Genomic DNA, 56,324 nt, shown 5'->3' on the forward strand with positions numbered 1-56,324 from the left:
CCGAGCAGCCGGGACAGGCCCGCGTCGACCCGCATGCCGTCGAGCCCGTCGGGAACGGGCATGGTCCGTGTTTCCCTCATGCAGTGTTTCCTTCGCTGGTCTTGTTCGCGGTGGTGTCGGCGGCGGTGGTGTCGGGCGCGTCGCGCCCGGTGCGCGTCCCGTTCGGCTCGAAACCGAACACGGTCAACACCACCAGCAGGATCGCGCCGCAGACGATCGAGGAGTCCGCCACGTTGAACACCGGCCACCAGCCGATCGCGAGGAAATCGACCACATGCCCCTGCAACGGCCCCGGCGCCCGGAACAGCCGATCGACCAGATTGCCGAGCGCGCCGCCGAGCACCATGCCGAGCCCGATCGCCCACCACAGCGACCGCAGCGTGCGCCCGATGCGCACCACGCCGATCACCACGGCGGTGGCGACCAAGGTCAGCAGCCAGGTCATGCCGGTGGCCATCGAGAAGGCTGCTCCGGGGTTGCGCACCAGGCTCAGTCTGGCCCAGTCGCCGATGAGCCAGACCGGCTCGCCCGGCGTCAGGTTGGCCACGACGAGGCATTTGGTCAGCAGATCCAGGCCGAGCAGGACGACCGCGATGACGAGTAAGGTCCGCAGCCGCTGGGGCGGAGTCGCTGGTGTCGCCTCCTCGGCGGTGTTCGCTGGGTTCTCCTCGGGCGGCGGGTCGTCACTCACACGCACCATCATCGCTCGAGCTACCCGACACCTTGTGCAGTGGTCACCCGCAAGACCCAGCTGACACTCAGGAACCGGTCGTACCCTGATGCTCGTGACGGTGTTGTCTTCCCCCCATATCCCGCGCTTCGCGCGGTCGGGTGTGTTGCTGATAGTGCTGGCGGTCGGCCTGACCGCGTTCGGAACCGGTTGCAGCGGTGGCGCTGAGTCGCGCTCGGAGCCGGAGAGCACCGAGCCCCTCGGCATCGGCAAAGAAGTATCCGTGCCGATTCCGGCTGCGATCACCAACGTCGTCGCGCCGGGGGCCGAGCCGCGTTCGATGCTGCGCCGGGACTACCCGGCGGGCACCGTGCAGCGGGTGACGCTGCATACCTCGCACCGGATCGCACAGCAGATCAACGACCAACCCGCGCGCGACTTCTCCGCGCCCGCCCTGTCGATCCCGATGACCGCGCAGACCGACGCCGAGGGCATCGATCTCACGCTGGGCACCGTCACCACGCCGGACCCGGCGCTGGCCAAGGCGCTCACCAAGACCGGCGGTTCACACGCCGGATTCGACCTCAGCGACCTCGGCGCCATCACCGCGCTGCGGCTCGAGCCGTCGCCGGACACCTCCAACCCGGCGCGGGCGGCGTTGGAGCAAGCCTTCTATCAGGCGGTCTACCGCTCGATCGCGTTTCCCGATCAGCCGGTCGGCGAGGGCGCGGTCTGGACGGTGCGGCAGGAGATCAGCGGCGGGGTCACCCTCGACCAGGTGACCACGGCGACGCTGACCAAGCGCGACGGTGACCGGCTGACCATCGAGCTCGACGTGATCCAGCAGCCGAAGTCGGCGGTGTGGAACCTGCCCAACAACGCGGGCAAGCTCGACATCCAGGACTACGTCATGCAGGGCACCGGCACGATCACCGTCGATCTCGGGCTGCCGCTGCCGGTGGCAGGCACCATCACCGTCGGCGGTCATCAGGGCTATCGCGACCCGCGCACCGAGAGTGTGCTGCAGCAGACGATCGATACGCAGGTGTCGTGGACCGAGTGACCCGCGGGTGCGGCCTGTTGCTCGTCGCCGCGGCCACCGCGCTCGTCGCCGCGTGCGGATCGTCGAAGTCGGCCGCGCCCGAGACGCCGGACTTGCCGCCACTGGGTCCGGTCACCGCCGCCGCGCCGGTGACCGGTGCGCCGATCGCGGACGCCGACCGGCTGCGTGACCAGCTGCTGACCAGCAAGAATTTGCCGCCGAACTTCACCGCGCTGCCCGCGAGGGCCGAGGCGCCGGCCGGAGTGCAAGGCTCGCCGACCGATCCGGCGGACTGCGCGAAGGTGCTCACGCCGCTGGGTGCCCAGCGGCCGGGCGCGCTCGCCCAGGCGTCGATTCAATATGCGGGCCCGAATTTCTCCAGCATCGATATCGACGCGGCGAGTTTTCCGAATGCGGCGGTTGGGTCCGCGTTCTCGGACGTGCAGGCGTTGCTGCGTCGGTGCGTCCACTATTCCGGTGCGGATGCCACGGATATAGCGGTCGACTACCGGATCGGTGGTTTCCCGCAGCCGCAGGGCGGCGACGCGGTGACCGCCTTTCAGGTGCGTACCACCAGTGACGGGCTGACGTTGCACTCCGCAGTCGCGATCGTGCAGGTAGGCAGCACTCTGGCGCAGGTGGCGGTGACCGCGCCGGAACCCGTCGAGCCGGGGGTGCTCAATGATCTCGCCGCCGCCCAGGTGCGCAGGCTACAGGGTGTTTCGGGGCCTTGATCAGGGCTGATTCGCCGTGCGGCAGGGTGTCGCGGGGCTAGGCTCGACAGGTCCGACACACCGCCTCGACGGAGGTTTCTCATGTCTGATGTCAAGCCAGTGCCCGACGGCTACCCGGTGTTGTCGCCGGGCCTCGCGATCGACGGCGCCGCGGCCGCGATCGATTTCTACCAGCACGTTTTCGGCGCGTCGGAGCGGATGCGCATGCCGGGGCCGGACGGCAAGGTCGCGCATTGCGAGCTGATGTTCGGTAACTCGCTCGTCATGGTCGGCGACCCGTCCGAGGAGATGGATTTCCGGGACCCGAAACAGGTCGGCGGCACGCCCGTCAATCTGCACGTCTACGTCGAGGACGCCGATGCCGCCTTCGGCGCCGCGATCGCCGCGGGCGCCAGGGAACTCAGCCCGATGACCGACCAGTTCTACGGCGACCGCAGCGGCGCCTTCGAGGATCCCTGGGGCCACCGCTGGACCGTGGCCACGCACATCGAAGACGTCGCACCCGACGAAATGGATCGGCGGATGCGGGAGCTGTTCGGCTAGCCCGAAACCACCGAATCCCCGACTACCCGAACGGGTTTCGCGGCCAGCGGCTCGACCGCAGGTCCCTGGGAGACCGAGCCGTCCAAGCGGTACTTACTGCCGTGGCAGGTGCAGTTGATGGTGCCGCCGGACACCGAGGCGACCTTGCAGCCGGCATGCGTGCAGACCGAGGACAGGCCGACGAAGCTGCCTGCGTTCTGCTGGGTAACCACGGTGTCACCGATGATCACGCCACCGCCCACGGGGATGTCGGCGGTCTTGGCGAGGGCTTTGTCGGTCGGTCCTGCTGGAGTGTCTTTCGGTGCGGGAGAGGCGTTTTCCTTGCCGTGCGTAGTGCATGCGGTCAGCGCCGCCGCCGCGACAACCGCGCCTGCGGCGACCACGCCGCGGCGGGTGAGAATCGATTCGTCGGTGGACATGGTCTATCTCCTCGATGTTCGGCCGCCGTCCGACGGCCGGAGCGATCCCGCACTGCGGGCTGTGCCGGTGCCGCTCCTCGCATTGTCAACGGGACAGGGCACCCCAAGGGTTCAATCGGGCATACGCGGCACCCGTCCGTCGTCGCGTTGGTGACGTACGCGTCGGGTCCTGATCGGGGACAACAGTGGATCGCGACGCAGTCGGTCAGCGGTCCTCGCGCAGGCGATCCGGTCCGCTCCGCGGGTACTGCGGCGTTCGGTCGCTCAGCTAGCTATGGGCCGGTGCCGCGGCGGCATTCGCGGCCAGGGTGCGGGCAGCATGCACGGTCAGTGCCGAGCCCGTGGTGAAGGCCACGTCGAAGGCGGCGTCACCGAGGGCGGCGCGGGTGATCGCGGTGGGGCGGTCGATATCCGGGCGTTCGGCGGGCAGCACGGGGATGCCGTTGTCTTCGCGCACGGTGTAGGCGGCACCGAGAAGCTGGGCGGCGGTGTCGAATTCGCCGAGGGCCGCCGCGGCCGCCGCGAGTGCGGCCAGCGCGAACGTGGTGTCGCGCGGGGCTTCGATGCGCTGGGCGCCGTCGAGTGCCAGCAGATGCATGGCGAGGGCGGCGGACGGGTCGCCCTGCTGTTCGAGGAGGTAGCCGAGCTCGACCTGGAGCATCGGGACGAACAGCGGCGTCTCCTCGCCGTCGGCCGGGGCGGTGGCGAGGATTTCCCGCAGAATGTGTTCGGCGACATCGGGTTTGCCGTTGCGGCGGGCGGTGAAGGCGAGCACGACAGAGGCGAAGAGACGACCGGGCGCGTAACCGTGTTCGGCGGCGACCCGCACGGCCTGCTCGGCCAGGGCTTCGGCGCGATCGAACTCGGTGTGCTGCATGGCGATCCAGCCGAGCCAGCAGAGGTGAGTGCACACCTGACCCCACAGCTCCAACTCCTGGGCGAAACCCAGGGCCTCGGTGTGGATGTCGGTCGCACCGGACAGGTCACCGGTCAGCTCGGCGAGGCCGCCGAGCCACTCGGCGGCCTGCAATCTGCCCCAGCGGTCATCGATCTCGGCGAACACCCGGGCGGCGGCGCGGGCGTGCTGTTCGAGCGCGGTCAGGTCGGCGCGGCTGTGCGCGGCCTTGGCCAGGCAGACCAGGCCGAACGCGACGGCCCAGCGGTCGCCGAGCCGCTCGCAGACCGGAAGCGCTTGGCGTACCAGGGCTTCCAGCTCGGCGATGTCGCCGGACTCGAGCGCGGAGAAGGCGAGAAACAGCTCGGCGCGCGCTCGGCCTGCCGGGTCGTCGACGGAGTCGTACATGGCCGCGATCTCGCGTCGCTTGGCGGCGCCGTCGGCGAATTCGCCCTGCTGGAAGGTGAACCCGACCCGCCAGGCCAGTGCGGATGCGCGCTGCCGTGCCGAACCGCCGAGTGCCAGCGCGGTGTCGAACCAGCGCCGCGCTTCGGTCAGCCGCCCGCGGAGCAGCCAATACCAAGCGAGCGCGCCGACGAGTCGCAAAGCCTCGTCCGCGGCACCGGCCCGAACGAAGCCGGCCAGCGCCGCACGCAGGTTCGCGGCCTCGGCATCCAGCCGACGTAGCCACCGCTGCTGATCCGCGCCGTGCAGCTCGGGTGCCGCCTGCTCGGCCAGCGCCAGGTAGTACCGGTGATGCGCCCGATGCACCCCCTCGAACTCACCGGCCTCGGCCAGCCGGTCGAGGCTGAACGCCGCGACCGACTCCAGCAAGCGATAGCGCCGACCCGAGGCCTGCACGAGCGACCGATCTACCAGCCGGGCAACGACATCGGCGATAGTGGATTCATCCAGCGGTGCATGGTGCGGCATGGTCTGAGCGCGTAGGTCTGCGCCCGCCGTGTCGGAGCGCTGCCGGGCGGAAAGGCCTGCACTGTGGGCATCTACCGGGTCGTCCTCGAACCACCCTGTGGCACAGACAATTTCGGCGGCATCGAGCGTGCACCCACCCGCGTGCACGGCCAACCGCCGCAATACCGCGTGCTCGGTCGCGTCGAGCAGCTCCCAACTCCAGTCGATCATCGCGGTGAGCGTCTGCTGCCGCGGCGGCGCGCCACGATGGCCGGTGGCGAGCAGCCGGAAGCGGTCGTCGAGGCGGGCGACCATCTCGTGCACCCCCAGCGCACGCACCCGGGTCGCCGCGAGCTCGAGCGCGAGGGGGATGCCGTCGAGCCTGCGGCACAGCGTCGCGATCGGTTCGGCGGTGTCGGCGTCGAGCACGAAATCACGGGCGCTCGCCTGGGCGCGGGTGAGGAAAAGCTGGACCGCACTGGTCTGTTCGAGGTCGGCGACGTCGGCGTGCGAAGCGGGCACCGCGAGCGGCTCGACCGCGATGACGTCCTCGCCCGGCAGGCGCAGTTGCTCTTGGCTGGTGGCCAGGATGTGCAGGTTCGGCGCCGCGCCGAGGAGCAGTTCGGCGAGATCGGCGGCGTGCTCCACCACGTGTTCACAGTTGTCCAGCACCAGCAGCAGTTCCTGCTCGGCGAGCACTTCACGCAGCAGCTCGACCGGGTCCGCGCCGTCGCTTGCCCGGATGCCGAGCACCTGGGACACCGCGTCGACGAGGAAGGTCGCGCCGTCGGCCGCGGTCGGCTGTAGCGGGGCCAACTCGACCAGCCACGTGCCGTGCGGGAATCGGTCGGTGAGCTCGCTCGCGGCGGCCAGCGCGAGCCTGGTCTTGCCGACCCCGCCGGGACCGGTCAGCGTGACGAGCCGGGTGTCGGCGACGATGCGCCGCAGCTCGGCGAGATCGGTTGCGCGGCCGATGAGTTCGGTGCGCTGGGCCGGGATGTTGGAACTGCGCCGTCGCAGCACCGTTTCCGGCCGTGGCGCGGCGAGTTCGAGGTCCTGGCCGAGGATCGAGCGTTGCAGCGCGACCAATTCCGGGCTCGGGTCGAGGCCTAGCTCGTCGGCCAGTTGTCTGCGCAGATCCTCGTAGCTGTCGAGGGCCTCGGCCTGTCGCCCCGCGCCGTACAGCGCCCGCAGCTGGGCGGCGCGAAGTCGTTCGCGCAGTGGATGTTCGGTGACGACGGTGGCGAGATCGCCGGCCACCTCGCGGTATTCACCCAGCGAGAGGCGCGTCTCGGCCAGCTCCTCCACCACGACGAGCCGCTGCTCCGCCAACTGCGCGATGGCGGGCTGCGCGAAGGCGGCGTCGCGGAAGTCGGCGAACGCCGGTCCGCGCCACAGGCCGAGCGCCTCGCTCAGTGCCTCGGCCCTTGCCCTCGGTTCGGCCGTGTCGCGCGCGGTCGCCACCAGCGTGCGGAACCGCAGCGCATCGAGATCGGTGCAGGCCAGCCGGTAGCCGGGCGGCGGCGAGACCACCAGGTGGCGGCCGCCGGGTTCGGCGTCCTCCAGTGCCCGCCGCAGCTGGGAGGCCTTGGCGGCCAGGGTGCCCGCCGGATTGCCGGGCGGTTCATCGGCCCAGATGTCGTCGACGAGCCGGTCGCCCGACACCGGTTGCCCGGCATTGACCAGCAGGTCCGCCAGCAGCGCGCGCACCTTGGTGCCGGGGATGGGCACGGGGGTGCCGGAATCCGTCCAGACCGCCAACGGACCCAGCACACCGAAACGCATACGAGCAGCTTAGCGACGGCCTTGTCCAGCGGAATCACACCGTAAACAAACCGGAAGGTGCCCCCGTCAGAGTTGCTGACAACACCGAAACAACACCGTGAAAAGAGCCCGACATGAAACTCACTCCCTTCCTCGCCGCAGCCCTAGCCGCGACCGCCCTGTTGACCGGCTGCGGCACCACCGACGCCCCGGCCGAGACCGCCGAGCCCGGCGCCTACGCCGACGTGAACGGTCTGCACATGTACTACGAGGTGCACGGCACGCCGACCGAACAGCCGCCGCTGGTCCTGCTGCACGGCGCGCTGTCCGGCATCGGCACCGACTTCGGACAGCTCATCCCGGAACTGTCCAAGACCCGCCAGGTCATCGCCGTGGAGCAGCAGGCACACGGCCGCACCGCCGACATCGACCGCCCGCTGCGCACGCCGCAGATGGCCGAGGACACCGTGGCGCTGCTGCGCACCCTCGGCGTCCAGCGCGCCGACATCCTCGGCTACAGCATGGGTGCCGGTGTCGCCCTGCAGATTTCGCTCACCCACCCCGAACTGGTGCGCAAGCAGATCCTCGCCGCCGGCGGTCTCGACGCAGGCGCGATGCACCCCGGATTGTTGGAGGGGCTCGCCGAGCTGAAACCCGAACAGCTGTACGGCTCACCGTTCCACAACGACTATGTGAAGAACGCGCCGCGCCCCGAAGATTTTCCGCGCCTGGTTGCCAGGGTGACCGAGCATGATCAGAACGCCAGCCCGGTCTTTGCGGCAGACGCCGTGCGGCAGAGCAAAATTCCCACCCTGACGGTGATCGGTGACTCCGACATCATCCGTCCCGAGCACGCGGTGGAGATGTTCCGCCTGTTCGGCGGCGGCGTGATGGGCGACAGCCCGGCCGGACTGCCGGACTCGCAGCTGGCCATCCTGCCCGGCACCTCCCACATCACCCTGGTGCACCGGCCCGAACTGCTGTTGCCGATGGTCCCGGCCTTCCTCGACGCGCCCGTCAAGGCGACCCGGTGACCGGCACCGACCGGCTGCGGGTTGCGCTGATCGTCGGCAGCACCCGCGCCGGGCGGTTCGGGCCGACGGTGGCCGACTGGTTCGCCGGTCGGCTCCGCCGCCGCGACCTCGACCTGGACCGCATCGACCTCGCCGACGCCGGCCTGCCCGACCAATTGAGCGGCCACGACGAACCGGCCCCCGCCGCCGTGCGGCAACTCGGCGACCGGCTGGCCGCCGCCGACGCCTTCATCGTGGTCACCCCCGAATACAACCGCAGCTTCCCGGCGGCGGTGAAGAACGCCATCGACTGGTTCGACACCGAATGGGCCGCCAAACCCGTCACCGTCGTCGGCTACGGCAGCGACACCGACGGCGGCCACGCCGCCACCCAGCTCCGCCAGATCTTCGGCGAACTCAACGCCGTCCCCATCCGCCGCACCCTCACCATCACCAAAACCTGGCAACGCTTCGCCGCCGACGGCACCTGGCCCCGCCGCGACCCCGAACTAGACGCCGCCGCCACCACCCTCCTGGACCAACTCCTCTGGTGGGCCACCGCCCTCCGCACCGCCCGCACCACAACCCCCTTCGTGCGATAGGGGACGGCGGCGGACCCGGCCCCCCTCAACGTTGTGGTGGCCGGGTCCGCCGTTAGGTGGGTTACCCCACGTTGATTGCTGGGGAAACCTCGGATTGTGCGGGAATCTTGTGGGGCGCTGGGGGTTTCAGCAGGTTTGGGCTGGTGGGGGCATGCGGTGGGCCAGGAGGAAACGCATGAGGTTGCGCTGGATTTCGATGCCGTGGTCCTGCTGGAGCAGGCCTGCGCCTAGGGCGTGCTCGGCTAGCAGGGGTGTGGTGAATTGGGCCAGTTCGCAGCCGCGGGGGCTGGCGTAGTGCTCGACGGTGAGGGGGATCGGCAGGCCGGGGCCGACGGCGAGGAGTTGCGTGCTGGTCGGCAGTGCGGGCGCCGAACCCGGGTCGGCGAGATTGTCGGCGGCGAGCCATTGGGCGAGGTTCGTGCGGCCGATGACGATGTTGCTGATCTGGTCGAAGAGGGTCTGCAGGAAGAACGCGGGCATCGGGCGGGCACGGGGACCCATCGCGTCGATGATCGCCTGTCCGTCGAGCCTGGTTCGGTACGGCGCGCCCGCCATCGGGGCGATGGCCGCGTACAGGTCGGGGTAGGTGGCGCCGAGGTTGGTGACCGTCGCGCCGCCCGCGGAGTAGCCGCCGAGGTAGACGCGGGCGCGATCGAGCTGGAACTCCTCGATCAGCGCGGTGGTGATACCGGCGATGATGGCGGGCTCACCCTGACCGCGCTGCTGATTCTCGGCCTTGTCCCAGTTCCAGCACTGCTGGGGGTTCGCTGCTTGATCTTGCAGCGGATAGGCGAGCACGAAACCCATCTCGTCGGCCACCCTGGTGAGCGAGAAGCCGGACGGGCGGGGGTGGGCGAGCGGGTCGTCGCACCCGTGCAGGTACACCATCAGCGGTTTGCCCGCGGCCGCGCCGGACGGCACATGCAGGTAGTAGCAGCGGGTGCCCGCGTCGTTGGTGAAGCAGCGTCTATCGATCTGCGCCTGCGCCCCTGGCATGCCGACCAGCAGATAGGCGGCGATCAACAGGAGGACGGCGGACAGGCGAAGCTCGGTGACTCGCACACCGGGAGCCTAACCGCTCGCCGCCTGAACAGGCATGACCTCGATTCCCTGGGCGACGGACCCGTCCCCTCATCGCCATTTCGGGTGGCCGGGTCCGTCGCGGGAGCGGGTGCTACCCGCGGGCGATGGCCTCGAAAACCTTGGGATCGACCAAGGTCGAGGTATCGCCCAGCTCACGCCCCTCGGCGATGTCGCGCAGCAGTCTGCGCATGATCTTGCCGCTGCGCGTTTTGGGCAACTCGGGGACGAGATGGATCTCGCGCGGCCGGGCAATGGGGCTGATCTCCTGTGACACCGCGCGTTTCAGCTCGGCGACGAGCATGTCGCCGGTGTCCTTGCCCTCGGCGGTCAGGATGACGAAGGCGACGATGGCCTGACCGGTGGTGTCGTCGGTGGCACCGACGACCGCGGCCTCGGCGACGGCGGGGTGCCCCACGAGCGCGGACTCGACTTCGGCGGTGGAGATCCGGTGGCCGGACACGTTCATCACGTCGTCCACCCGGCCGAGCACCCACAGGTCGCCGTCGGCGTCGAGTTTGGCGCCGTCACCGGCGAAATACCAGCCGTCACCGGCGAATCGGTCCCAGTAGGTCGCCCGGAAGCGCTCCATGTCGCCCCAGATGCCGCGCAGCATCGACGGCCACGGCTGATCGAGCACCAGCAGTCCGGCCGCGCCGTGGCCGAGTTCGGTGCCGTCGTCGTCGACCACCTTCGCCGAGATGCCGGGCAGCGGCGCCATCGCCGCGCCGGGCTTGGTCGCGGTGACGCCGGGCAGCGGCGAGATCATGATGGCGCCGGTCTCGGTCTGCCACCAGGTGTCCACGATCGGAGTTCGGTTGCCGCCGATGACTTCTCGGTACCAGCGCCACGCCTCCGGGTTGATCGGTTCACCGACGCTGCCGAGCAGCCGCAGCGAGGACAGATCGTGCGCGTCGGGGATCTGGCGACCCCACTTCATGAATGTGCGCACCAGCGTCGGCGCCGTGTAATAGATGCTGACGCCGTACTTTTCGATGATCTGGAAATGCCGGTGCTCGTCCGGCGAGTTGGGTGTCCCCTCGTAGACCACCTGGGTGGCGCGGTTGGACAGTGGTCCGTAGACGATGTAGCTGTGTCCGGTGACCCAGCCGATGTCGGCGGTGCACCAGTAGACGTCTTGTCCCGCTTTGTGATCGAAGACGTTGTGGTGGGTGTAGGACGCCTGGGTCAGGTAGCCGCCGGAGGTGTGCAGGATGCCCTTGGGCTTTCCGGTGGTGCCGGAGGTGTAGAGGATGAACAGCGGATGCTCGGCATCGAACGCCTGCGCCTCGTGCTCCGGCGAGGCATCGGTGACGGTGTCGTGCCACCACAGGTCGCGCCCATCGGTCCACGGCACGTCGATGTTGGTGCGGCGCACCACGAGAACGTGCTCGACGGTCGAGGGCGCCCCGCCGAGCGCCTCGTCGACGGCCGCCTTGAGCGGTGCCGCCGTGCCGCGCCGCCACTGCCCATCGGTGGTGATCACCAGCCGTGCCCCGGCGTCGTCCACCCGCTGGCGCAGCGCGGTGGGGGAGAAGCCGGCGAACACCACCGAATGGGTGAGACCGAGCCGGGCGCAGGCCAGCATCGACACGATGGCCTCGGGGACCATAGGCATGTAGATGGCGACCCGGTCGCCCGCGCGCAGCCCCAACTCTGTCAAATAGTTTGCCGCCCTGCAGACCTCGTCGCGGAGTTCGCCGTAGCTGATATCGCGTGAGTCACCGGGCTCGCCTTCCCAGTGAATGGCGACCTGGTCACCGTGCCCGTCCAGCACGTGCCGGTCGACGCAGTTGTAGGCGACATTGAGCTTGCCGCCGACGAACCACTGCGCGACCGGCGCGCCACTCCAGTCCAGAACCTGCGTCCACGGCTGCTCCCAGTACAGCCGGTTCGCCTGTTCGGCCCAGAATTCCAGCCGATCCGCTGCCGCGCGGTCGTGCAGGCCCGCATCGGCGTTGGCCGTCGCAACGAAGGTTTCGCTGGGCGGGTAGGACACCGGTGTGGTGTCGCGGGCATCGGTGGTTGCGCTGGTCACGCGATATCTCCTAACGAGAGCAGAAGGGGGACAACGACTATCCGACAGGGGTCAGTGCACCACCGCCCTTTCGGCGCCGACGCCGGTGAGCGAGCGGACCTCCATCTCGGCGGCCTTGGCGGGGTTCTCGTCGGCCTTGCCGAGGAAGGTTCCGACGATGCCGAGCACGAAAGCCAAGGGGATGGAGACGATTCCGGGGTTGGACAGGGGGAAGTAGTCGAAATCGAGGTGGGACAGCATCGAGGTCTTGGTGCCCGACACCGCGGGGGAGAACACGATCAGCACGATGGTGGAGATCAGGCCGCCGTACATGCTGAACAGTGCGCCGGTGGTGTTGAACCGCTTCCAGAACAGCGAGTACAGGATGGTCGGCAGGTTCGCCGCCGCGGCCACCGCGAAGGCGAGCGCCACCAGGAACGCGATGTTCTGGCCGTTGGCGAGGATGCCGAGGCCGATCGCGAGCACACCGATGACGACGGCGGTGATCCGGGAGACCCGGACCTGCTTGTCGTCGTCGATCTTGCCGTGCTTGATGACGCCGGCGTAGATGTCGTGCGCGAACGAGGTCGCCGCGGTGATGGTGAGGCCCGCGACCACCGCGAGGATGGTGGCGAACGCGACCGCGGAGATGATGCCGAGCAGGATCACGCCGCCGAGCTCGAACGCCAGCAGCGGCGCCGCGGAGTTCTGCCCGCCCGCCGCGGCCAGGATCCGGTCCGGGCCGACGATCGCGGCGGCGCCATAGCCGAGCACCAGGGTGAACAGGTAGAACGCGCCGATCAGACCGATCGCCCACACCACTGATCGGCGCGCCTCCTTCGCGGTCGGCACGGTGTAGAAGCGCATCAGCACGTGCGGGAGACCCGCGGTGCCGAGCACCAGCGCCAGACCGAGAGACAGGAAGTTGATCTTCGAGGTGGCGCTGCCGCCGTACTGCGCGCCGGGCGCGAGCACGTCCCGGGCGGCCACACTCTTGTTCGTCGACTCGGACACGAGCTGCTGCGCCGAACCGAGAATGTCGGACAGGTTGAAGCCGAACTTGGCGAACACCATGACCGTCATCAGCCCGGCACCCGCGATCAGCAGCACGGCCTTGATGATCTGCACCCAGGTGGTGCCCTTCATGCCGCCGACCAGCACGTACACGATCATCAGCACGCCGACCACGGCGATGACGACGGCCTGCCCGGTCTTGTCGGAGATGTCGAGCAGCAGCGCGACCAAACCGCCTGCACCGGCCATCTGCGCGAGCAGATAGAACAGTGACACCGCGAGGGTGGTCAACGCCGCGGCGGTGCGCACCGGACCCTGCTTGAGCCGGAAGCTCAGCACGTCGGCCATGGTGAATTTGCCGGTGTTCCTGAGCATCTCGGCGACCAGCAACAGGGCGACGAGCCAGGCGACGAGGAACCCGATGGAGTACAGGAATCCGTCGTAGCCGTACACCGCGATGGCGCCCGCGATACCGAGAAAGCTTGCGGCGGAGAGGTAGTCGCCGGCGATGGCGATACCGTTCTGCGGTCCGGAGAAGCCGCGGCCGCCGGTGAAGAAGTCGGCGGCGGTGGCGTTGCTTCGGCTGGCCCGGATGACGACGACCATGGTGATCGCGACGAAGACGCCGAAGATCGCGATATTGGCGACCGGGTTGCCGATGGTGGCCGCGGCGGCGTAGGTGCTGACGTGATTCACGCGTGGCCTCCCTCGAGCTGGTTGCGAATGGCCGCCGCGCGCGGATCCAGTTCCCGGTTGGCGAACCGGACGTAGAGCGCGGTGATGGCGAAGGTGGAGACGAATTGCCCGAGGCCGAGCAGCAATCCGACGTTGATGTTGCCGAAGACCTTCGTCGCCATGAAGTCGTGCGCGTAGGCGCCGAGCAGCACGTAGCTGAGGTACCACAGCAGGAACAGGGCGGTCATCGGAAATACGAAGCGGCGCAAACGGTTTCGTAACTCTTGAAAGTCCGGGCTGGCTTGTACTTCGATGAATTCGTCTGCACTCGGCGTGCGCCGGGGGGCGCTGCCGTCGAGTTCTGTACTTGTCATGGTCGTCCTAGCTTGTGACATGGCTTACTTGTTCAGCACCGTAGCCAGCCCTTCATGAGGAAAGAATGATGTGGCCTGGGTCACTCCGGGAAGGCGGCCGATTGTGCGGTGAACGGTTGCTTCGATGCGACGAACGGTCGGCCCGGCGCGCCTGCTCAGTTCGAGCGCAGGCTGCGTTCGCGGTCGGCGCCCATGCCGAGCCGCTCGGGGGCGTGCATGCGCACGAAGATGTGGCCGACCCGGCGCGGACCAGGTCCGCGAGTCACCTTGCTGACCAGCATCATCGCCGCAAACGCGAGCGGGACACTGATCGCCGCGGGGTAGCCGAGCAGCGCGGCGGGCCAGCCGCCCGCCACCTCGTCGGACAGCCCGCCGGTCACCGAGACCACCGTCGCCGCACCGGCGGCCAGCCCACCGGCGATCAGCCCGGCCGCCGCGCCCGCCGCGGTGAGCCCCCGCCACCAGATGCCGAGTACCAGCAGCGGGCACAGGGTCGAGGCGGCCACCGCGAAGGCCAGACCGACCGTGCGCGACAGATCCAGCGAGGCCACGGTGAGTGAAAGGGCAAGCGGCACAGCGCCCGCCACCACCGCGGCCGCCCGGAAGTCGCGGATCCGCCCGCGCAGCATGTCGGTGCTGAGCACGCCGGCGATGCTCACCAGCAAGCCCGACGAGGTGGACAGGAACGCCGCGATCGCGCCCGCCGCGACCAGTGCGGCCAGCAATTGTCCAGGCAGGCCGGCGACCACCGAGCCGGGCAGCAGCACGACGGCGGCGTCGGAGGTGCCGGTGATCAGCAGCTGCGGCACGTACAGCCGCGCGAAAACCCCCAGCAGCACCGGGAACAGGTAGAACAGGCCGACGAGCCCGATCACCGCCAGCGCGGTCGCGCGCGCGGCCCGCCCGTCCGGATTGGTATAGAAGCGCACCAGCACGTGCGGCAAGCCCATGGTGCCGAGGAAGGTCGCGATGATCAACGAATAGACCTGGTACGTCGGGTGAGTGCCGCCGAAGCCGCCGCCCGGCTCCAGCCATTCGGCGCCGTTCGCGGGCGCACCGGCCACCACCGGCACCGCGGCGCCCGCCTCCAGCACCAGCTCGGTCCCCGCCGAGAGTTTGTGCGCGCCAGGGGCCAGCAGCACCTGACCGCCCACCGGTCGGTCGTCTAGTGTTCCGGTGATCGAAACCTGTTGTGGCGCGGCGACCTGCACCACCACGGCGGTGCGCACATCGACCACCGTCCGCTCGGTGACCACCGGGGGAGCGGGCGCGCCGAGTTGCTGATCGGCGGCGAAGAAATGACCGAGCAGCACCAGCGCCGGAATCGCCACCGCGGTCAATTTCAGCCAGTACTGGAACGCCTGCACCAGCGTGATCGACCGCATGCCGCCGCCCGCGACGTTCGCTATCACGATCGAGCCCACCGCCGCCGCGCCGACCCAGTCGGGGACCCCGAGCAGCGTGTGCAACGTCAACCCGGCGCCCTGGAACTGCGGAATCAGGTACACCGCGCACACGAGCACCACCACGATCGCGGCCAGCCTGCGCAGTCGGACCGAGCCCAACCGGAATTCGGCGAAGTCGGGCACCGTGTAGGCACCCGAGCGCCGCAAGGGCACCGCGACGAACAGCAACAGCGAAAGGTATCCGGCGGTGAAACCCACCGGGTACCACAGCGCGTCCGCTCCGTACTTCGCGATCAGCCCGGCAACACCGAGAAACGAAGCGGCCGAGAGGTATTCACCGGATATGGCCGCCGCATTCCAGCCGGACCGGACGCTGCGGGAGGCGACGAGGAAGTCGGAGGTGGTGCGCGCCAGGCGAACTCCGTAGGCGCCGATCGCGACGGTGGCGAGCGCGGCGAAGAGCAGGGCCAGCATCGTCAGCACCGGCACGGAGCCCGCCGTCACCGCGCCGTCCGATCGGCCTGTGCTGCTCCACCTGTCGGATGGCTGCCCACGTCAATCCTCGGCCAGGTCGAGGAAGTCCTGCTCGTTGCGTTCGGCCAGGCGGACGTACAGTCGCCCGGCCAGATACAGCAGCGGATAGACCGCTACGCCGAGCAGCAGCCACGGCAGGCGCATGCCGAACACCACGGTGGAGCCGATCGAGCCGATCCCGAAAAGCACAGGCAGCGCGCACAATACGACAACGATCACCAACCCGAGGCGCAGCGCGAGCCCGAGCTGAGCCCGGATCAGGCCGCCGATCAGGGCCTCGCCGATCTCGGTCTGCTCGGCCACCTCCACTCGGGTGCGCACGCGGCGCGCGCCGCGCCGCTCGGACAGCACGACGCGCTGCCGGGCCGGCCGGTGCTGCGGACCGGTCATTGGCCGGTCCACTGCTGCCGGGGGCCGTGCACCAGACGCTGTTTCAGCTCGCGCACCTGTCGGCGGCTGACCGGCAGTTCCACCGCGCCGGCATTGCCGTCGGCGCGCAGGCACACCACCGTCCCGGTGCCGACCGTGCGCAGGCCGGTCACCAGGCGCAAGGCGACCAGGTAAGACCGGTGCACGCGCAGGAATCCCGCGTCCTGCCACCGGGATTCCAACGCGGACAATGGAATACGCACCAGATGCGAACCGGCGCTGGTGTGCAGGCGCGCGTAGTCGCCGTCCGCCTCCACCCAGCTGACGCTGGACCGGGGTACCAACGTGGTCACGCCACCGAGTTCGACCGGGATGACCTCGCTCGGATCGGCCTTCGGTTCGTCGGCGACGGGGGCCGGGGTGCCTCGGGTGGCCGCGATCCGGCGCACCGCCTCGGCGAGCCGTTCCTCGCGCAACGGTTTGAGCAGGTAGTCGACCGCACCGAGATCGAAGGCGGCCACCGCCCGGTCGTCGTGCGCGGTCACGAAGACGACCGCGGGTGGATTCGCGAACTCCGACAGGATGCCTGCCAGCTCCATACCGTCCAGGCCGGGCATGTTGATATCCAGGAACACCGCGTCGACCGCGTGCGCGCGCAACATCCGCAGTGCGGTGGTCGCGTCGGCCGCGTCGTGGATTTCGCCGACCCCGGGCTGGGCGCGCAACAGATACACCAGCTCGTCCAGAGCAGGCTTTTCGTCGTCGACGGCCAGTACACGCAAGGTGCCGGCCCCTTTATCAGTGGTCCGGGTCACAACCGCTCCATCGTAAGCAATCGGTTCCGACGCTCGGCCCCGATCCCCGCCGCGCCGGGCTCCGGCGCAGTCGAGTGACGCACGATGGCGGAACCTCTCGCCGGTCGAGTGGCACACCACGTGCGGGCCGCTGCGAAATATCGTCGGTGCGCTGGGTCACGCTTGAATGCCCGCCCGGAACTTGGGAACGCGGAGAGAGACCTTGGTGCCCGCGCCAGGGGCGGTTTCAACGATGAGGCCGTAGTCGTTGCCGAAGGCGGCGCGCAGGCGGTCGTCCACATTGGACAATCCGACGTGCGCCGATTCGCCGGAACCCGCTGGACCACTGCCGGTCTCGATGGCGTCGAGGGCGCCGGAGCGCAGCAGCTCCGGATCCATGCCGACGCCGTCGTCTTCGACGCTGATCAGGCAGTCGGTGCCCGCGTCGGTGGCGGTGATGCTCACGGTGCCGCCGCGGGTGCCGCCCGCGAGGCCGTGCCGGACCGCGTTCTCTACCAGAGGTTGCAGGGCGAGGAAGGGCAGCACGACGCCGAGGACCTCCGGTGCGATCTGCAAGCGCACGTCGAGGGCGTCGCCGAAGCGGGCGCGTTCGAGGGCGAGGTAGCGCTCGATATTGCGCAGCTCGTCGGCGAGCACGGTGAATTCGCCTGCGGCACGGAACGAGTAGCGGGTGAAGTCGGCGAATTCGAGGATCAATTCGCGGGCCCGGTCCGGGTCGGTGCGCACGAACGAGGCGATGGTGTTGAGCGCGTTGTAGATGAAGTGCGGGCTGATCTGCGCCCGCAACGCACGCACTTCGGCGCGATCGAGCCGGGCCCGGGATGCGTCCAGTTCGGCCAATTCGAGCTGGCCGCAGGCGTATCGGGCCACCTCGGCGACCGCGCCGAGCCAACCTGGCCCCGGTTGACCGGTCGTGACCACGCCTATTGCCCCGGCCACCCCGGTGCTGTCGATCAGCAGCGGTTGCGCGATGAGCGTGCGGCCCGCGTGCTCGCCGCTGCCGGGCCCGGCGACCAGCACCGGCCGCTCCCCGGCGACGGCCCGCTTGGCCGCGTCGGTGAAGTGCTCGGCGAGTTCGGCGTGCGGGCCGTCCCAGGCCAGCAGCGTGCCGTCCGGGTCGGCCACGCCGAGGGCCTCGGCGCCGGTGAGCATCCGCAGGTGCGGCGCGGACTCCTGCGCCGACTGCTCGGTCAGCCCGCGCCGCAACGGAATCGCCGCGAGGGAGGCGGTGTGCAGCGCGGAGTGCACCGCGCGCTCGGCCGGGGTGGTCACCACCCGGCGGGTTCGCGGCCAGATCACCAGCGCGCCGGCGATCAGCGCCGCCGAGACGACGAGGGCGACGACGGTGGTCGTCACCGTGGCCTCGGAAACCGGTACACCGGCAGCGCGTTCATCCGGTGATTATGGCTTCCGGAGGCGAGGGCGGGCCGGAGGTCGGCTCAACCTTCGTAGCGGTCGACCCAGAACTCGCCCGTGCCCGGCTCCGGAATGTGCGCGGCGCCGACGGTCAGCGTGGCGGTGAACTTGCCGATGCCGGGACGGAACAGCGCGGACCGGCCGCTGTTGCTCCAGTATCCGGGGCCCTGCGCGGTCACGGTGAACGTGCCCGTCTCCCCGGTGTCCACATTGCGCCAGTTCAGCGTGAGCGGCAGGCTGCAGCTGCCGACGCCGTACATGGTGGTCGCCACGGTGAACCCCGCGTGCTCCGGGTAGGCGTTGCTGACGACCGAGGAGCTCACCTGCGCGACGCACAGCCCCTGCGTCAGCGAGTAGACACTCTCGAACGGGTCGACGATCTGGGCTGCGGCCGGGGCCGCAGTAGCGACCAGGGCGGCCGCCGCGGCGGCGGGTACGGCGGGAATGGCGAACAGTGCTTTGAGCGACTTCATCAGGACCTCGATGGGTTGGCACACTCGTGTCTGTTGAATCTGCTGTGGCTGTGCCCTCTTTCGCGGGGCGTAACCGCGGTCGACTGCCATCGATTCTGGGGGCAACAGGTTTCCGCCGACCCAGCCCCGCTAGCGGAATTCGGACGCAAGTACGGTAGGTCGGCGACGCGCCGGTGATCTTTGCCACCGACACGCCGAACACCAGCGATGGCGCCGCGCGCCTGTCCGAACCAGTCGGTGGGGACCCCTAGAATCGGTCCAGCCAACCCCCGTCGAGACCTTGGGAGGAAGGACCGTCTTGGCCGCCTCGTCCGGATCGTTCGTTCACCTGCACAACCACACCGAGTACTCCATGCTCGACGGTGCGGCCAAAATTTCACCCCTGTTCGCGGAGGCGAAACGGCTGGGAATGAACGCGGTCGGGATGACCGACCACGGCAACATGTACGGCGCCTCCGAGTTCTACAACTCGGCGAAGAAGGCCGACATCAAGCCGATCATCGGCATCGAGGCCTACATCGCGCCCGCCTCCCGTTTCGACACCAAGCGCGTGCTGTGGGGCGATCCGAGCCAGAAGGGCGACGATGTCTCGGGTTCCGGCGCCTACACGCACATGACCATGGTCGCCGAGAACGCGACCGGGCTGCGCAACCTGTTCAAGCTGTCCTCGCTGGCGTCGCTGGAGGGTCAGCTCGGCAAGTGGGCGCGCATGGACGAGGAGATCATCGCCCAGTACGCCGAGGGCATCATCGCGACCACCGGCTGCCCCTCGGGTGAGGTACAGACCCGGTTGCGCCTCGGCCACGATCGCGAAGCCCTGGAGGCGGCGGCGAAGTGGCAGGAGATCTTCGGCAAGGAGAACTTCTTCCTGGAAATCATGGACCACGGGCTTTCCATCGAGCGCCGGGTCCGCGAGGGACTGCTGGAGATCGGTAAGAAGCTCGGCATCCCGCCGATCGCGACCAACGACTGCCACTACGTCACCAAGGATCAGTCGACCAATCACGAAGCGCTGCTGTGTATTCAGACCGGCAAGACGCTCAGCGACCCCACCCGGTTCAAGTTCGACGGTGACGGCTACTACCTCAAGTCCGCCGAGGAGATGCGCGAGCTGTGGGACTCGGAGGTGCCCGGCGCCTGCGACAACACCGTGGCCATCGGCGAGCGGGTGCAGTCCTACGACGACGTGTGGGCGTTCAAGGACCGGATGCCGGTGTTCCCGGTGCCCGAGGGCGACGACCAGAATTCGTTCCTGCGCAAGGAAGTCGACCGCGGTCTCGCGCGCCGGTTCCCCGACGGGGTGCCCGACGAGTACTACACCCGCGCCTACTTCGAGCTCGACGTCATCAAGCAGAAGGGCTTCCCCGCCTACTTCCTCGTCGTCGGCGACCTCGTCTCGCACGCGAAAGAGGTGGGCATCCGGGTCGGCCCCGGCCGTGGTTCGGCGGCCGGTTCGCTGGTCGCCTACGCGCTGGGCATCACCAATATCGACCCGATCCCGCACGGCCTGCTGTTCGAGCGGTTCCTGAACCCGGAGCGACCGTCCGCGCCCGATATCGATATCGACTTCGACGATCGTCGTCGCGGTGAAATGGTCCGCTACGCCACCGAGAAGTGGGGCAGCGACCGGGTGGCCCAGGTGATCACCTTCGGCACCATCAAAACCAAAGCGGCGATCAAGGACTCGGCCCGAGTGCTGTTCGGTCAGCCCGGCTTCGCCATCGCCGACCAGATCTCGAAGGCGCTGCCGCCGCCGATCATGGCCAAGGACATCTCGGTGTCCGGCATCATGGACCCCGACCACGAGCGGTACAAGGAGGCCGCCGAGGTCCGCGAACTCATCGGCAGCAACCCCGATGTCGCGAAGATCTACGAGACGGCCCGCGGACTGGAAGGCCTGATCCGCAACGCGGGTGTGCACGCCTGCGCGGTGATCATGTCCTCGGAGCCGCTGACCGACACCATCCCGGTCTGGAAGCGCGCCCAGGACGGCGCCATCATCACCGGCTGGGACTACCCGTCGTGTGAGGCCATCGGCCTGCTGAAGATGGACTTCCTCGGCCTGCGCAACCTCACCGTCATCGGTGACGCGATGGAGAACATCAAGGCCAACCGCGGCATCGACCTCGACCTGGACACCCTGCCGCTGGACGACCCGGCCACCTACGAATTGCTGTCCCGCGGCGACACACTCGGGGTGTTCCAGCTCGACGGTGGTCCCATGCGCGACCTGCTGCGCCGCATGCAGCCGACCGGCTTCAACGACATCGTCGCGGTGCTCGCGCTGTACCGCCCCGGCCCGATGGGCATGAACGCGCACAACGACTACGCCGACCGCAAGAACGGCCGTCAGCCGATCTCGCCGATCCACCCCGAGCTCGAGGAACCGCTCAAGGACATCCTCTCGGAGACCTACGGCCTGATCGTCTACCAAGAGCAGATCATGTTCATCGCGCAGAAGGTCGCCTCCTACTCGATGGGTAAGGCCGACGCGCTGCGTAAGGCCATGGGTAAGAAGAAGCTCGAGGTGCTGGAAGCCGAGTACAAGGGTTTCCACGCGGGCATGACCGCCAACGGGTTCTCCGAGGCCGCGGTGAAAGCGCTGTGGGACACCATCCTTCCGTTCGCCGGGTACGCGTTCAACAAGTCGCACGCCGCGGGCTACGGCCTCGTCTCGTTCTGGACCGCCTACCTCAAGGCCAACTATCCGGGCGAGTACATGGCCGGGCTGCTCACCTCCGTCGGTGACGACAAGGACAAGGCCGCGGTCTACCTGTCGGACTGCCGCCGCCTCGGCATCACGGTGCTGCCGCCGGACGTCAACGAGTCCGAGCTGAACTTCGCCTCGGTGGGCAAGGACATCCGGTTCGGGTTGGGCGCGGTGCGCAACGTCGGCGCCAACGTGGTGTCCTCGATCATCGCCGCGCGCAAGGAGAAGTCGAAGTTCACCGACTTCTCCGACTATCTGAACAAGATCGACGCGGTGGCCTGCACCAAGAAGGTCACCGAATCCCTCATCAAGGCAGGCGGATTCGACTCGCTCGGGCATCCCCGCAAGGGGCTGCTGCTGATCCACTCCGACGCCATCGACGCGGTGATGTCCACCAAGAAGGCGGAGGCGATCGGGCAGTTCGACCTGTTCGGCGGGGTGGACGCCGACGAGTCGGTGTCGTCGGTGTTCAACGTGAAGGTGCCCGACGACGAGTGGGAGTCCAAGCACAAGCTGGCGCTGGAACGCGAGATGCTCGGCCTCTACGTGTCCGGGCATCCGCTCAACGGCGTCGAACATGTCCTTGCGGCACAATCGGATACGCAGATCTCGGCGATCCTCGAAGGCGACATCAAGGACGGCACCCAGGTGACCGTAGGTGGCATCCTCGCCTCGGTGAACCGGCGGATCAACAAGAACGGTCTGGCCTGGGCGTCGGCGCAGCTGGAAGACCTGGCCGGTGGCATCGAGGTGTTGTTCTTCCCGCAGGCGTACTCGGTGTACGGCATGGACGTGGTCGAGGACGCGGTGGTGCTGGTCAAGGCGCGGGTCTCGGTGCGCGACGACCGGATCTCGTTGATCGCCAACGATCTTGCCGTGCCGGACCTGTCATCGATCGGTGTCGCCAAACCGCTGGCGGTGGTGATGTCCACTCGGATGTGTACGCCGGACAAGATCAGCGAATTCAAGCGCATTCTTTCGCGGCATCCCGGAACCGCCGATGTGCACGTTCGGCATGTGGGCTCGCGGGAGAAGACGACGTTGTTGAAACTCGATGACAGTCTGCGGGTTACGCCGTCGTCGGCGCTGATGGGTGATTTGAAGGCGTTGCTCGGGCCCGGATGTTTGGCCGTGTGAGGTAGCGGAAGCGACAGGATTCGAACCTGTATGGGCAATGCCCAGCCAGTTACAGTGCTGGCCCCTTTTCCGATCAGGCACGCTTCCGGGTTCAGTATGGGAGTCGTTGGTGGGTCGGGTGGGCGGTTCGAGGAACCCTGTTCACACCGTTTGTGTGAGCCGCACACCCTGTACAGCGGGTGTGCGGCTTACGAAAAGGTGCGCGGCCGGCAAAGGTGGGTGGGGGCGCACTATTTCTCTGGACTTGCACTCTCTTTTGGGGGCCGTAGTGGGTGCGGATCCCGAGAATGGGTGCGGCGGTTGGTTAGTGGACTAGTTCGGGTTGGGGGGTGTGCGTGGGGGTGGGGGTGAGGTGCTGTTCGTAGGTGACGGTGGCCAGGGCGATCAGTCCGATGGCGGCGCCGATCCAGGCGACGGAGGCGTAGCCGAGGTCGGCTCCGATGGCCAGGCCACCCAGCCACGGGCCGAGGGTGATGCCGATGTTGAAGGAGGAGACGTTGAAGGCGGGGGCGAGGGTGGGGCCTTGGGGTGCGAGGTTGAAGACTCGGCTGTTGAGCGTGGGGTTGGTGCCGAAACCGAAGGCGCCGAGGAGGAAAGTGAGCGCGACCACCGGGACGGGATGCTCGGCGGTGAGGGCGAGCAGCACCGAGGTGAGCATCAAGCCGCTGATGCCTACGTACAGAGTGGGGATCGGGTGGGCGTCGGCGGTGCGGCCGCCGATGACGATGCCGAGCAAGCTGCCGACGCCGTAGACCGCCAGCACGAGCGGGATCCAGCCGTCGGCGAGGCCGGTGGTCTGCGACAGCAGGGCGCCGAGGTAGGCGAAGCTGACCATGAGGGCGGCGGTGGCCAGCGCGGTGGTGCTGTAGGAGAGCCACAGTCGGGGATTGCTGATGCCGCGCAGCTCTTTTCGGAAAGCGGGCGTCGTGGTCGAGCGGCCCGCGGGGATCTTAGCAAGCACGCCGATCATGGCCAGCGCGGACATGATCGCCACCGTCCAGAACGCGGCGCGCCAGCCCAGGTGCTGGCCGATCACCGTGCCTGCGGGCAGGCCGACGACGGTGGCGACGGTGAGGCCGCCCGCGACGATGCTCATCGCTTTGCCGCGCGCGTTCGCGGGAACCAGGCCGATAGCGGTGGTCGCCGCGACCGACCAGAATCCGGCGTACACGAAGGCGCCGACCACCCTCGTCGCGAACAGCACCCAGTAGTCCGAGGTCAGTGCGCCGACGACATGGGCGCCGACGAACACCGCAAGAAACGCGAGCAGGGCACTGCGTCGCGGCAGGCGCAGCGTCGCGACCGCGAGCACCGGTGCGCCGACGAGCATGCCGAGCGCGAACGCCGAAATCAGCAGTCCGGCTTGCGGAATGGTGACGCCCAGGTCGGCGGACAGCTCGGTGAGCAAGCCGGAGAGCATCAGCTCGGAGGTGCCCTGGGCGAAGATGGACAAGCCCAGGATGTAGACGGCGAACGGCATCGGGTACCTCTCTAGTTTTAGATCGTTCGGTTCAAAATTGGCGCAGGGAAGGTGCGGCCCAACCAGTTGCGTTGGGTCAGAGGGCGTTCAGTGCAGTGGTGGCGATGGCGGCCAATGCGGCACGGTCCGCGCCGCCGCGGGCCGCCACCCGCATGCCCGAGATGGTGGCGATGATGAAGTGTGCCAGCTCTTCGGCATTCTTGGCTTTGTCGATTTCGCCTGCGCGCCTGCCGGTTTCGAGCACCGTCTGGAGTGCCGCGAGACGCAGGCGCTGATCGTCGCGCAGTGTCGCGGCCACTTCGGGGTCGCGCGGTGCGAGCTCGATCATCGAATTGACCACCAGGCAGCCCAGCGGGTCTTGCTCCGGTGCGTCCACGACCTGCCACAGCAGTGCCCGCATCTTTTCCTTCGCGGGCTCGGTGCCGTCGAGTAGCGCGAAGGTCGCGGTGTTCTTGGTCGCCATGTAGCGGCGCAGTGCTCGCTCGAACAGATCGTGCTTGCTGGCGAAGGTGTTGTAGATGCTGCTGCGGCCGAGTCCGGTCGCGTCGCACAGATCCTGGGTCGAGGTCGCCTCGTAGCCCGCGGTCCAGAACGCCCGCATCGCGGCGTCCACTGCCCGCTCCTCGTCGAACTGTCTCGGTCGTGGCATGGCGACGACGCTAGCACAGTTTTGCACTGATCGTTTCAGAAATGTGATGCGACCGTGTGCATCACAGACTGATGATTGTCAGTGCATCGATATCGATGTAGGGTCTGATGCATGACCAGACGAACAACTCTGACGCTCACCGAGCGGGAGGAACGCACCTTGGCGACGCTGAGCGACCGGAAAGGTGCCGAGTGGCTGCTGTTCGAATCCCTTGCCGCCCATCTCGGATACGAACTCACCCCCGACGCGTCCGAAGCGACAGTGATCCGCGTATTGATGTCGATCGGCGCTCAGGTGCTGATCGACGAGGCGCTGGACCAGGGCTACCGGCAGCTCGCCGCGGTCTGGCCGGAGATCCACGACGAGGCAGAAGCCGAAGAGCGGAAGCGCCGGTACGCCGACGAGGTCGATCAGGTGATGCCCGGATGACCATCGGCGCTCCGGTACGAGGCCAGATCTATCGCGCGGACATCGGCCACGGTGCCAAACCGTGGTTGATCGTTTCGAACAACCGTAGAAATAGGGAGTTGTCTCGCGTACTTGCGGTTCGCATTACCTCAACAGACAAGTTCGCGAGCTTGCCGACCATGGTCCCGCTGTCGACCGACGACCCGCTCGTCGGTCATATCGCTACCGACGATCTGCAGCAGTTGCGACGCGACGAGCTCACAACGCTGCTGGGCACGGTATCCCCGGCCACCATCATGGCAGTCAACACGGCGTTGAAGCTGGCGCTCGCCATTCCGTGACGCGGTGATTCGTCGCGGTTGCGACGACGGGGATCGCGGGTGCGGGCTGCTGGGCCGTGGGCAAATCGGGGCTGGTGGGGCGGGGTTTGGGGGTGCCGAGGTCAGATGTGGCGCGGGTGGGTCGGGGCTGGGACAGTGGGCTGATGAGCTTTTATGGAGATCGGGTTGTGCCGCGGCTGGTCGATGTGGCCTGTGGGATGCGGTTCAATGAGCCGCTGCGGGAGCGGGTGTGTGCGGGGCTGACCGGTCGGGTGGTGGAGATCGGATTCGGGTCGGGATTGAATGTGCCGTTCTATCCGGAGACGGTGGCGGCCGTCAGTGCGGTCGAACCTGCTGATCTCGGGTGGCGGTTGGCTGGTAAACGGGTTGCCGAGTCGAAGGTGCCGATCGAGCGGGCGGGGCTGGACGGGCAGTCGCTGCCTTTCGTGGACAACACTTTCGACTCTGCGGTGTCGACGTGGACGCTGTGCACGATCCCCGATGTCGCGACCGCGCTGGCTGAGATCCGTCGTGTACTGGCCCCCGGCGGCACCCTACATTTCGTCGAGCACGGCCTCGCTCCTGACGCCAAGGTCCAGGTGTGGCAAAACCGGCTGAACCCCGTGCAGAAAACCTTGTGCGGCGGCTGCAACCTGAACCGCGACATCCGCGGTTTGCTGACAACCGCAGGCTTTGAAATCCGGGACATCGACGTCTTCTACGCCGAGGACGCCCCCCGATTCCTCGGTGCCCAATCCCTGGGCGTAGCCGTTTCCCAGTAATCCACCCTCCGCTGCCCCGCACGACGGCCGTGGTGCCGGACCCTCGGTAGCTGCCGTCCCCGGTGGACCGACCGCTGAGCGGTGAACCCTGCTGGCGGCACCCGAGCCACGAGGCTCCTCGGGCCGGACCACGCGCGAGCAGATCGTGCCAACATGGCGGGAGTGCCTCAGTGGCTCGCCGATCAGCGTCGCCGGAACCGCCGCTCACCTTGCGACTACCGCTGCGCATCGTGCGGCATGACAGTCGAGCCGATGCTCACGGGGCCGGGTCCGCTGACCTGTGCGAGCCCGGCGGATCGACGCCGCGCGAAGCCTCGGCTGCGACCGGTGGTTGGGTTGCACTCGGGCAGCCGGCATGCGGGCGTGGAATGCTGGCCTGGTGACCTTGTTCGAGGTGTGGGCGCCGCTGCCGGAGCGGGTGCGGTTGGACCTGGATGGTGCGATTCATGCGATGGACCGGTGTGCCGGCGGGTGGTGGCGGGCGGAGGTGACGGCTGCGGAGGGGGCTCGGTACGGGTTCTTGATCGACGCGGATCCGACCGTGCTGCCGGATCCGCGGTCGCCGCGGCAACCCGACGGGGTGCACGGGCGGTCGGCATTGCACCGGCTCGATCCGTCGGTGTGGACGGACCAGGATTGGACGGGGCGGCCGTTGGCGGGGGCGGTGTTCTACGAGATGCATGTGGGGACCTTCACGCCGGAGGGCACGTTCGACGCGGCGGTCGAGCGGCTCGATCATCTGGTGCAGCTCGGGGTGACCGTGGTCGAGCTGATGCCGGTGAATGCTTTTGATGGGCCGCACAACTGGGGATACGACGGGGTGCTCTGGTATGCGGTGCACGAACCGTACGGCGGACCCGACGGGTTGCAGCGGTTCGTGGATGCCTGCCATGCCCGCGGGTTGGCGGTCGCGCTCGACGTCGTCTACAACCACCTCGGCCCGTCCGGCAACTATCTGCCGCGCTTCGCGCCCTACCTCACCGACGGTCGCAACACGTGGGGGCAGAGCCTCAACCTGGACGGACCCGACTCGGACGAGGTCCGCGCGCACATCATCGGCAATGCTTTGCGCTGGCTGCGCGACTTCCACATCGACGCGCTGCGGCTGGACGCGGTACACGCGCTGGTCGACCGGACCGCCACCCACCTGCTCGCCGAGCTCGCCACCGAGACAACGCGTCTCGCGGCCCACGTGCGCAGGCCGCTCACTCTCATCGCGGAGAGCGACCTGAACGACCCCACCCTGATCACCCCGCGCGCTGCGGGCGGATACGGCCTGACCGGGCAGTGGAACGACGACCTGCACCACGCGATCCACACCGCGGTCTCCGGCGAACGACAGGGCTACTACGCCGATTTCGGTTCACTGCGCTGCCTGGCGCACACGCTGACACACGGATTCTTCCACGCCGCAACGTTTTCCAGCTTCCGCGGCCGCACCCACGGCCGCCCGATCGACACCGCGGTGACCCCGGCCGCCGCGCTGCTGGCCTACACCTGCAACCACGACCAGATCGGCAACCGCGCCATCGGTGACCGCCCCAGCGCCTACCTGACCGACGGCCAACTGGCGATCAAAGCCGCGCTCGTCCTGTGCTCGCCCTACACACCCATGCTGTTCATGGGGGAGGAGTGGGGCGCACGCACCCCGTTCCAGTTCTTCACCTCGCACACCGACCCGGTGATCGCCGCCGCCACCGCGGACGGCCGCAAAGCCGAGTTCGCCGACCACGGCTGGAGCGCCGAAAAGGTACCCGACCCGCAGGACCCGGCGACGTTCCTGCGCTCGAAACTGGACTGGGCCGAGCTCGAGGAATCCCGCCACCTCCGGTTACTGTCCTGCTACCGCAAGCTGCTCGCCCTGCGCGGGCAGCGCCCGGAACTCACCGACCCGTGGCTGTCGCATATCTCGGTCGACTACGACGAGAGCGCCCGCTGGATCGTCGTGCATCGTGGCGCGCTGAAGCTGGTGTGCAATCTGTCCGAAGACCAGGTCAGCGTGCCGGTCACCGGTTTCTCGCTGCTGTCGTGGGAGCCGCCGACCGAAGGCCCCTCGGCGACAACGATTCCCGCTCACTCGTTCGCGATCCTCGCGGACGGATAACGGAACCGGCTCGCGGCCGTCGACATCCGCACACCGGGCACTGCAGGCGATTGCGGGAAAGTCACGATACCGCACTGTCCGAGACAGATACGTTGCCGGGCGGGACCGCCGCCATTACCGTAGAAAGATGAGCAACGACGCTTCGGGGGATCTAGCGCCGATCCCGTCCGGAATGGGTGGCAGTGCCGCCGCCGAATTCGCCCCGCTGGTACGCGCTTTCGCCAGGACCTTCGGACACCGCCGCGGCGCGGGCGGCGCGCTGGCGGTGCACCTGCACGGTGAGCCGCTGCTCGACATCTGGACCGGATCCGGCGGCCGCACCCCGTGGACCAAGGACACCGGCTCGATCATCTTCTCCGCGACGAAGGGCATCACCGCCACCGTCATCCATCGGCTCGCCGACCGAGGGCTGATCGACTACGCCGCACCGGTCGCCGAGTACTGGCCGGAGTTCGGCGCCAACGGCAAGAGCAAAATCACCGTGCGCCAAGCGATGACGCACAGCGCGGGCCTGTCCGCCCTCGCCCCGCTCGCCACCGGCATGCACGACGTGCTCGACCACGAACTGATGGAGCAGCGCCTCGCCGCCGCGAAACCCGATCGCCTGCTCGGGGTTCCGGCCTACCACGCGCTCACCTTCGGCTGGCTGATGGCGGGCCTGGCCCGCGCGATCACCGGCCGCGGGATGGCGGAGCTGTTCCGCACGGAGGTCGCCGAACCGCTCGGTATCGACGGCATTCACCTCGGCAGCCCACCGTCTTCCGCGCAGACCACCTACGCACCGTTGGCGGGTTCCCAGCTGAGTTTGATCGGAAAGCCGGTCGGCGCATTGGTGCTCGGCCGCAGCCACCTGATTCCCGGCGCCCTCGGCGCCGCGACGCGCTGCCTGTTCCTGCCCGGCCTGGAAACCATTCTGGAGGGCGAAGATCCGCCGATCCTGCGGACCGAGTTGGGCGCGGGCAACGGCGTCTGCACCGCCCCTGCGCTGGCCACCATGTACGGCGCGCTCGCGAACGACGGTGTGGTGGAGGGACGTTCGTACCTGAGCCCGCGAACCATCAAGGCAGTGCGCCGTATTCAGACCTACCGGCTCGACAGCGCCCTGTTCTACGCGCCGATGATGTGGCGGCTGGGCTACCACTCGCTGCCGATGCCGGGTGCTCGCGCCGGATTCGGCCATATCGGCCTCGGTGGCTCCTTCGGCTGGGCCGAACCGCGGCTCGGCCTCTCGGTCGGCTTCGTGCACAACCGGCTCTCGGCCGCCCAGCTGTCCTACGACCAGTCCGCCGCCTTCTGGCTGCTGCCGCTGGTACTGAACTGCCTGCGCGCCACCAGGCGCGTCCCGATGGAGGCGACGCGCGAGGCGGCGGCGTAACTCAGGTCAGATAGCGGTAAGCCGGGGAGCCCGGCTCCAGCCGCTCGCACTGGATCGGCGACTCGGCCATCCGCTCCAGCAGCGCGGCCAGCCCCTCCGGCGCCCCGAGCTCGATACCCACCAGCGCCGAGCCGGTCTCGCGGTTGTTCCGCTTGACGTACTCGAACATGGTGATGTCGTCGTCGGGTCCGAGCACCTCGTCCAGGAAGCGCCGCAGCGCGCCAGGCTCCTGCGGGAAGTCCACCAGGAAATAGTGTTTCAGGCCGCGGTGCACCAGTGAGCGCTCGATGATCTCGCCGTAGCGCGACACGTCGTTGTTGCCGCCGGAGACGAGGCACACCACCGTCGATCCGGGGTCCACCGCCAGCTCGCTGAGCGCCGTAACCGCCAGCGCGCCGGCGGGTTCGGCGATGATGCCTTCGTTCTGGTACAGGTCGAGCATGGTGGTGCAGATGGCACCCTCGTCGACCTGCATCATCCGGAAAGAGCCTGCGCCGCTGGGGGACTCGGTGGTGGTCAGTAACGGCAACGAAGCGTGCGAGACCACCCGGCCACCGAACCCGGCGATCGCAGTGAAGGGCACCGCGCCGATCCGGCGTACCGCGGCACCGTCGACGAACGGGTCGATCTCCGGCAGCGTCACCGGCCCGCCCGCGACCAGCGCGGCGGTCATCGAGGCCGCTCCGGCCGGTTCCACGCCGAGGATGGCGGTGCGCGGCGACCGTTCCCGCAGGTAGGTGCCGACGCCGGCCAGGCAGCCGCCGCCGCCCACCGGGACGACCACCAGATCGGGCGAGGTGCCGAGCTGCTCGAGGATCTCCAGGGCGATGGTGCCCTGCCCGGCCGCGGTGCGCACGTCGTCGAACGGCGGCACCATGGTGGCGCCGGTGCGCTCGACATCGGCGGCGGCGGCCGCGGCAGCGGCGTCGTAGGTCTCGCCGACCGCGATCAGTTGCACGAATTCGCCGCCGTGTACCCGGATCCGGTCGCGCTTCTGCTTGGGCGTGGTGGTGGGCACGTAGATGCGGCACTTGATGCCCATCGCGTGGCAGGCGAACGCGACACCTTGCGCGTGGTTGCCCGCGCTGGCTGCGACGACGCCGGCCGCGCGTTCGTTCGCGGTCAGCTGCACCACCAGGTTGTAGGCGCCGCGCAGCTTGTAGGAGCGGACCGCGGAAAGGTCCTCGCGCTTGAGGTAGACGTTCGCTCCGGTGAGCCGCGAGAGCCGCTCGCTGCGTTGCAGCGGAGTCGGCTCGATAATGTCGGCAATTCGCTTGGCGGCAGCGTCGATCTCGTCCGCGCTCAGCGCGGGACGAGAAGCGGACAGTGCGTCGATGACATCAAGCGGATTGGACACCCGAAATATGCTGCCACCCGCCGCGTCGGGCTGGTGCGGCGGGTGGCGGTGCTGCGCGGAAGCTGCTGTCAGTCCCGCGGGGTCAGCACGAAGACGGGGATGGTCCGATCCGTCTTCTTGGTGTATTCGATGTAGTCGGGCCAGACCTCGGTGGCCCGGTCCCACCACAGCTGGCGCTCGTCACCGAAGACCTCGCGCGCGGTGTAGTCCTTGTTCACCGGGCCGTCGCGCAGTTCCACGTGCGGTTCGGCCTTGATGTTGTAGTACCAGACGGGATTCTTCGGTGCGCCGCCCAGCGAGGCGACCACCGCGTACTCGCCGTTGTGCTCCACCCGCATCAGCGGGGTCTTGCGCAGCTTGCCGGACTTCGCACCCTTGGTGGTGAGCAGGATGACCGGCTTGCCCTGCATCGTGGTGCCCTTGGTGCCGCCGGAGTTCTCATACGTTTCGACCTGCTGGCGTGCCTGGGCGGACGGGCTCGGTTCGTATTCTCCTGTCAGTGGCATAAGAGTCGATCGTAGCCGCGCCCGACTGTGTTCCCCGAGACATCGAAGTTCGGTGGACCGAACTTCGTCGTGCGTATATCCTTACTGGATGGCAGTTGTTCACCCGCCGGCCCGCTCCGCGACGATCGACATCGCGGGCAGCGCGTGGCCGCTCTACAAGCTCGAGGCGCTGGCCGCCGGGCTGGTGACCTGTCTGATTCTTGCGCTGATCACCGGATCGCCGCAGGTGGCAGTGCTGATCGCCGCCGCGGTCGGCGCGACCCGCTGGGTCGTCGGCTTGGCCGTTGCGCGCCGCTCGGCCGGGCGCGCCGAGCGCTAATCCGCGTCGAGCGGTAGCTCGGCGAGCTCGCCCCGCGACACCACACCCAGCTTCGGATACGCCTTGTACAGGTGATGTCCGACGGTGCGCGGGCTGAGAAACAGCTGCGCGGCGATGTCCCGATTGGACATTCCCTGTGCCGCAAGTCGCACGATTTGCAGCTCCTGCGGCGTCAGCGAGCCGAGCACGCCGTGCGCGGGCCGCGCTGCCGTTCCGACGCCGAGCGCGCCGAGCTCGGTGCGGGCCCGCTCGGCCCATGGACCGGCGTCGAGCCGCTCGAAGGCCTCCAGCGCGGGCTGCAGCTGGATCCGCGCGTCGGCCTTGCGTCGATTGCGGCGCAACCATTCGCCGTACAGGAGTTGAGTTCTGGCATGTTCGAAAGGCCGCCCGCCGAGCCGCAGCGCCGCGAGGTAGTGCCGCTCGGCATCGGCTTCGTCGATCAACGCCCGGCAGCGGCAGGCCAGTGCTTCCACCCAGCCCTGTTGGGCGGCCGCGGCCCAGTTCTCGAGCCGGTCCAGCGCGTCTTGCGCCCGTTCCGGCTTACCCATCCGCACCGCCGCCTCGATCAGATCCGGTACCGCGCGTAACCCGGTCACCTGATGCCGGATCGGCTCGTTGTTCGCCGCTGCCAGCCGGGACAGCGCGCTGTCGACCTGGCCGAGACCGAGGTCGAGCATGCCGAGCGCCCAGTACGACCACTGCGCACCGGCCGCCGCCGCGCCGCCGAACTCCTCGGCCTGCGCGCGATCGACCAGCTCGCGGCATTGCTCCCCGCGGCCTTCGAGCGCGGCGAGATAGGCGAGGAACGTCGACTGCTGACTTATCCACTGCCCTTGCCCGATGTCCTCGGCAATGCGCAACCCCTCCGTCGCGGCGACCCGTGCCTCCTGGTGCCTGCCGAGGAACACCTCGGCCTCGGCGCGGAAGAACAGCAACGTGGGCAGCAGCGCGATCCGGCCCTGATCGCGGCATTGCGCGATGAGCGTCTGTGCGAGCTCGGTGACCTGCTCGTCTTGACCGACCACCAGCCCGGTACCGCACATCTGCACGAGATCGCGCGGCGTGTCGACGCCTCGACGGCACGCCTCGGCGGCGGCCACGCGCAGGTCGACGGTGAACCGGCCGTGCATGGCCGCGACCACGTAACCGATGATCGGGGTGAGGGGTTCGTCGTCCGGCAGCGACAGCGCCGTCAATGCGGTTGCCACGTCTGCCAATTCGGCCCCGCCGAGATACCACGCGGTGTGCACGGCCTGGAACAGAATGCGGGCCGCCCGCTCGGGATCGCTTGTCCGCACCGAATCCGCTGCGGCCATCAGCAATTCGTGCGCCGCGCGCGGTTTGCCGACGCCGAACTCCGCGCTCGCCAGGACCAGGCGCAGGCGGGCGGTCAGCAGGGTATCGGTGGTCTGCGCGCCGGCCCGCTCGGCCAACGTGCGCGCCCGGCTCAATTGCCCGGCCTCGCCTGCCGTTTCGGCGGCCAGCACCAGTCGGCGCAGCCGGGCCGCCGCGTCGGTGCTCAACCCGGCCGCCCGCTCGTAGGCGGTGACGGCACCGGAGTATCCGGAGCGGCTGCGCGCGCGGTCGGCGGTGTCCTCCAGCGCCGTCGCGGTCGCCTCGTCGGGGCCGGTCGCCGCCGCGGCCAGATGCCACGCGCGCAGATCGGCGTTCTCCGGCCCGGTCGACGCCTCGGCCAGCGCGCCGTGCACGGCGAGGCGCTGGGTCAGTGGGGCGCCCTGGTACACGGCCGACCGCAGCAGCGGGTGCCGGAAGGTGAGTGTGCGTCCGTCGCTGTGTACCAAGCCCGCGTCCTCGGCGGGTTGCAGGTCGGCGAGCTGAGCGCCGAGCGCGGCGGCGGCCCGCAGCGTGGTCGCCAGTTCCGCGGTGCCCGCCGCGGCCGCGACCAACAGCAGCGTCCTGGTCGGCGGCGGGAGCTTGCTCGCCCGACCATGGAAGGCGACCTGCAGGCGCTGGGTCAGCGGCAGCGGGCTCAGCCCGGCGTCCGGCGCCTCAGCGGCCAGTACCGCCGGAAGTTCAAGCAGGGCAAGCGGGTTGCCCGCCGACTCGGCGAGCAGCCGGTACCGCAGCGCCGGTGCCAGATCGGGGCCGTGCCGGTCAACCAGCACCGCCGCCGCTTCCGGCCGCAGCCCTGGCAGCACGAGTTCGGGCAGGCCGGGGGCGGGGAACTCGGCAGCACCGGTCCGGGTCGCGAAGATCATCACCACGCCCTCGGCGTCGAGGCGTCGCGCCGCGAACAGCAGCGTCTCCGCCGTCGCGCGGTCGAGCCAGTGCGCGTCATCGATCAGGCAGAGCAGCGGGCCGTCGGCCGCCTCCTCGGCCAGCAGCGACAGCACGGCGAGCCCGATGAGCATGCGGTCGGCCGGGTCGTGCTCGGCCAGACCGAAAGCGCCGCGCAGTGCGTCACGCTGCCGGTCGGGCAGCCTGTCGAGCAATTGGATCCCCGGCCGGACCAGCAGATGCAGTCCGGCAAAAGGTAATTCGGCCTCGGATTCGATGCCCGCGCTGCGCACCGTCGGAAGGCCCTGCGCGGCCGCGTAATCCAGCAGCGCCGTCTTGCCGATGCCCGGTTCGCCGCGCAGCACCAGCGCGGCGCTGCGGCCGTCGCGGGCCGCAGCGAGAAGCCGATCTATCCGGATTTGTTCGGCTTCTCTTCCTTGGAGCATGTGCACACCGTAACCGTCTGCTGGACGAATGATCAGGGGTCGGTGTCGAGCGTGACGTTCGAGGCGTCCTCCCGTCGTGTCGTACACCGGAGATATAGCCAGCGGCTACTAAGGTCTGGGCTATGGCGTCGAATGTAAAAAGGGCCGTCCGGTCACTGACGGGCGTCGTGGTGGCGGCCGCGTCCGTGGCCGCGCTGGCGCCGGCCGCGGACGCCGAGATCATCAGCATGCCCCCGCACGAGAAGTCGTTCACCCCGCCGGGCAGCTCGAAGAAGTTCTTCATCGGCAGCCGGGAGGAGCATATCTACCGGATTCCGCCGCTGAACTTCATGGCGACCACCCGGGAGGCGCTGGTCAGTTCGATCGCCTACGGTCTGGTCGACGGTGCGACGGCGGGCAAGCTGCGGGTCGGCTACCACGTGGGTTGCGCGGTCACCATCGGCGCGGGCACCCTCGGCGCGACGCCCGATGTCGTCATCGGGCAGCAGCCGAGCTTCAACCCGAACCCGGTCGCCACCTTGAATCTCGCACCCGGCGACGTCGGCGAAGTCGCGATCGCGGAAAAAGACATGATTCCCGGCAAGCTGATCCAGCTCAGTTTCCGCGACTTCCACATCAAGGTGAATTCGTGCACCGGCCCGGTCACCATCCGCCAATATGCTTACGTCGAATACAAATCGCCCGAGGTCGACGATTCCGGGGCGGTTTTCGGCGATCCTACCTGGCTCTGACCAGGTAAAACCCTCTTCTCGTCCCGGCTCTACCTGATTGAAACAAGCGCTGTTCATTAACGCTGCCGCAGGCGCACTCGATGATTCGAGTAGTCGAGTACGCGGGTTTCCGCAGGAGGCCGGCGGGAGGATTTGGTTCATGAAACGCCTGGTTGTGTGTTGTGACGGCACTTGGAAAGCAGAGTCGAGCGGCACGGTCTCGAACATCATCAAGATCGCGCAGACGATCCGGTTCGACGCGCCCGGTCCGATGGGGGACAAGATCCAGCAGTGGGTCACCTATGTGTCCGGCCCCGGCGCCCGCGGCTTCCTCGCCGACCGGGTGATGGGTGGCGCGTTCGGCCTCGGGCTGCAGGCGAACCTGTCGTCCGCGTACTGGCACCTCGCCCTGAACTGGGAGCCGGGCGACGAGATCTATATCTTCGGCTTCAGCCGCGGCGCGTTCACCGCACGCAGCTTGGCCAGCCTGATCGATCGCGTCGGCATCCTGACGCCGGAGGCGATGATCGGCGGCAAGTATCCGGACGCGCTGAAGATCTACCGTGAGGTGCCGCCGCCGGACGGCACGATTCCGGCGCGGTGGAAGCAGTTCCGCGAAGAGAACTGCCACCGGCAGGCACCCAAGATCAATTTCCTCGGCGTCTTCGACACCGTCGGCGCGCTCGGCGTGCCTGGCGTGACCTCGCTGCGCTACAAGTTCCACGACGTCAAGCTGGGCCCGAGCGTGCACTGCGCCAGGCAGGCCCTGGCCATCGACGAGCGGCGGCGCAATTTCGAGCCGTGCCTGTGGGAGGTGCCGGTGGTACCGGATGTGAAGTACCGCAGGGGTTTCCAGCGGGTCAAGCAGGTGTGGTTCGAGGGCGCGCACAGCGACGTCGGTGGCGGGCACAAGGAATGCGGGCTCTCCGACATCACGCTGCGCTGGATGGTGCGCGAAGCCGAGTCCGTCGGGCTCGCCTTCGACCGCCACCGGCTGGACAAACTGTCCGAGGGCTGCCGGGCACTCGGCGAACGCCACATGTGGCCGCATCCGTCGCTGAAGCCCGCCTACCGCCTGTTGAATGTGGTGCGCACACTGCGTAATCCGCGCAGCCCGCGGTTCTACCTGGACTCCTGGCGCAAGCTCGCCAACGGGCACGAGCAGGGCATCCGGCTCGCCTCGCTGGTCAACGAGAAAGAGGGCTACGACCCGCCCAATCTGCGCCGCTGGCGCGCGCAGCTTGGCGGCATGTTCCCCGAGGAGCTGCTGGAGAAGGTCAGCCCGGTCTCAGCGCACGAGCAGTGCGACGGGCAGCAGGCCGAAGAGCTTCTCGAGCCGTGCTCGGCCCTGGAAGGTGTGACCGGTCAGCCGGTCCGTCCAGGTGCCCTGCGGTAGGTCGAGGGTCGTGTCGCCCCAACCGGTTTCGGCGAGGCCGAGACTGTGCCGGGTGGTCGCGACGATCACTTCAGGGGCCGCACCGACGCGGCCCCTGGCGTAGGACACCAACCTGCCCGCCTGCTCGCCGGTGGCGAACAGCGGCAGGTAGGTGCCCCCGACAAAGCAGTCGGGGCGCTCCCTGCGCAACCACAGCGCGTAGGCGACGATCCACATCTTCGCCGCGCCGGTGGTGTCCAATGCCGGTGTGCCGGTGAGCGATTGCAGCATGCCGATGCGAATCGTGAAGTCCACCGGGCGGCGGTTGTCCGGGTCGACAAGGGAGTCTTCCCACAACTCGCAGCCCTGATAGATGTCCGGGATACCCGGCCCGCAGAGCTGGAGCAGCTTCTGCGACAACGCATCCGACCAGGCGTGCGGCGCCAGCTCGTGCACCAGGTCGCCGAGCTCGCTGCCGACCGGGCCGTCGATCACCGTGTCGATCCAGCTGTGCACCGCCGACTCGAACTCGGCGTCCGGCTCCTCCCAGGAGGTCTTGGTGCCCGCTTCGCGAATCGCCTTCTCGGCGAACAGGTGCAGCCGCTCGCGCAGGCCGGGGACGGACGCGGCGGGCCTGCCGTCGGCGGGCCACACGCCGAACATGTTCTGCAACAGGAACAAGGTGGTCGCGCCGTCCGGGCCGGGTGCCGCCTCGTCCCACGCCTCGACGCAGTGCGCCCAGGTGTCGGCGACCTGGGAGAGCACGCCGATGCGGGCGCGCACGTCCTCGCCGCGCTTGGTGTCGTGGGTGGACAACGTCGTCATGGTGGCGGGCCACCGATGCGCGCGCTCGCTGTTGGACAGATGGAACTCGTTGAGCGAGTGGCCGAATCGGGCTGGATTGCCGCCGACCTCCTGCAGCGAGACCAGCCGGGCGGCCTGATAGAACATGGTGTCCTCCACCGCCTTCGCGGTGACCGCGCCACAGACCTGGCTGAACCGCACGGCCGCTTCGCCGTCCGCGGCCAGCGCGGCGACCAGCACCGCGAGCGGCGCGGTGAGTTCGCTGTTGCGCCGCTCCACCTCGGCGATGACGGCGCCCGCCATACCGGCCAGCGGCGCGTAGTCGGCCCGGTACACCGGCATGAACGCGAGCACCTCGATGGTGGCGTTGGTCATCGCCATGGTGTCGAAGCTCTCCGCGCCGCCGTCCCGCTTGATCGCCGCGACCAGGCGCCGGATCTCCGGCGCGAGCAGGTTTTCCGCGACCGCCCGCTTGATCCGGTGCTCGGTCTCCCCGATCCAGGCGCGGTCGCTGCCGTGACCGGCCAGCTTCTTGGACAGCTCGGTCAGCGCCTGCTCACCCTCCGGCTTGATGAGCACGTTGCCGAGATCGGCCAGCGCGTCGTAGCCAGTGGTGCCGTCGACCGGCAGGGTCGGGTCCAGCGGCTCCCGGTTGGCCAGGATCTTCTCCACGAGCAGCAGCCGGTTCGGGCCGATCAGCCTGCGCACCCGCGCGAGATAGGCGGCGGGATAGGACAATCCGTCCGGGTGGTCGATCCGCACGCCGTCGATGAGGTCGTGCTCGCACCAGGCCGCCAGCTCGCGATGGGTGGCCTCGAAGACCTCGTTGTCCTCCTGGCGGATCGCGGCCAGGCTGCTGACCGCGAAGAACCGGCGGTAGGTGCACACGCCGGCCTTCCAGCTCACCAGCCGGTAGTGCTGCTTGTCGTGGATGCGCAGGGCGTTGTCGCCGTCGGTGCCCGGCGCGATGGGGAAGCGCAGATCATGCAGGGCCAGCATGGGTTCCGGGCCGGAGCGGTCGACGGTGAGCGCCGCCGGGTCGTTCTCGCTCTGCAGCACCGGCAGCGCCAGGCGCCCGCCCGCGCCGTTGCCCGGGCTCCAGTCGATGTCGAAGTAGGGGGCGAAGCTGGATTCGCGGCCGTTGCGCAGCACGTCCCACCACCACGCGTTCTGCCGAGGGTCGGCCACCCCGACGTGGTTGGGCACCAGGTCGACGACCAATCCCATGCCGCGGCTGCGCACCTCGTCGGAGAGCGCCTTGAGTCCGGCGGGTCCGCCGAGCGCGGCCGACACCGTGGTGGGGTCGGTGACGTCGTAGCCGTGGTTGGAGCCGTGCGCCGCGGTAAGGATCGGCGACAGGTAAAGGTGCGAAATACCCAGCTGCTGTAGGTATTCCGCGATGGTGCGGGCGTCGCTGAAGGTCAGCGCGTCGGGCCGGAGCTGGAGCCGGTAGGTGCTGCGGATCGTCGTCGGCCTGGCCGTGGTGCGGCGCAGCGAGAGCGGATCGGTCACGTGGGTCTCGGGGGATTCCGGTGTGGTCATGGGCGGTCGGGTCATCCGGCGTGGCGCAGCACCAGCAGGCACCGGGATTCGACCGGGACGGTGGCCGACGCGGGGTAGCTCGCCTCGGTCAGGCCGGTCGGTGTCGAACAGTCCAGTGCGACCGCCCACCGCGTGCCGTAGTCGGCGTTCGGCAAGGTGAAGTCCATGGCTTCGTCGTGCGCGTTGAAGCACAGCAGGAACGAGTCGTCGGTGATCGGCTGGCCGCGCGGGTCGGGTTCGTGGATACCCTTGCCGTTGAGGAACACCGTCAGCGATTTGCCGAAGCCGCTGTCCCAGTCCGCGGTGGTCATCTCCGCGCCTTCCGGGGTGAGCCAGGCGATGTCGCGGGCGCGGTCCTTCGACCGCACCGGCCTGCCGTCGAGGAAGCGACGGCGCCGGAAGACGGGGTGCTCGGTGCGCAACGCGATCACGTTGCGGGTGAATTCGAGCAGGTCCGAATTCTGTTGCATCAGTGACCAATCCATCCAGGCCAGCGGGGAATCCTGGCAGTAGACGTTGTTGTTGCCGTGCTGGGTGCGGCCCATCTCGTCGCCGTGCGCGAGCATCGGCACGCCCTGGCTGAGCACGAGGGTGGCCAGCAGGTTGCGGCTCTGCCTGGCGCGCAGCGCGAGGATGTCCTGGTCGTCGGTGTCGCCTTCGACGCCGCAGTTCCACGACCGGTTCCAGCTCTCCCCGTCGCGGTTGTCCTCGCCGTTCGCCTCGTTGTGTTTCTCGTTGTAGGACACCAGGTCCCGCAGGGTGAAGCCGTCGTGCGCGGTGATGAAGTTGATGCTCGCGCTGGGCCTGCGCCCGGTCGCCTCGTACAGATCGGAGGATCCGGTGAGCCGAGAAGCGAACTCGCCCAACGTGGCGGGCTCGCCGCGCCAGTAGTCGCGCACGGTGTCACGGAACTTGCCGTTCCACTCGGTCCACAGGCCGGGGAAGTTGCCGACCTGGTACCCGCCCTCGCCGACGTCCCACGGCTCCGCGATCAGCTTCACCTGGCTGATCACCGGATCCTGTTGCACCAGATCGAAAAACGCGGACAGCCGGTCGACGTCGTGCAGCTCGCGAGCCAGGGTGGCGGCCAGGTCGAAGCGGAAGCCGTCGACGTGCATGTCCAGCACCCAGTAGCGCAGCGAGTCCATGATCAGCTGCAGCGTGTGCGGGTGCCGCACGTTAAGGCTGTTGCCGGTGCCGGTGTAGTCCATGTAGTGCGACGGGTCGTCGTCGAGCAGGCGGTAATAGGCGGCGTTGTCGATGCCGCGGAAGTTGATGGTCGGGCCGAGGTGGTTGCCCTCGGCGGTGTGGTTGTAGACCACGTCGAGGATCACCTCGATGCCCTCGGCGTGCAGATCGCGCACCATCGCCTTGAACTCGGTCACCGCGGAGTCGGCGCGCTTGATGGCGGCGTACTCGTTGTGCGGGGCGAGGTAGCCGAAGCTGTTGTAGCCCCAGTAGTTTCGCAGGCCCTGGTCGAGCAGCACGGTGTCGTGCAGGAACTGGTGCACGGGCATCAGCTCGATCGCGGTGACGCCCAAGCCTTTCAGGTGCTCGATGATCGCCGGATGCGCGATGCCGGAGTAGGTGCCGCGCAACTCCTCCGGGATGTCGGGGTGGGTGGCGGTCATGCCCTTGACGTGCGCCTCGTAGATCACCGTCTCGTGGTACGGCCGGTTCGGCGCGCGGTCGGTGCCCCAGTCGAAGTACGGGTTGATCACCACGCCAGCCATGGTGTGGCCGAGCGAGTCCAGGCCGTGCGTGTACAGCGAGGGGTCGTTGCCGAACTCGCCGTCGAAGGCCTTGCCGTACGGGTCGAGCAGGAATTTGCTCGGATCGCAACGCAATCCGTGTTCCGGGTCGTAGGGGCCGTGTATCCGGAATCCGTAGCGCTGACCAGGACCGACCGCGGGCAGGTAGGCATGCCAGACATAGCCGTCGACCTCGTCGAGCGGGATCCGGGTCTCGGTGCCGTCCCCGGCGATCAGGCACAGGTCGACGGCGTCGGCAACCTCGGAGAACACCGAGAAGTTGGTGCCTGCCCCGTCGTAGGTCGCGCCCAGCGGGTAGGCGGTGCCGGGCCACACACCGAGGGGTGTCGCGTCACCGGACGCTGCGTCGGGCTGAGCCATAGCAACGACATTAGCGGCAGCGGCGTTCTACTCGGCGGGGGCGGTTGCGACGGGCGGGTCCGCGGTGACCCGGTCAGGTGTCCAGCCAGCGCCGTGCGTAACCGAGCCGGACGGCTAGGCGGGCCAGTCCGCCCAGTACGGCGCGCTGCGCCCAGCGCGGGATCCCGGCGAGGTAGCCGTCCTGGTAATCCCACAGCAATGCCAGTGCGAGGGGGTCGCGTGGCACTCGGGACCGGGTGGTTTTGCCCGCCGTGTCCAGGTTGTGCCAGAGCTGGAACATCTCCCAGTGCCGCAGCGGCGGGCGGATCTCGTGATCGAACGTGGTGTCGGGCGCCTCGCTCCAGAACTCGTGCACGACGCCGGCCGGAGCCGTCACGGTGTCGCCGGGCTCGGCGACGAGCTCGACGCCGTCGATCTTGTAGCGGGCGCGGCCTTCGCGAATGGTCCACCGCTCGGACAGCACCGGGTGCCAATGCGGGCCCGCCTGCCGTTCGGCTCGCGACAGTCGGTGGTGTAGCCGCAGATACGGGCCGTGCTCGTCCTCGCCCCTGGCAACGAAGGTGACCTGATGTCCGTTGCGGTAGGTGAGTGTTGTGCCGTCTTCCATAACTCAAGTTATAAAGGTAGCCTTCGTAATATGTCAACGGTCGATCCGAACGCCACGTTGCTCAAACTGCTGAGCCAGGCGACCACCGCTTACGAGCGCGCGCTGAACCGGGAGCTACGTGCGCGGCTCGATGATCAGCTACGCCCGGCGCACTATGCGGTCTTTCGTCACCTCGATCCGGCGGGCTCGCGGATCACCGCGCTGGCGGAGTCGGCGGGCATGACGCAGCAGTCGATGGGGGAGTTGGTGACGCACCTGGAGCGCTGCGGTTTGGTGGAGCGGCAGGTCGATCCCGCTGATCGGCGGGCACGGCTGGTTGTGCTGACCGCGGCCGGTAAGAACGCGCTCGGCGTTGCGGCGCAACGCATTCGGGGCATCGAGCGGCTGATCGCGGAAAGTTTGGGTGCGGACGGGCTGGTCGATCTGCGGCGAGCACTGGTCTCGGTGAACGAGGTGCTGGCGGCCGAGGATGCGGAGTGACGATCCCACCGGGGGCTTGATGGCGGGATCGGTCTGCCGTCGGTCGACGGCCGCGCCTCCACTTCGGAGGTAGCGCAAAGCCGTTGCTGCGCGACGGGCAGCGCTAACCGAGCGACCGTCGCCAAGTCTGGCCGATCAGATCCGCACCCCAACTGTGGTGCGGGCTCTCCTCGACGAGCTCGAAACCGGCTCGCTGATAGATGTGCCGGGCCGCCGTGAGGACGTCGTTGGTCCACAGCACCATCTCGCGGTAACCCGCGGCGGTCGCGAAGCGCAGGCACTCCTCGACCAGCGCGGACCCGACGCCGAGTCCGCGCGCGCTCGGCTCGACCAGCAGCAGTCGCAACCGCGCGGTGGTCTCGTTCTCGGCGACGCAGAAGACGCTGCCCACCGGCTCGCCGCCGGACTCGGCGATCCAGGCCCGCTCGCGCTGCTCGTCGTGTGCGGTGAGGTAGTCGGCGACGATGCGCACGATCAGCTCCTCATATGTTCCGTCCCAACCGTATTCGGCGGTGTAGAGCCGGGCGTGCCGCTCGATGACCCAGCCGTAGTCGCCGGGCCGCGGCGCCCGGATCGCGAAAGGTGGTGCCGCCGCGTCGGCGGGTCGGTCCAGGATCTGCTGGATGGTCCGCATCGCGGTGACCAGCCGGGCCCGGGCGGCGGGTGGTTTGGCGGTGAGCAGGGAGCCGATCTCGTCGCTGGAGCGTTGGTCGAGCACGGCGAAGATCTCCTTGCCCTTGGTGGTGAGCCGGACCTCTTGGCGGCGGCCGTCGCTGCCGGAACGGTTGCGCTGGATCAGGCCCGCGCTCTCGAAACGGGCCAGGATGCGGCTGAGGTAGCCGGCGTCGAGATCCAGTGTCCGGCGCAGGGTTACCACCTCGGCGGTGCCGGAGTTGGCCAGCTCGAACAGGATTCGGACCTCGGTCAGCGAATACTCGCTGTCCAGTAGGCCTTCGCGGAGCACGCCGATGACCTTGGTGTAGCGGCGGTTGAACTCACGGACTGCGGCGATATCCGTGGCGGCGACTGTGGTCACGACGGCTCCGTTCCTGCGGTGCTCTCTCGGTCTTTGACTGAGTCAAAGAATAACCATGGACGGCCGTTGCGCGTCGGGAATTCGCGCGGATGACGCTCGCGCGCAGCTCCGGTGGTAACTTGAACGGCGTTCAAGCCCGTCCGCTGGGCGGGTCGTCGCTCGACCGCGAGGATTGCTGTGGCACTGACCCGTGACGAGATCGCCGCCATCGACGCCAAACACCTCTGGCATCCCTACGGCGGATTCCCGGCCACCACCGAACCATTGGTGGTCGCCGAAGCCCGAGGCACCCGGCTGACGCTGGCCGACGGCCGCGAGGTGATCGACGGCATGAGCTCCTGGTGGGCCGCCATCCACGGCTACCGGCACCCGGTGCTCGACGCCGCGCTGGTGGCGCAGTCGCAGCGGATGAGCCACGTGATGTTCGGCGGTCTGACCCACGAACCCGCCGCACGGCTGGCCGAACTGCTCGTCGAGTCGACGCCGGCCGGGCTGGACAAAGTGTTCCTGTGCGACTCCGGTTCGGTGTCGGTCGAGGTCGCGGTGAAGATGTGCCTGCAGTATTGGCGCGCGCTCGGCCGCCCGGAAAAACGGCGGCTGCTCACCTGGCGCGGCGGCTATCACGGCGACACCTTCACGCCGATGAGCGTGTGTGATCCGACCGGCGGCATGCACTCGCTGTGGACCGACGTCCTGGTCGATCAGGTCTTCGCGCCGATGCCGCCGGCCGACTACCGCCCGGAGTACGCGGCCGAGCTGGATCGGCTGATCGGCGCCGACGCCGACGAACTCGCGGCGGTGATCGTCGAGCCCGTCGTGCAGGGCGCGGGCGGGATGCGCTGGCATCATCCGCGCTACCTGACCGATCTGCGCAGGCTGTGTGACGAGCACGGGGTGCTGCTCGTCTTCGATGAGATCGCTACCGGATTCGGCCGCACCGGAACGTTTTTCGCGGCCGATCAGGTCGGGGTCGGCCCGGACGTGATGTGTGTCGGCAAGGCCTTGACCGGTGGCTACCTCACCTTGGCCGCCACGCTGTGCACCGCGTTGATCGCCGAGACGATCAGCGCGGGGCACGGCGGCTTGATGCACGGGCCGACGTTCATGGGTAACCCGCTGGCCTGTGCGGTGGCCGTCGCCTCCCTCGAACTGCTGACGGCCGGGGACTGGCGCGGCGACGTGGCGCGGATCGAAGCGGGCCTCGAAGCGGGGCTTGCTCCGTTGCGCGCGTTGCCCCGTGTCGTCGAGGCCCGAGTGCTCGGTGCGATCGGCGTGGTCGAACTCGACCGCCCGGTGGATATGCGCACCGCGACCGATGCCGCCGTCGGTGCCGGGGTATGGCTGCGGCCGTTCCGGAATCTCGTGTACACCATGCCGCCGTTCATCAGCACCGACGCGGACATCGCGGCGATCACGACCGGTATGCGCGCCGCGGTCGCGGCCCAGTCGTGATCGCCGGACGGTTCAGGCGATCCAGGGCGGCACCACCATGGTGTCGCCGCCCGGCACGCCCGCCTTGGCGCCCGCCTGTGCCGTGACGATGGCCGTGAAGCCATGCTCGGTGTGCACCTGACGCAGCGCGTTGGCGGGCAAGATCACCGTATCGCCTTCGGCGGCAGTGATTTTCGTGCCGTCGAGGTCGACGGTGAGGCTGCCCGCGATGACGGTCCAGATCTGTTCGGTGTCGATGAGGTGGACCGGGCCCGACTTGTCGGCGGGCACCTCGACCCGCCAGAGGGCGAGCGCGGTGCCACCCTGTGTGGGGGAGGCGAGGGTGGTCATCACGCCGCCGGGGGTTTCGGTGCGGCGGGTTTCGGTGTGTTGGATGAGCGTCATGCGTGGTCACTCCGTAAGATAGACAATCAAGTTGTCCATATAGTCAACGAGGTTGTCCAATATGTCAAGTGATTCCGGTGGATACGAACTGCCGTTGCGGATGCTGCTCGGCTTTCGGGCCGTCATCGACGAGGTGCACGCCGAGTTGGCCGAGCACGGGCACGCCGAACTGCGGCCGATGCACGGCTTCCTGTTCCAGGCCGTCGGCCGGGTGGGTGGGCCGTACGGGTGCACCGCCGCCGACCTGGGTCGCGCCCTCGGTATCTCGAAACAGGCCGCTGGTAAGCACATCGAGACGCTCGAGCGGCTGGGTTATCTGCGACCCGGCCATGATCCGACCGATGCGCGGCGCAAGGTCTACACGTTGACCGCGCGCGCCGTCGACATGCTGGATCGGTCCGCGCGGGTCTTCGATCGGATCCATGAGCGCTGGGCGCGGCAGCTCGGCGCGGACCGGCTGGCGCAACTCGAGCGGGATCTGCGCACGGTGACACCGGGGGAGGTGTTTCGCTTCGATACACCGAACTGGTTCTCCGGGTGATCGGGTGGCTGGGGGCTATGCTTCCTGAACGGTGTTCAAGTATGCTCCGGAGCTGTGACTACCGATCCATTGAGTTGGTTGGACGAGCGCGCGTCCGCGCGGGTGGCCGCCGGACTGCGGCGTGAACTTCGTCCCCGCGCGGCGCGCTCGCCGTCGCTCGACCTGGCCTCCAACGACTATCTCGGGCTGGTCCGCCACCCCGAGGTGATCGACGGCGCGATCGAGGCGGTGCGGCGCTGGGGAGCGGGCGCCACCGGCTCCCGGCTCGTCACCGGCACCACCGCCGAGCACGAGCTGCTGGAGACCGAGCTCGCCGAATTCGTCGGTGCCGAAGCCGGACTCGTGTTCGCCTCGGGGTACGCCGCCAACCTCGGCGCGGTCACGGCGCTGGCGGGGCGCGGCGCGCTGGTGGTCTCCGATGCGGGCAGCCACGCGTCGCTCGTCGACGCGTGCAGGCTGTCGCGAGCGCGGGTGGAGATCGCCGCGCACCGGGACGTCGACGCGGTGGACCGTCTGCTTGCCGCGCGCACCGAGGAGCGGGCGCTGGTACTCACCGATTCGGTGTTCAGTGCCGATGGTGATCTCGCGCCGCTGGCGGCGTTGCATCGGGTGACTCGGGCGCGGGGCGCGGTACTGATCGTGGACGAGGCGCACGGTCTCGGAGTGCGAGGCGCGGGTGGGCGGGGCCTGGTGCACGAGCTGGGACTGGCCGGGGAGCCGGATCTGGTGATCACCGCGACTTTATCGAAATCCCTTGCGGCACAAGGCGGTGTGGTGCTCGCCAGCGAGCGGGTCCGTGCGCATCTGATCGATGCCGCGCGCACCTTCATCTTCGACACCGGTCTCGCACCCGCTGCCGTCGGCGCGGCGCGCGCGGCGCTGCGGGTGCTGCGCCGGGAACCCGAACTGGCGGGCCGGGTGCTGGCGCGAGCCGCCGATATCGCGCGGATCGCCGCTGTGCCTGCGCCGGATTCGGCGGTGGTGTCGGTGGTGCTCGGCAAGGCACAGGTCGCCTTCGATGCCGCGCAAGCCTGCCGGGCGCAGGGCCTGGATGTCGGCTGCTTCCGTCCGCCGTCGGTGCCGGAGGGTACCTCGCGGTTGCGGCTCACCGCGCGTGCCAACCTGACCGACGTCGAACTCGACACCATCGCAACGGTTCTCGGTGCGGCGCTGGCGCAGGCACGTGGGTTCGACGCGGTGCGCGCATGAGCATTGCTGGAACGGTGGGAGCTCGAAGGAGGACGGTATGAGCGTTCTGCTGGTTACCGGGACTTCCACGGAGGTCGGCAAGACCGTGGTCACCGCGGCCGTCGCGGCGGCCGCGCTGGTTGCAGGCCGGTCGGTCGCGGTCTGCAAACCGGGTCAAACCGGTGTAGCCGCAGGTGAACCCGGCGATCTCGCCGAGATCGAACGGCTCAGCGGCGTCACCCGGACATCGGAACTGGCGCGTTACCCGGATCCGCTCGCGCCCGATACCGCCGCCCGTCGCGCGGGACTGCCCGAGCTGACCATGGCCGAAACCGTAGCGGGCATAGCGGCACTCGACGATGCCGAGCTCACCTTGGTGGAGGGCGCTGGCGGGCTACTGGTCCGGCTCGGTGATTTCACCCTGCTCGATCTCGCCCAAAAGCTCGACGCGCCGGTGCTGCTGGTGACCGCCGCGGGCCTCGGCACCCTCAACCACACCGAATTGACCACGCGCGCCCTGCATTCGGCGGGCGTGCGCTGTGCCGGTGTGGTGATCGGCTCCTGGCCTGCCGAGCCCGACCTCGCGGCGACGTGCAACCGCGTCGACCTACCGCGCGTCACCGGCATCGACCTGGTCGGTGCGGTCCCCGAAGGCGCGGGCTCATGGAGCCGCGACCGTTTCACCGCCGCGGCACCCGGCTGGTTCACTCCCGGCTGGTCACCGTTCACCTGACGCTGATCCGAGCGCACCGGCGCCGGGCCGCGCCGGTGCGTCGGCATCAGCGGAGGGCGTCGTCGGCCCTGGGCTGAATGCTGGAGGCGGGGACCAGGTTCCAGTGTTCGAGTTGCTTACGAATCTGTTCGGCGGCGTCGATATTGAGCGGGCCGCTGGTCCACATGGCGTACGGGAGGTTGAGGAAGCGGCCCTCGGTGACGGCACGGAGCTGGTTGATGCCCGGCTTGGCGCGCAGGGCCTCGACCTTCTGGGCGAAGGTCTGCGGCGGGTAGTCGACGAACATGATGGCGTCGGGGTCCGCGGCGGCCAGGCGCTCCCAGGACACCCTGGTCCAGGTGTCGGCCACGTCGCTGAGCGCGTTGTGACCACCGGCGGCGTCCAGGATCGCCTGGGGCGCACCGAAACTGCCGCTGGACATGAGGGAGTCGGTGGCGCTGTCGAACAGGAAGATGGTCGGCTTGCGCTCGGCCTGCGGTGCGGCGCTCAGCGCTGCCAGGCGTCGATCCAGGTCGGCGGTCAGCTCGGCGGCGCGGTCGGCGCGGCCGGTGATGGCGCCCAGGTTGGTGAGATCGGTGCGCAAGGCCGTCCACGGCTCGACGATGCCGCGGGGGCGTTCGCCGTTGCGCTGACGGCAGCTCTCGGTGAGGGTGTAGGCCGCGATCCCGGCCTTGCTCAACGAGTCCGGGGTCAGGTTCTTGGCCTCGTCGTAGCCGTAGCTCCAGCCCGCGACCATCACGTCGGGACCCTGCGCCAGCACGGTCTCGCGCGAAGGGTATTCGGGCGCAACAGACTTCAGCTGGTCGACGACCGGTCCGTAGTGCCTGCGCAACGTATCGGCGTCCCGCTGCACACTCGATACCGCGACCACCTGGTCCTGTGCCCCGAGCGCGAGCGCCATCGAGATCAGATTCCCGTCGTTGACGAACAACCGTTGCGCGAGAGCCGGAAACCGCACGTCCACATCGCAATTGCGGATGGTGAGGTCCCCGGCCGCCGTGTTCTGCGTACTACACCCGGCCACGGCCGCGGCCAGTGTGACCGCTACCAGCACTCGCAGAGTGTGCTTCATAGATTCGCCTCTCAAAGGTATTCAACGGTTCGGTCATGGGGCCGCCTAGCGGGGCGTGATCAGGAGGTGGGGCTCGCCGGTGTCGGGATGCGGGACGCGCAGGGCGCGGACGCCGAACACCGCGTCGACGACCTCGGGCGCGAGGGCGACGGCCGGCGCGGCGAGGGGGTGGGCGACGCCGTTGTGTAGCACGAGGATTCGGTCGCAGTAGCGATCTGCCAGGGTCAGATCGTGCAGCGCCATGATGACGGTCCGTCGCAGTGTGCGGGTCAGGGCGAGGAGTTCGAGCCGGTGGGTGATGTCCAGGTGATTCGTCGGTTCGTCCAGCAGCAGGACCGGGGTGTTTTGCACGAGCGCGCGGGCGAGCAGCACTCGCTGGCGTTCACCGCCGGAGAGCCGATGAACCGGCCGGTCGGCGAATCCGGTCAGGTCCACCGTGGCCAACGCGTCGTGCACGGCCTGCTGCTCCAGCGGCGAACCGGCACCCCACGGCGGCAGGTACGGGGTCAAGCCCAGTGCCACTACCTCGCCCGCGCGCAGGTCGGCCGGTGGGCGTTCGTCCTGCCCGACCATTGCCACCATGCGCGCCCGTCGGCGCGACGACATCTCGTGCAGCACTTGGCCGTTCACCATTACCCGGCCACGCACCGGCCGCCGCACCCCGGCGAGAGTTCGCAACAGCGTCGACTTCCCAGCGCCGTTCGGCCCGACGATCCCGATCGTCTCGCCGGCCTGGATGCTGAAGCTCAGGTCGGCGACGACGGTCCGTCGCCCAGCCGCACATGCGAGGGCGTGCACTTCTAATGCCCCAGCGGTGCTGGCGGTTTCGGCGATGCCCTGTGCAGCGCCAGCGATGGCGGCGGTTTGCATGACGTCGCTTCCGGCGGGATCCTCGCCGCCGTAGACGTGATGATCGGCTGCCCCGTTCAGCTCTGGCTCGGTCCGGTCCGGGGTGATGTTGTTACCGCTCATGACTCGCCGAACCGATAGCGCCGTCGCCCCATCAGAATCAGGAAGGCCGGTGCGCCGATGAGCCCGGTGAGCACTCCGACGGGGATCTCGATGGGGCGAACCACGATTCGCGTGGCGGCGTCGGCCACTACGAGGAACAGCGCGCCGCAGAGCGCGCAGGCGGGTAACAGAGTGCGGTGGCGCGGGCCGACCAGCAGGCGGGCCGCGTGCGGGACGACGAGCCCGACGAAGCCGATGCCGCCGGAGACCGCGACGAGCACGCCGACCAGCACCGCGAGCAGCACGAACAGCGCGATCCGCAGCTCTTTGACGGGAACGCCCAGCGCGGCGGCGGTGTCGCCGCCGACGGTCAGCGCGTCGAGCCAGCCGCTCGCGCTGAGCAGCGCGACACCTGCCAGCACGACCACGCTCAGCGGCAACGCGATTCGCGTCCAGTCGGCGCCCGCGAGGCTGCCGAGCAGCCAGAACAGCACCGCCTGGGCATGCGACGGATCCGGGCGGCGGAAGATGAGATAGCTGCTCAACGCGGCGAACCCGGAGCCGAGCACGGTGCCGGTGAGCACCAGCCGCAGCGGCGTCAGCCCACCCTGCAGCACCGCGATCAGGAACACCAGCCCCGCCGCGACGAACGCCCCGGCCAGCGCCCCGCCGGACAACGCCCACACGCCGGCCCCGGCGAACAACCCGGAAGTGATCACCGCGGCGGCGCCGACGCCCGCACCTGACGAGACGCCGAGCAGATACGGGTCGGCCAGCGGATTACGCACCAGGGTCTGCATGGCCGCCCCGGCGAGCGCCAGCCCCGCGCCGACGATCGCGGCGAGCACGGTGCGCGGCACCCGCAGCTGCCACACGATGGTGTCCAGACCGAAGTCGGTAGGCGTCTGCCCGGCGATCCGCTGCCGCAGCACCGTCAATACCGAAGAGACGGGCAGGGTTTCCGCGCCGAAGCCGGTGGCGAGAATCATCGCGCAGATCAGTAAGGCGCCGAGGACGGGGAAGACGAGCGCCGCGCGGACACGAGTCATGCCCGCCCCGCGCCCACGGTCGGCCGCGGCCTGCGCCGGGCGTAGCGGTGCATGATTCGGTGGTGCTCCACAGGCAAGTCGCGGCCTCTCCAGAGTTGTCCCGGCAGGGGAGGTCTGACTTTCGCCGTGAGGGCGATCACAGTGGCGCGACCGTTCCGGAATTACACCGAATTCCCGCACCCGCCGAGGTTGACGGCAGAACTCTACCGTTCGGTCGGGTTCGCGGCGCCGCGGGGTCGAGAGTGGAATGGCGGCAGTCCACACCCTTACCTACAGTGGGATGGATGTCGCCGTTCGATGACCGGCACCCGTCCACTGTCGCGGACTGGGACGACGCGCGACGCAAAGCCCGGCTACGGGACACCAGCCTGTGGCACGAGTGGAAGACGTTGCGCCGGACCAGGTCCGCCGTGCTGCGGGTGGTCGCACTGCTGGCCGCCGTACTGGTCGTCTTCGCCCAGTACCTCACCTACGACGTAGAACCCGAACAGGTCCGGCTCGCACACACCGATCCCGCGATCCTGCCCGTCGCCGCCCCCGCCGATCCCGAGGACTGGGACACGGTGGTGGTCGACATGGTCGGTCTCGGCGGCCTGGACGCCAGCGCGACTGCCGCCGCCCTGCCCGCGCTGCGGGGGATGGGCGTGGTCTGGGCCATCCGCTACGACAACGAAGGTATCGACACCAAGGTCATCGCCGACCTGATCGTGCGCGCCACCGAGCTGTCCGGCTTGAAGAACATCGTGCTGGTCGGGCACAGCATGGGCGGGGTGATCGCACTGGAGGTCGCCAAACACATCCACCTCGACAGCGATCGGCGCCTGGCCGGGGTGATCCTGGACTGCACACCGGTGGACCTGAACGCGGTCCGCCCGGAGAGCCGCGGTCGCGGCGAGGACATGGTGCGCTGGATGCGCTGGCTGCCCGGCGCGCGGGAGAGCCGCCTGCTGCGGCTGGCCGTGGAGACCTATGCGCGCCGCGACCGCTTCGTCTCGCACGGCGGTGATGGCAGGCCCCCCGGCATCCGCTTCGCCAAGCTGCGGGTGGTGCTGGGGGAGGTGTTGCGGGAGAAGATCTTCTCGCGCAACGCGGCGAGCAACGGGCTGATCGAGGCGCAGTTCACCGCGATCGTGGCGGGCGGCGCGACCAACGATCTGAAGGCGCTGGCGGCTCCGGTGGACGGAAAGTCGCGCCCCGCCATCGTTTTCATCCGCCCGCGCGACCCGAGCCGGGACCGGGTGGTCGATGTCGAGTACTCGCACCAGGTCTTGATCGAGCAGGTCGGTGGTGTCGACGGCACGCTCTCGGTGGTGCAGGCGCGAAACACCGGGCACGCCAATCCGATGCAACGCCCGGTCGAATACAACACGGTGATCGACCAGCAGATCCTGCCGTTCATCCGGCAATACCAGGAGCAGGTCCGGGCGCAGAAGACCGCGGCGGCACCGCGCTGAGCAGTTCGAACCGGCGTGAGTGTGCGGCTCAGCGCACCCGTGTGCCGAGCAGATGGCGGACGCCTGCGATGAACAGTTGCAGGCCGAAGTCGAAACGGGCGGTGGGGTCGGGGGTTTCGTCGAGGGGGGTCGCATCGTCGGGTAGGGCACCCGCGGACTCCATCTGCATCCTCGACTGTTCGTCGACGGTCTGGCCGAGGACGTAGTACAGCAGGGTGAACGAGCTGAGCTCGGCTTCGTGGCGCGGCATGCCCGCGCGAATGGCCGCGCCTGCCATGCGTTCCCGGCCCTTGCTCGTGGTGAGCCGCGATGCGTAAGTGGCCGAGACCAATTCGGCGCCGTCGCGGTAGGCGAGCAGGCAGTCGCGCAGCCGGTGCGCCAATTCGCTGATCTGGCCGGACCATTCGGTGGCGACGATCGGCTCGTCCATCGGCAGCAGGATCTTGTCGGCGACCGCGCCCAGCAGCGCCTGCTTGTTGGGGAAGTGCCAGTACAGTGCCCCGGGCTGGACCTGGAGCGAGCCGGCGAGGCGGCGCATGGTCAGGTCGGCGAGGCCGTACTGGTCGAGGATCGCGATGGCACCGTCGACCACGTCCGCTCTGTGCAGTTGCACCCGATTTCCTTCCCTGTCCGTCGGGACGCCGCGAGCCCCTTCGTGGTTACGCAGATTACCGCCTCGCGGTCGATCGACGGTGCGCCGCGGTGGTCGATGAGAGCTACGGCACGGTCGATCATCCGTCCCGCAGTGTTTTGACTCACTGTCCCGGCTACCCTAGCCTGAACACCGTTCAAGTTGCACGGCCACCTCGGCCGAACGAAGGGATTCGTGCAGTGACCCAGGCCCCCGTTGACCTGTCCATTCTGGAGCTCGCCCGCGCGCAAGTGCTCGATCGCGGCGAAGGACTGACCCAGGAACAGACCCTGGAGGTGCTCCGCCTCGGCGACGAGCACCTCGAAGAACTGCTGGCCTTGGCACACGACGTGCGGATGAAGTGGTGCGGCCCTGAGGTCGAGGTCGAGGGCATCATCAGCCTGAAGACCGGCGGCTGCCCCGAGGACTGCCACTTCTGCTCGCAGTCCGGCCTGTTCCAGTCGCCGGTGCGCGCGGCCTGGCTCGACATCCCCAGCCTGGTCGAGGCGGCCAAGCAGACCGCGAAGACCGGTGCCACCGAGTTCTGCATCGTGGCCGCCGTGCGCGGGCCGGACGAGCGGCTGATGGCCCAGGTCGCGGCCGGCGTCGAGGCGATCCGCAACGAGGTGGACATCCAGGTGGCGTGCTCGCTGGGCATGCTCACCCAGGAGCAGGTCGACCAGCTCGCGGCCATGGGCGTGCACCGCTACAACCACAACCTGGAAACCTCGCGCTCGCACTTCCCGAACGTGGTCACCACCCACACCTGGGAAGAGCGCTGGGACACGCTGCGTATGGTTCGCGAGGCGGGCATGGAGGTCTGCTGCGGCGGCATCCTCGGCATGGGCGAAACCCTGGAGCAGCGCGCGGAATTCGCGGCGAACCTGGCCGAGCTGGAGCCCGACGAGGTGCCGCTGAACTTCCTCAACCCGCGCCCCGGCACGCCCTTCGGCGACCTCGAGGTGCTGCCCGCCGCCGACGCGCTGCGCGCGGTCGCCGCGTTCCGCCTTGCGTTGCCGCGCACCATCCTTCGCTTCGCGGGCGGTCGCGAGATCACCCTCGGCGACCTCGGTGCCAAGCAGGGCATCCTCGGCGGTATCAACGCCGTCATCGTCGGCAACTACCTGACCACCCTCGGCAGGCCGGCCGAGGCGGATCTCGATCTGCTCGGCGAGTTGAAGATGCCGATCAAGGCGCTCAACGAAACCCTCTGAACGCCCCCATGAGTAATGTCTTGCCCATGGACGAGCGCTACAACCCGTTCACCGGCAAACGGATCGTGCCCGGCCTCGACGACGCCGTGCCAACGGCCGCCGCGCTCGGCCTGGAGCCGCCGCGCTTCTGCGAGCAGTGCGGTCGCCGGATGGTCGTGCAGGTGAGCCCCGACGGCTGGTGGGCCAAGTGCTCCCGGCACGGGGTGATCGACGCGACCAGTCTGGAACGCCGCTAGTGCAGGCGCTGCGGGGTGGGCTGCGGAACGAGGCGCGCGCGGCCGCGGTGATCGCGCTGGCGGTGGTGCTGGTCAGTGCGGTCGTCGGCGTCGGGTGGGGGCTGCTCGCGCCGACCGAGCAGCTGTTCGTGGTCGAGCCCGGCCGCGGCGCCGTCTTGACCGGGGAGAGCATGCACCAATTCGACGCGGTGGCGATGTTCGTGTGCTTGGCGGCCGTCGTCGGCTTGCTGAGCGCGGTCGCCGCCTGGCGGTGGCGCGCGGCGCGCGGGCCGTTGCTGCCCGTCGGCCTGCTGCTCGGCTCGCTCGTCGGTGCCGTCGTGATGGCGCGGCTCGGTGAACAGGTCGCCGAGTGGGCGCATCCGCGGCCCGACGATCCACCGCTGGGGCAGATCGTCGAACTGCCGACGGAGGTCGGCACCTGGCTCGCGCTGATCGTGCAGCCGCTGATCGCGTCACTGCTCGTGTTGTTCCTCGCCGCGTTGAATTCCGCGGAGGACCTGGGCAACGACACCGCCGTGCCTGCCGGATCGTTCGACCCGGCAGGGGCGTTCGGACCCTATGGTGCCGCGTCGTACCCGGCGGCCGGCGCCCCGATGCCTTACCGTGGCTACGAACCGGCCCCCGAGGCCGGTTCCGGTTCGATGCCGGAGACTCGTCCCCGCCGCTGAGCGTTGTCCGAACCGTTGCCCGCGGGACGGCACTGGCGTACCGAAAAAACCTAGAATGGTGGCATGCGCTGTGCGTTCAGAGAGGAACGGGTCGTGGCGTTCGTCGGTAGCGGGCTGGTTGTCGAGGAGATCGACGCCAAGTTCTGGCGGGTGGTCGAACCCCTCGTCTATCAAGGTGATTCCCAGGAGTTCGTGATCCCGGCCGGGTTCCGCACCGACTTCGCCTCGGTGCCACGGGCTTTGGTCTGGCTCGTGCCCCGCTACGGCGCCTACACCCGCGCCGCCATCCTGCACGACTACCTGCGCGATACCCGCCAGGTGAGCATCGCCGACGCCGACGCGATCTTCCGGCGCTGCCTGCGCGAACTGGGTGTGTCGGTGCCGCGGTACTGGATGATGTGGGCCGCAGTGCGATTGGCGAGCAGGCTGCGCGGCGCGAGCTTCGGCGCTGTCGTCACCTGGGTGCTGATCGCCGTGCCTTCGGTGCTGTTCCTGGCGATTCCGGTGATCGTCGTCCAGGTGTTCCTGGTGCTGTTCTGGTTGGTGGAGTTGGTCTTCTGGGGTCTGGCGCGCGTGTTCGCCCGCACCGCCACCCCGCCGCCGCAGCCGCAGATGAAGACCGCCTGAGCTGTTCTCGCAGCGGCACTTCCGGCGCTCGGCTGGGCACCGTGACGTGCTCCCTGGACGGCGGCGTAAATTCGGTGGAGGCGCTGTTCGGGTGGGGGTAGCTTGTGTTGGCCCGGCTATGGAAGGGAGGTCCGATGGCGAACGGGAACATCAGGGCGGCGTCCGCTGTGGAGCTGCCCGCCGAGCAGGTGCGTGAGCGGGCGGATCTGGCTGCCTGGCGGCGACGGGATGCGTTGCGGCGCAGCAGTGCCGCGCAGCCGGTGGCGAACAAGCGGCGGTATCGGCGGGGGAGTAAGCATCGCAAGGCGAACGTCGAGTCGTAGGTCGCGGTCAGGTCGGTGGGCGTAAAGCGGCGAATTCGTCGGTGACGCGGATACCGGAGTCGGTGTAGCGGTAGACGGCGGCGGGGCGCCCGCCCGCGCGGCCGGGGGCCCGGGTCTTGCCGGTGGGAGTGATCACCTTGCGGCGGGAGAGGACTCGTTGCAAGTTCGTCGTGTCGACGTCGTAACCCAATGCCGCACAATAGATTTCGCGCAGCGTGGACATGGTGAAGTCGGCGGGCGCGAGCGCGAAGGCGATATTGGTGTAGGAGAGCTTGGCGGCCAAGCGGGTACGCGCGTGCTCGACGACCGTGCCGTGGTCGAAGGACATCGGCGGCAGCGCGGAGAGCGGGTGCCATGCGGTGTCGGCGGGTAGCTGCGGGTCTGCCGTGAGCGGGACCAAGCCGAGGTAGGCCGAGGCGATGCGGCGCGGGGCAGGCACCCGGTCGGGGGCGCTGAACACCGACAGCTGCTCGAGATGGGCCAGTTCGCGCACGTCGACCTTCTCGGCGAGCTGACG

General features: G+C 68.7%; 53 protein-coding genes, 1 tRNA gene and 1 riboswitch (2 of these 55 only partly in view). Of the genes, 25 read left to right on the forward strand and 29 right to left on the reverse strand.

Annotated features, from left to right (window positions below; translation table 11 throughout):
- Positions 1-80 carry the 5' portion of an RluA family pseudouridine synthase gene (locus ACIHA7_RS17200; RefSeq protein WP_397290353.1) on the reverse strand. The gene continues 847 nt to the left of window position 1, outside the view, so 80 of the gene's 927 nt are visible here — the first part of the coding sequence; it begins with the start codon at positions 78-80; its stop codon lies off the left edge, out of view.
- A complete protein-coding gene (gene lspA / locus ACIHA7_RS17205) occupies positions 77-703 on the reverse strand; it encodes a signal peptidase II (RefSeq protein ID WP_397290355.1) in 627 nt (208 codons plus the stop codon). The genes ACIHA7_RS17200 and lspA overlap by 4 nt, the downstream gene beginning before the upstream one ends.
- Positions 704-779: 76 nt before the next feature.
- On the opposite strand from lspA, the gene ACIHA7_RS17210 reads away from it, so the two are divergent.
- From ACIHA7_RS17210 to ACIHA7_RS17220, 3 genes are all read left to right on the forward strand, one after another.
- Positions 780-1,733 carry a hypothetical protein gene (locus ACIHA7_RS17210; protein ID WP_397290357.1) on the forward strand — a complete coding sequence of 318 codons (954 nt, stop codon included), beginning with the start codon at positions 780-782 and terminating at the stop codon, positions 1,731-1,733.
- Complete coding sequence (locus ACIHA7_RS17215; protein ID WP_397290359.1) at positions 1,721-2,446, forward strand: hypothetical protein; 726 nt, start codon at positions 1,721-1,723, stop codon at positions 2,444-2,446. Before ACIHA7_RS17210 ends, ACIHA7_RS17215 begins: the two co-directional genes overlap by 13 nt.
- A gap of 81 nt (positions 2,447-2,527) precedes the next feature.
- Positions 2,528-2,989, forward strand: a complete 462-nt coding sequence (locus ACIHA7_RS17220) for a VOC family protein (RefSeq protein WP_397290361.1) — start codon at positions 2,528-2,530, stop codon at positions 2,987-2,989.
- Here ACIHA7_RS17220 and ACIHA7_RS17225 read toward each other — a convergent pair.
- Together ACIHA7_RS17225 and ACIHA7_RS17230 are read right to left on the reverse strand one after the other, a co-directional pair.
- Complete coding sequence (locus tag ACIHA7_RS17225; RefSeq protein WP_397290363.1) at positions 2,986-3,408, reverse strand: Rieske (2Fe-2S) protein; 423 nt, start codon at positions 3,406-3,408, stop codon at positions 2,986-2,988. The genes ACIHA7_RS17220 and ACIHA7_RS17225 overlap by 4 nt on opposite strands.
- A 268-nt stretch (positions 3,409-3,676) precedes the next feature.
- Entirely contained in the window at positions 3,677-7,000 is a 3,324-nt protein-coding gene (locus ACIHA7_RS17230; protein WP_397290365.1) for a BTAD domain-containing putative transcriptional regulator, read from the reverse strand.
- Positions 7,001-7,113: 113 nt separating this feature from the next.
- Here ACIHA7_RS17230 and ACIHA7_RS17235 point away from each other — a divergent pair, with 113 nt between their 5' ends.
- Positions 7,114-8,013, forward strand: coding sequence for an alpha/beta fold hydrolase (locus ACIHA7_RS17235; protein WP_397290367.1), 900 nt, complete (start codon positions 7,114-7,116; stop codon positions 8,011-8,013).
- Positions 8,010-8,594: an NADPH-dependent FMN reductase gene (locus ACIHA7_RS17240; RefSeq protein ID WP_397290369.1), complete on the forward strand. Its 585-nt coding sequence runs from the start codon at positions 8,010-8,012 to the stop codon at positions 8,592-8,594. Before ACIHA7_RS17235 ends, ACIHA7_RS17240 begins: the two co-directional genes overlap by 4 nt.
- A 126-nt stretch (positions 8,595-8,720) precedes the next feature.
- Here the strand turns inward: ACIHA7_RS17240 and ACIHA7_RS17245 are convergent, their stop codons facing one another.
- The 9 genes from ACIHA7_RS17245 to ACIHA7_RS17285 all read right to left on the reverse strand — a co-directional run bounded on the left by ACIHA7_RS17245 (position 8,721) and on the right by ACIHA7_RS17285 (position 18,767).
- Positions 8,721-9,656 (reverse strand): alpha/beta hydrolase family esterase, encoded by a 936-nt coding sequence (locus ACIHA7_RS17245; RefSeq protein WP_397290371.1) that lies wholly within the window; start codon positions 9,654-9,656, stop codon positions 8,721-8,723.
- A gap of 112 nt (positions 9,657-9,768) precedes the next feature.
- Complete coding sequence (acs, locus tag ACIHA7_RS17250) at positions 9,769-11,712, reverse strand: acetate--CoA ligase (protein ID WP_397290373.1); 1,944 nt, start codon at positions 11,710-11,712, stop codon at positions 9,769-9,771.
- A gap of 51 nt (positions 11,713-11,763) precedes the next feature.
- A complete protein-coding gene (locus ACIHA7_RS17255; protein ID WP_397290375.1) occupies positions 11,764-13,401 on the reverse strand; it encodes a cation acetate symporter in 1,638 nt (545 codons plus the stop codon).
- Positions 13,398-13,754: a DUF485 domain-containing protein gene (locus ACIHA7_RS17260; protein WP_397290376.1), complete on the reverse strand. Its 357-nt coding sequence runs from the start codon at positions 13,752-13,754 to the stop codon at positions 13,398-13,400. The genes ACIHA7_RS17255 and ACIHA7_RS17260 overlap by 4 nt, the downstream gene beginning before the upstream one ends.
- Positions 13,755-13,909: 155 nt before the next feature.
- Positions 13,910-15,634, reverse strand: a complete 1,725-nt coding sequence (locus ACIHA7_RS17265) for a cation acetate symporter (protein ID WP_397290817.1) — start codon at positions 15,632-15,634, stop codon at positions 13,910-13,912.
- Between the two features lie 81 nt (positions 15,635-15,715).
- The gene (locus tag ACIHA7_RS17270) at positions 15,716-16,084 is read right to left on the reverse strand and encodes a hypothetical protein (protein WP_397290378.1); all 369 of its coding nucleotides are present in this window, start codon (positions 16,082-16,084) and stop codon (positions 15,716-15,718) included.
- The gene (locus ACIHA7_RS17275; RefSeq protein ID WP_397290380.1) at positions 16,081-16,878 is read right to left on the reverse strand and encodes a LytR/AlgR family response regulator transcription factor; all 798 of its coding nucleotides are present in this window, start codon (positions 16,876-16,878) and stop codon (positions 16,081-16,083) included. The genes ACIHA7_RS17270 and ACIHA7_RS17275 overlap by 4 nt, the downstream gene beginning before the upstream one ends.
- Before the next feature lie 156 nt (positions 16,879-17,034).
- Entirely contained in the window at positions 17,035-18,234 is a 1,200-nt protein-coding gene (locus tag ACIHA7_RS17280) for a sensor histidine kinase (RefSeq protein WP_135235913.1), read from the reverse strand.
- 83 nt (positions 18,235-18,317) lie between these two features.
- Positions 18,318-18,767: a hypothetical protein gene (locus ACIHA7_RS17285; RefSeq protein ID WP_397290383.1), complete on the reverse strand. Its 450-nt coding sequence runs from the start codon at positions 18,765-18,767 to the stop codon at positions 18,318-18,320.
- 298 nt (positions 18,768-19,065) lie between these two features.
- On the opposite strand from ACIHA7_RS17285, the gene dnaE reads away from it, so the two are divergent.
- Positions 19,066-22,614, forward strand: coding sequence for a DNA polymerase III subunit alpha (dnaE, locus tag ACIHA7_RS17290; RefSeq protein WP_397290385.1), 3,549 nt, complete (start codon positions 19,066-19,068; stop codon positions 22,612-22,614).
- 5 nt (positions 22,615-22,619) lie between these two features.
- Here dnaE and ACIHA7_RS17295 read toward each other — a convergent pair.
- From ACIHA7_RS17295 to ACIHA7_RS17305, 3 genes are all read right to left on the reverse strand, one after another.
- Positions 22,620-22,701: transfer RNA gene (locus ACIHA7_RS17295), tRNA-Tyr, on the reverse strand.
- 217 nt (positions 22,702-22,918) lie between these two features.
- Positions 22,919-24,094 (reverse strand): Cmx/CmrA family chloramphenicol efflux MFS transporter, encoded by a 1,176-nt coding sequence (locus ACIHA7_RS17300; protein ID WP_397290387.1) that lies wholly within the window; start codon positions 24,092-24,094, stop codon positions 22,919-22,921.
- 76 nt (positions 24,095-24,170) lie between these two features.
- Complete coding sequence (locus ACIHA7_RS17305; RefSeq protein WP_397290389.1) at positions 24,171-24,743, reverse strand: TetR/AcrR family transcriptional regulator; 573 nt, start codon at positions 24,741-24,743, stop codon at positions 24,171-24,173.
- Between the two features lie 111 nt (positions 24,744-24,854).
- On the opposite strand from ACIHA7_RS17305, the gene ACIHA7_RS17310 reads away from it, so the two are divergent.
- The 5 genes from ACIHA7_RS17310 (at position 24,855) to ACIHA7_RS17330 (ending at position 29,732) form a co-directional block, all read left to right on the forward strand.
- Positions 24,855-25,172 carry a hypothetical protein gene (locus ACIHA7_RS17310; protein ID WP_397290391.1) on the forward strand — a complete coding sequence of 106 codons (318 nt, stop codon included), beginning with the start codon at positions 24,855-24,857 and terminating at the stop codon, positions 25,170-25,172.
- A complete protein-coding gene (locus ACIHA7_RS17315; RefSeq protein WP_397290393.1) occupies positions 25,169-25,492 on the forward strand; it encodes a type II toxin-antitoxin system PemK/MazF family toxin in 324 nt (107 codons plus the stop codon). The genes ACIHA7_RS17310 and ACIHA7_RS17315 overlap by 4 nt, the downstream gene beginning before the upstream one ends.
- A 143-nt stretch (positions 25,493-25,635) precedes the next feature.
- Entirely contained in the window at positions 25,636-26,253 is a 618-nt protein-coding gene (locus ACIHA7_RS17320) for a class I SAM-dependent methyltransferase (protein ID WP_397290819.1), read from the forward strand.
- A gap of 379 nt (positions 26,254-26,632) precedes the next feature.
- The gene (gene treZ, locus ACIHA7_RS17325) at positions 26,633-28,357 is read left to right on the forward strand and encodes a malto-oligosyltrehalose trehalohydrolase (RefSeq protein ID WP_397290395.1); all 1,725 of its coding nucleotides are present in this window, start codon (positions 26,633-26,635) and stop codon (positions 28,355-28,357) included.
- A gap of 127 nt (positions 28,358-28,484) precedes the next feature.
- Positions 28,485-29,732 carry a serine hydrolase domain-containing protein gene (locus ACIHA7_RS17330; RefSeq protein ID WP_397290397.1) on the forward strand — a complete coding sequence of 416 codons (1,248 nt, stop codon included), beginning with the start codon at positions 28,485-28,487 and terminating at the stop codon, positions 29,730-29,732.
- 1 nt (position 29,733) lies between these two features.
- Here the strand turns inward: ACIHA7_RS17330 and ilvA are convergent, their stop codons facing one another.
- Complete coding sequence (gene ilvA, locus ACIHA7_RS17335) at positions 29,734-31,089, reverse strand: threonine ammonia-lyase IlvA (protein WP_397290399.1); 1,356 nt, start codon at positions 31,087-31,089, stop codon at positions 29,734-29,736.
- Positions 31,090-31,157: 68 nt separating this feature from the next.
- Positions 31,158-31,595, reverse strand: coding sequence for a nitroreductase family deazaflavin-dependent oxidoreductase (locus ACIHA7_RS17340; RefSeq protein WP_397290401.1), 438 nt, complete (start codon positions 31,593-31,595; stop codon positions 31,158-31,160).
- Between the two features lie 88 nt (positions 31,596-31,683).
- Between ACIHA7_RS17340 and ACIHA7_RS17345 the strand changes: the two genes are divergently transcribed.
- A complete protein-coding gene (locus ACIHA7_RS17345; RefSeq protein ID WP_397290403.1) occupies positions 31,684-31,914 on the forward strand; it encodes a hypothetical protein in 231 nt (76 codons plus the stop codon).
- Here the strand turns inward: ACIHA7_RS17345 and ACIHA7_RS17350 are convergent.
- Complete coding sequence (locus ACIHA7_RS17350) at positions 31,911-34,598, reverse strand: helix-turn-helix transcriptional regulator (protein WP_397290405.1); 2,688 nt, start codon at positions 34,596-34,598, stop codon at positions 31,911-31,913. The genes ACIHA7_RS17345 and ACIHA7_RS17350 overlap by 4 nt on opposite strands.
- A gap of 122 nt (positions 34,599-34,720) precedes the next feature.
- Between ACIHA7_RS17350 and ACIHA7_RS17355 the strand changes: the two genes are divergently transcribed.
- Together ACIHA7_RS17355 and ACIHA7_RS17360 are read left to right on the forward strand one after the other, a co-directional pair.
- Entirely contained in the window at positions 34,721-35,329 is a 609-nt protein-coding gene (locus ACIHA7_RS17355; RefSeq protein ID WP_397290407.1) for an MspA family porin, read from the forward strand.
- Between the two features lie 139 nt (positions 35,330-35,468).
- Complete coding sequence (locus ACIHA7_RS17360) at positions 35,469-36,704, forward strand: DUF2235 domain-containing protein (protein ID WP_397290409.1); 1,236 nt, start codon at positions 35,469-35,471, stop codon at positions 36,702-36,704.
- Here ACIHA7_RS17360 and treY read toward each other — a convergent pair.
- The 3 genes from treY to ACIHA7_RS17375 all read right to left on the reverse strand — a co-directional run bounded on the left by treY (position 36,597) and on the right by ACIHA7_RS17375 (position 41,768).
- Positions 36,597-39,029 (reverse strand): malto-oligosyltrehalose synthase, encoded by a 2,433-nt coding sequence (treY, locus tag ACIHA7_RS17365; RefSeq protein ID WP_397290411.1) that lies wholly within the window; start codon positions 39,027-39,029, stop codon positions 36,597-36,599. The genes ACIHA7_RS17360 and treY overlap by 108 nt on opposite strands.
- An 11-nt stretch (positions 39,030-39,040) precedes the next feature.
- The gene (gene glgX / locus ACIHA7_RS17370; RefSeq protein ID WP_397290413.1) at positions 39,041-41,161 is read right to left on the reverse strand and encodes a glycogen debranching protein GlgX; all 2,121 of its coding nucleotides are present in this window, start codon (positions 41,159-41,161) and stop codon (positions 39,041-39,043) included.
- Between the two features lie 73 nt (positions 41,162-41,234).
- The gene (locus ACIHA7_RS17375) at positions 41,235-41,768 is read right to left on the reverse strand and encodes a cupin domain-containing protein (protein WP_397290415.1); all 534 of its coding nucleotides are present in this window, start codon (positions 41,766-41,768) and stop codon (positions 41,235-41,237) included.
- A gap of 30 nt (positions 41,769-41,798) precedes the next feature.
- Between ACIHA7_RS17375 and ACIHA7_RS17380 the strand changes: the two genes are divergently transcribed.
- Positions 41,799-42,248: a MarR family winged helix-turn-helix transcriptional regulator gene (locus tag ACIHA7_RS17380; RefSeq protein WP_397290417.1), complete on the forward strand. Its 450-nt coding sequence runs from the start codon at positions 41,799-41,801 to the stop codon at positions 42,246-42,248.
- A gap of 103 nt (positions 42,249-42,351) precedes the next feature.
- Here ACIHA7_RS17380 and ACIHA7_RS17385 read toward each other — a convergent pair whose 3' ends face one another.
- Positions 42,352-43,284 (reverse strand): GNAT family N-acetyltransferase, encoded by a 933-nt coding sequence (locus ACIHA7_RS17385; RefSeq protein ID WP_397290419.1) that lies wholly within the window; start codon positions 43,282-43,284, stop codon positions 42,352-42,354.
- A gap of 177 nt (positions 43,285-43,461) precedes the next feature.
- Between ACIHA7_RS17385 and ACIHA7_RS17390 the strand changes: the two genes are divergently transcribed.
- A complete protein-coding gene (locus ACIHA7_RS17390) occupies positions 43,462-44,736 on the forward strand; it encodes an adenosylmethionine--8-amino-7-oxononanoate transaminase (RefSeq protein ID WP_397290421.1) in 1,275 nt (424 codons plus the stop codon).
- A gap of 12 nt (positions 44,737-44,748) precedes the next feature.
- Here ACIHA7_RS17390 and ACIHA7_RS17395 read toward each other — a convergent pair whose 3' ends face one another.
- Positions 44,749-45,120 carry a cupin domain-containing protein gene (locus ACIHA7_RS17395; RefSeq protein WP_397290423.1) on the reverse strand — a complete coding sequence of 124 codons (372 nt, stop codon included), beginning with the start codon at positions 45,118-45,120 and terminating at the stop codon, positions 44,749-44,751.
- Positions 45,121-45,181: 61 nt separating this feature from the next.
- Between ACIHA7_RS17395 and ACIHA7_RS17400 the strand changes: the two genes are divergently transcribed.
- Genes ACIHA7_RS17400 through bioD form a run of 3 tightly spaced genes read left to right on the forward strand, consistent with a single transcriptional unit; the run spans position 45,182 to position 47,582 of the window.
- Positions 45,182-45,661: a MarR family winged helix-turn-helix transcriptional regulator gene (locus ACIHA7_RS17400; protein ID WP_397290425.1), complete on the forward strand. Its 480-nt coding sequence runs from the start codon at positions 45,182-45,184 to the stop codon at positions 45,659-45,661.
- Between the two features lie 54 nt (positions 45,662-45,715).
- Entirely contained in the window at positions 45,716-46,870 is a 1,155-nt protein-coding gene (locus ACIHA7_RS17405; protein ID WP_397290427.1) for an 8-amino-7-oxononanoate synthase, read from the forward strand.
- 37 nt (positions 46,871-46,907) lie between these two features.
- Positions 46,908-47,582, forward strand: a complete 675-nt coding sequence (gene bioD, locus ACIHA7_RS17410; protein WP_397290429.1) for a dethiobiotin synthase — start codon at positions 46,908-46,910, stop codon at positions 47,580-47,582.
- 46 nt (positions 47,583-47,628) lie between these two features.
- Here the strand turns inward: bioD and ACIHA7_RS17415 are convergent, their stop codons facing one another.
- Genes ACIHA7_RS17415 through ACIHA7_RS17425 form a run of 3 tightly spaced genes read right to left on the reverse strand, consistent with a single transcriptional unit; the run spans position 47,629 to position 50,654 of the window.
- Entirely contained in the window at positions 47,629-48,654 is a 1,026-nt protein-coding gene (locus tag ACIHA7_RS17415; protein WP_397290431.1) for an ABC transporter substrate-binding protein, read from the reverse strand.
- A 45-nt stretch (positions 48,655-48,699) separates the two neighbouring features.
- Positions 48,700-49,626: an ABC transporter ATP-binding protein gene (locus tag ACIHA7_RS17420; RefSeq protein ID WP_397290433.1), complete on the reverse strand. Its 927-nt coding sequence runs from the start codon at positions 49,624-49,626 to the stop codon at positions 48,700-48,702.
- Complete coding sequence (locus ACIHA7_RS17425; RefSeq protein ID WP_397290435.1) at positions 49,623-50,654, reverse strand: FecCD family ABC transporter permease; 1,032 nt, start codon at positions 50,652-50,654, stop codon at positions 49,623-49,625. Before ACIHA7_RS17425 ends, ACIHA7_RS17420 begins: the two co-directional genes overlap by 4 nt.
- A 111-nt stretch (positions 50,655-50,765) precedes the next feature.
- Positions 50,766-50,830: riboswitch (cobalamin riboswitch) on the reverse strand.
- Positions 50,831-50,938: 108 nt separating this feature from the next.
- Between ACIHA7_RS17425 and ACIHA7_RS17430 the strand changes: the two genes are divergently transcribed.
- Positions 50,939-52,108, forward strand: a complete 1,170-nt coding sequence (locus ACIHA7_RS17430) for an alpha/beta fold hydrolase (protein ID WP_397290437.1) — start codon at positions 50,939-50,941, stop codon at positions 52,106-52,108.
- A gap of 28 nt (positions 52,109-52,136) precedes the next feature.
- On the opposite strand, the gene ACIHA7_RS17435 is transcribed toward ACIHA7_RS17430, so the two are convergent.
- Positions 52,137-52,721: a TetR/AcrR family transcriptional regulator C-terminal domain-containing protein gene (locus ACIHA7_RS17435; protein WP_397290439.1), complete on the reverse strand. Its 585-nt coding sequence runs from the start codon at positions 52,719-52,721 to the stop codon at positions 52,137-52,139.
- 218 nt (positions 52,722-52,939) lie between these two features.
- Between ACIHA7_RS17435 and bioB the strand changes: the two genes are divergently transcribed.
- The 5 genes from bioB to ACIHA7_RS17460 all read left to right on the forward strand — a co-directional run bounded on the left by bioB (position 52,940) and on the right by ACIHA7_RS17460 (position 55,807).
- Positions 52,940-53,953, forward strand: coding sequence for a biotin synthase BioB (gene bioB, locus ACIHA7_RS17440; protein WP_397290441.1), 1,014 nt, complete (start codon positions 52,940-52,942; stop codon positions 53,951-53,953).
- Between the two features lie 26 nt (positions 53,954-53,979).
- Positions 53,980-54,189, forward strand: a complete 210-nt coding sequence (locus ACIHA7_RS17445) for a hypothetical protein (protein ID WP_397290443.1) — start codon at positions 53,980-53,982, stop codon at positions 54,187-54,189.
- Complete coding sequence (locus ACIHA7_RS17450; RefSeq protein ID WP_397290445.1) at positions 54,189-54,857, forward strand: DUF2567 domain-containing protein; 669 nt, start codon at positions 54,189-54,191, stop codon at positions 54,855-54,857. The genes ACIHA7_RS17445 and ACIHA7_RS17450 overlap by 1 nt, the downstream gene beginning before the upstream one ends.
- Before the next feature lie 63 nt (positions 54,858-54,920).
- Positions 54,921-55,484, forward strand: a complete 564-nt coding sequence (locus ACIHA7_RS17455; RefSeq protein ID WP_397290447.1) for a DUF1353 domain-containing protein — start codon at positions 54,921-54,923, stop codon at positions 55,482-55,484.
- Positions 55,485-55,618: 134 nt separating this feature from the next.
- Positions 55,619-55,807 carry a hypothetical protein gene (locus ACIHA7_RS17460; protein ID WP_397290449.1) on the forward strand — a complete coding sequence of 63 codons (189 nt, stop codon included), beginning with the start codon at positions 55,619-55,621 and terminating at the stop codon, positions 55,805-55,807.
- A 7-nt stretch (positions 55,808-55,814) separates the two neighbouring features.
- Here the strand turns inward: ACIHA7_RS17460 and ACIHA7_RS17465 are convergent, their stop codons facing one another.
- Positions 55,815-56,324, reverse strand: partial view of an NUDIX domain-containing protein gene (locus ACIHA7_RS17465; protein WP_397290451.1) — the 3' portion only. Its footprint extends 249 nt past the window's final position; 510 of the gene's 759 nt are visible here — the last part of the coding sequence; its start codon lies beyond the right edge, outside the window; it ends in the stop codon at positions 55,815-55,817.

Origin of the sequence: Nocardia sp. NPDC052316 (assembly GCF_044547795.1) — a bacterium.
In the GTDB taxonomy this organism is placed as follows: Bacteria; Actinomycetota; Actinomycetes; order Mycobacteriales; family Mycobacteriaceae; genus Nocardia.

Bases quoted from the DNA above. Each gene is read 5' to 3' on its own strand.
- lspA (WP_397290355.1), bottom strand. From the start codon at position 703: ATGATGGTGCGTGTGAGTGACGACCCGCCGCCCGAGGAGAACCCAGCG.
- ACIHA7_RS17210 (WP_397290357.1), top strand. From the start codon at position 780: ATGCTCGTGACGGTGTTGTCTTCCCCCCATATCCCGCGCTTCGCGCGG.
- ACIHA7_RS17220 (WP_397290361.1), top strand. From the start codon at position 2,528: ATGTCTGATGTCAAGCCAGTGCCCGACGGCTACCCGGTGTTGTCGCCG.
- ACIHA7_RS17225 (WP_397290363.1), bottom strand. From the start codon at position 3,408: ATGTCCACCGACGAATCGATTCTCACCCGCCGCGGCGTGGTCGCCGCA.
- ACIHA7_RS17230 (WP_397290365.1), bottom strand. From the start codon at position 7,000: ATGCGTTTCGGTGTGCTGGGTCCGTTGGCGGTCTGGACGGATTCCGGC.
- ACIHA7_RS17235 (WP_397290367.1), top strand. From the start codon at position 7,114: ATGAAACTCACTCCCTTCCTCGCCGCAGCCCTAGCCGCGACCGCCCTG.
- ACIHA7_RS17260 (WP_397290376.1), bottom strand. From the start codon at position 13,754: ATGACAAGTACAGAACTCGACGGCAGCGCCCCCCGGCGCACGCCGAGT.
- ACIHA7_RS17265 (WP_397290817.1), bottom strand. From the start codon at position 15,634: ATGCTGGCCCTGCTCTTCGCCGCGCTCGCCACCGTCGCGATCGGCGCC.
- ACIHA7_RS17270 (WP_397290378.1), bottom strand. From the start codon at position 16,084: ATGACCGGTCCGCAGCACCGGCCGGCCCGGCAGCGCGTCGTGCTGTCC.
- ACIHA7_RS17285 (WP_397290383.1), bottom strand. From the start codon at position 18,767: ATGAAGTCGCTCAAAGCACTGTTCGCCATTCCCGCCGTACCCGCCGCC.
- ACIHA7_RS17300 (WP_397290387.1), bottom strand. From the start codon at position 24,094: ATGCCGTTCGCCGTCTACATCCTGGGCTTGTCCATCTTCGCCCAGGGC.
- ACIHA7_RS17305 (WP_397290389.1), bottom strand. From the start codon at position 24,743: ATGCCACGACCGAGACAGTTCGACGAGGAGCGGGCAGTGGACGCCGCG.
- ACIHA7_RS17310 (WP_397290391.1), top strand. From the start codon at position 24,855: ATGACCAGACGAACAACTCTGACGCTCACCGAGCGGGAGGAACGCACC.
- ACIHA7_RS17315 (WP_397290393.1), top strand. From the start codon at position 25,169: ATGACCATCGGCGCTCCGGTACGAGGCCAGATCTATCGCGCGGACATC.
- ACIHA7_RS17320 (WP_397290819.1), top strand. From the start codon at position 25,636: ATGAGCTTTTATGGAGATCGGGTTGTGCCGCGGCTGGTCGATGTGGCC.
- ACIHA7_RS17330 (WP_397290397.1), top strand. From the start codon at position 28,485: ATGAGCAACGACGCTTCGGGGGATCTAGCGCCGATCCCGTCCGGAATG.
- ACIHA7_RS17340 (WP_397290401.1), bottom strand. From the start codon at position 31,595: ATGCCACTGACAGGAGAATACGAACCGAGCCCGTCCGCCCAGGCACGC.
- ACIHA7_RS17345 (WP_397290403.1), top strand. From the start codon at position 31,684: ATGGCAGTTGTTCACCCGCCGGCCCGCTCCGCGACGATCGACATCGCG.
- ACIHA7_RS17350 (WP_397290405.1), bottom strand. From the start codon at position 34,598: ATGCTCCAAGGAAGAGAAGCCGAACAAATCCGGATAGATCGGCTTCTC.
- ACIHA7_RS17355 (WP_397290407.1), top strand. From the start codon at position 34,721: ATGGCGTCGAATGTAAAAAGGGCCGTCCGGTCACTGACGGGCGTCGTG.
- ACIHA7_RS17360 (WP_397290409.1), top strand. From the start codon at position 35,469: ATGAAACGCCTGGTTGTGTGTTGTGACGGCACTTGGAAAGCAGAGTCG.
- treY (WP_397290411.1), bottom strand. From the start codon at position 39,029: ATGACCACACCGGAATCCCCCGAGACCCACGTGACCGATCCGCTCTCG.
- glgX (WP_397290413.1), bottom strand. From the start codon at position 41,161: ATGGCTCAGCCCGACGCAGCGTCCGGTGACGCGACACCCCTCGGTGTG.
- ACIHA7_RS17375 (WP_397290415.1), bottom strand. From the start codon at position 41,768: ATGGAAGACGGCACAACACTCACCTACCGCAACGGACATCAGGTCACC.
- ACIHA7_RS17380 (WP_397290417.1), top strand. From the start codon at position 41,799: ATGTCAACGGTCGATCCGAACGCCACGTTGCTCAAACTGCTGAGCCAG.
- ACIHA7_RS17395 (WP_397290423.1), bottom strand. From the start codon at position 45,120: ATGACGCTCATCCAACACACCGAAACCCGCCGCACCGAAACCCCCGGC.
- ACIHA7_RS17400 (WP_397290425.1), top strand. From the start codon at position 45,182: ATGTCAAGTGATTCCGGTGGATACGAACTGCCGTTGCGGATGCTGCTC.
- bioD (WP_397290429.1), top strand. From the start codon at position 46,908: ATGAGCGTTCTGCTGGTTACCGGGACTTCCACGGAGGTCGGCAAGACC.
- ACIHA7_RS17415 (WP_397290431.1), bottom strand. From the start codon at position 48,654: ATGAAGCACACTCTGCGAGTGCTGGTAGCGGTCACACTGGCCGCGGCC.
- ACIHA7_RS17420 (WP_397290433.1), bottom strand. From the start codon at position 49,626: ATGAGCGGTAACAACATCACCCCGGACCGGACCGAGCCAGAGCTGAAC.
- ACIHA7_RS17425 (WP_397290435.1), bottom strand. From the start codon at position 50,654: ATGACTCGTGTCCGCGCGGCGCTCGTCTTCCCCGTCCTCGGCGCCTTA.
- ACIHA7_RS17430 (WP_397290437.1), top strand. From the start codon at position 50,939: ATGTCGCCGTTCGATGACCGGCACCCGTCCACTGTCGCGGACTGGGAC.
- ACIHA7_RS17445 (WP_397290443.1), top strand. From the start codon at position 53,980: ATGGACGAGCGCTACAACCCGTTCACCGGCAAACGGATCGTGCCCGGC.
- ACIHA7_RS17455 (WP_397290447.1), top strand. From the start codon at position 54,921: ATGCGCTGTGCGTTCAGAGAGGAACGGGTCGTGGCGTTCGTCGGTAGC.
- ACIHA7_RS17460 (WP_397290449.1), top strand. From the start codon at position 55,619: ATGGCGAACGGGAACATCAGGGCGGCGTCCGCTGTGGAGCTGCCCGCC.